Consider the following 57,671-nt stretch of genomic DNA (forward strand, 5'->3'; position numbering starts at 1 on the left):
CCCCCCCCCCCCCCCCCCCCCCCCCCCCCCCCCCCCCCCCCCCCCCCCCCCCTTTTAGATGTGTATAAGAGACAGAACATAAACTGGACGCTATGGCTTAGCATGCTGTACACCGCTGTTGTCGTCGCCCTTTTGGCCCTAACCTTATGGCGATTATTGCAATTGCTTAAGCATACCCATGTTTATAACCGTGTTGGGGGCTTAAAACTGATCCGCAAAAACGATGGCTTTACCAATTGTTCTTTCTTCAATTATGTGTTTATCGGCGGCGAGCAATTAACAGCAGCAGAATTTGACCTGCTGCTTAAGCATGAAGAAGTACATGCCAAACAATACCATTCGATTGATAAATTATTGTTGCTTGTTGCAAAAGCGGTGCTGTGGTTTAATCCAATCATCTATCTCTACAATAAAGAACTGGAGCAAATCCATGAATATGAGGCAGACGCTTCAGCCTCTTCCAACTTTGGAACACGGCCTTATGCCAACCTGCTTCTAAGGCTGGCCATTCAGGAATACAGCGGCCCATTAGTGCACAACTTTGTAAAAAGTCCGATTAAGGAAAGAATAAAAATGTTATACCAATCAAAATCAAAAAACATGAAAAAGTTAAGTTATGTATTGGCCTTGCCAATAGCAAGTGGGCTGGTTTGGGGCTTTGCCGTAAACGTAGTCTACGCACAGGAGAAAGTAATCGAAACCAAAAACGTACCTGCAAAAGAGGTCCGTGTAAACAGCGTTGATGAAGTAAAAGCGGAGAAAGTTGCTTCAAAAAACAATGTAACCCTCAAGGCTCGAAATAAGGCAGGTGTAGCTGGGACTGGTGTAGTGGCTGTAAACGATGTGGTGATCGTGGGCGGTGCAACAGGACGTGGTGGAGAACAAGTTTCAGCAGTTAGAGATGTAGTAGTTAGAGGTACCGTAGACAGGGTAATAGATTCGAGAAACGATGTTGTTGTAGTTGCAAAAGCGGGTAACGTAAACGATGTAAGGCGGACCAATGTAAAAAGAGTTGTAGATGATGTGGTAGTGGAAAACTTGCAGGCCGAAACAAGAACGGTGGGTGTAGGCAAGATAAATGATGTAGTGGTTGCCGGCCGTACAGACAATGTAATTGGATCCCAAGTCAGAACCACAGTTAGCCGAAATGGCACAGTAAGTGGCAATCTGAGCAGTAGGACAGCCGGCATTGGTGTAGGCAGGACCTACAACGGAAACGTTGCTGATTTTGATGAAAATGGCCCTTTTTATAAACGCTACACCCAAGCCGGAAACGATGGCAAAGAACATGACGTGGCGCTGCTCAGGACTGCAGCAGGCAGCTGGGCCTCGGCTGATATTCCGAAAGGAGGCAAAGTGATGATCTATGTAGATGGTATGCCCTATTCTGAAAGCCAAGCCGGCAACCTGACAAAGGCTATGGTACAAAAATACAATACCGTTGCTGCCTGCGAGAAGGATTCGGACGAGTTCGCTAAAAAATATCCAAATCTAGTAGGCAAGTATGACGCGGTACTCGAATTAAAAAACACCAAATAACCAAATTTAGCTCCGATGATCTACCTGCTTAAAGTTTGCATTTGCTCGGCCGTATTTTTTGGGCTTTACGTATTGTTTCTCAAAAAACTGACTTTCTTTAAGGGAAACCGCTTTTACTTGCTGTTTACCTTGGCATTGAGTTTCATAATACCTGCACTGCAGCTGACGATTGAAAAGGAAGTAGATCAGATTGCCCTTGTAGACCAGGGCTTTATATTGAAAGATGCCCCGGATGGGGTATCAGGCACCCAGGCATTGCTGCCAATTGAAACCCAAAACCAATTGGATTGGAAAAGTCTGGTGCCTTTTCTTTACGGTACGGTAGTGGCCGGGCTCTTGTTGCTGCTATGTTGGCGTATCATCAATCTTTTAAGGCATGTGGGCGGCGCAGCAGAACGGCTCAATGGCCTAAAACTGGTGCCCAAGCATACCGGCTTTACCAATTGCTCTTTTTTCAACTATGTTTTTATCGACAAAAATAGCCTGAGCGATGAAGAAATGGCCATTTTGTTGCAACACGAGCAAGTACATGCGCAGCGGTTGCATTCTGTAGATAAACTTTTGCTGATGCTGGCCAAGGCTGTATTGTGGTTCAACCCCATTGTTTACCTCTACGATAAAGAACTGGAGCAGGTACACGAGTATGAGGCCGATGAGACTATTTCCAGCAGTATCGGAACCCCGTCTTATGCCCACTTGTTGCTCAAGCTGGCCATGGTTAAAAGCAATGACCCCTTGATCCATCATTTTGTGAAAAGCCCGGTAAAAGAAAGAATTAAGATGTTGTTTAATGCCAAATCGAACCACATGAAAAAACTGCTGTACTTGCTAGCCTTGCCCGTTGTACTGACGCTGGTTTGGGGCTTTACGGTTGATGTGGTTAAGGTTTTTCCAAGGATTACGCCTTATGTAGGCGCAGCGGTTTGGCCACACCTGCCTGAAAAAGGCGTCGACAGTTCGATAAGCAATCAAGAACACAAAACTGTCGTCCGATTAGTCCAGCCTTTAAAAACGATGGATACGGCAAAGCGAAGGCTGCCTAGGCTGATTTCATCTTCGTTAGCACGAGTTGACACCCATTTAAACATTACCTATATCAAAAAAGGGGTAATGGAAATATTTGGGAGCATTTTGGAGGCAGAGGATATTACTTGGGATGCTGAAAATAGCATCATAACTGCAGAACAAGCCAGTTTAAAATCAAAAGATGGTACTATGCTTATGGGCAAATCCATCGTGTTCGATTTGAATAAGGGAACGTATTATGCTGGTGCTTCAGGAGCTATCAAGCCAGTAGCTGTCGAGAATTCCAAATTGATGGATAGATTTCAATATTTTGCTACAGATTCGATCAGAACGTCTAAAGCTACTGGCATAATTACGCTGTTTGGGAAAGCAAGAGTAGAAATAGATGGACGTACCATTGAGGCCGAGAAGATAGATATAGATAAAAAAAGCAATGAAATCAAAGCTTACCAAGCGGTTTTAATGGGGCCAAAAGAAGGTGTAATCACCGCAAACGATATTACTTTTAACATACTGACTAAGCAGATGACCGTTGGTTTTAAAGTTGGGCGTAAAGAGGATTAGTCTATGGTGTTTTACCCAATAATGTTGGCCATTCTTTAAAGGGAATGTTGTCAATTAATTTTTAAGATTAAAGCCAATTGTGCTATTCGCCTGGTTTATAGGTACGCTCCGCATTTTTAACCACGTCTTCCTTGTAAAACAGCACGTCCTTAAATTGGCCTTTGCTGTATAGCAGCGCCTGGTCGCTAAAATGCTTCGAATGAGGGTCGCCGCTGTTGCCGCCAGCCAATACCGATTTGGCCCTGATTCTTTTTCCAAATTCTACCGCGCAAACAAAGCTGTTGCCGCTGTTGCCATAGCGCTTGTTGGTTTTGAACAAACTGCTCCGGTACGAAGGCAGCTGCCCCCACATGGCCGATCCGAAACCCACCGGCAGGCTCGGCGCGTTGTCGTCATATTTTTCGTTTATGGCCCCGGTTAGGCGTTGAAAGCGGTTAACTTCGCCCCATGCGATTTGCCACTTGCCAAAACGCTTGTTCAAGTCGGCTAAGGTAGCTTTTAACGGATCCAGCAGGTCGTTCGGTCTGGCACTGGCGGCAAAAGCCTTGGTATTTTCTACCTGATCTCTTTCGCCGGGATTGATGTACACTTTTTGGATGTTCATATTCAGGCGGGGCGCCCATTCCATGGCCAAGGTGGTGGCTTCCGAAGTTTCGCCCGAACGGTAATCCCAGTTTTTGAGCAGGGCCATAGGGGCTTTGAGTTCTTCCAGCATCGGGTCGCTTTGCGGCAGCTGCGCATAAGCTTTGAGCAGGGCCGGAATCAAAATATCAAAGGCAGGCATGTAGGTGTCGTAACCTGTGGCAATTACCTTTTCCAAGGAGTATTTTTGGGGCTGGCTTAACAGGCGAACGGCCGCTACGCCTCTAAAGTTTTCGCCATCTGGAGCCATGTAGCTCGGGTAATTGGCCTTAATCGGACTGTTTTGGCCGGCCACCGTAAAAGGCGTAGAATTGCAGTTTTGCAACCAGCCGTTGGGTGGATTGTATAGGTGCACGGTTTCGCTTACCGGATGCAGGCCCTTCCACGCTGTGGCAGAGGTAGAACCATCAACTACGCCAGCCCAATTGTAGCTCGGATTTCTAATCGGAATAAAATTGCCATGCCAATAGGCGATATTGCCCGCCGCATCGGCGTAAACGGTATTGTTAGAAGCATTGGCTTTTAAATCCATGGCTTTTTGGTAATCGGCAAAACTCTTTGACTTGGTGCGTACCCAGCTTTGTATCAGGCTTTGCGTATTCCTGTTTTTCGATTTCAGGCTAATCCATTTGCCCGCTCTAATGGCCATTACCGGTCCGTTGTTGGTAAAGTAAGTGGTAAAGCTCCTGGTTTTCAATGCCTCGCCATCTTTATAGCGGATATCTATCTTTTTAATGCCTACCGGATATTTTTTATTGTCGTATTCGTAAAATAAACCCTTGTTGGTTTTGGTGATCTTTTCGGCATACATGTCGGCAATGTCAACGTTGTTCGAAGTATGCATCCAGCCACAATGCTCGTTAAAGCCTTGATAAACAAAAAACTGCCCCCAGGTTACTGCGCCATAGGCATTAAGCCCCTCTTCGCTTTGTACCTGCACCTCGGGCCTGAAATAAAAGGTAGTATGCGGATTGATATACAAAATGGCGTGGCCCGATTCGGTAATGGAAGGCGCAAAAGCAAAGCCGTTAGAGCCGCTCTGCTGATCTTTAATTACAGGGACATAGGCGGTAGGCGTAAAATCGTTGGTGTAGAATTTCCTGAGCTCGCCAAGGGTGAGGTCGGCGGTGTTGATGGCGCCGATGCTGCCGTCTGTCCAAAGCAGGGCATACCAAGGTTTAAAGCGGTGCAGCAAGGCCGGTTTCACCTGCGGATTTTTGTAAAGGTAGTAGTTGATGCCGGCCGCATACGCCTCTAAGAGCTTTTTGAGCCAGGGCTGTGCTTTTTGGTAATCGGCTATGGCTTCGGTACTGTCAATCAGCAGGCGGATCTGCAAATCGTTAAAAATATCCTGCTCGCCGTTAACTTCAGCCAGTCTGCCCAGCTTCTCGATATAATTGAGTTCAACGCGTTTAAAGTCGTCTTCGCATTGCGCGTAAAGCAGTCCAAAAACGGCATCGGCATCGGTTTTCCCGTAAACATGCGGTATGCCCCAATGGTCTCTGATGATTTGTACGCGGTTGGCTTGTGCCTGAAAGGCGCTAATTTCGGCAGGCGTAAATTTTTGGGCCAAGAGTTGCAAGGGCAACAACAACAAAAGAAACAACAGGTTACGCATCGTAGTTTGGTTAGTGAAGTTTAAAGTTAAAGGTTAAAAGTTTAAAGTAAATGCTTCGCAAGAAACAAATTTGATATAGCAGTTGACGGTCCGAAGTCGGAGGACCGAAGCATGGTCTTCTACAGGCTAAGACAAACAACCCTTTTTAAACGTGGGATTTGGGAGTAAAGCCAGGAATGATGGAAACATAAAAGAGATTGCTTCATCATCCTTCCATGCAATTAACGCATCCCTTAACAATCAGCTAATGACGAATGAACTAAATAAGCAGGTGCTCAGCTGGCCGTTTTTAGTTTAACAAGCTAAAACTGAACGCTTCTTAGAAAGCCTCTGCTAAGCTGATATAGAAACCGCTTTGGCGTTTTTCGTTTGCTTTTTTCTCACCTACGCCGTAATCCAAGCGTACGCTGAGTCCCTTGGCCGTATCGAAAAAGTAACGACCGCCTACGCCATAGTTAGGTTTGAGGTCTTGCAACGAGAAGTTGCCGTTGGCAAACACCTTGCCACCACCAACAAAGGCCACAATGCCAAAACGGTTCATGAAACGGTAGCGCAGTTCGGCCTGTGCAGTCAAAAGGTTTTCGTCGCGGTAGCGGCCAGTGTAATAGCCGCGCATCATTTCGTCGTTGCCTAATTGTGGCAATAAATAGAATGGCGTTTTTGAACCCTGAACGGTATGGTAAAGGCCCTGTACGCCCAACACCAATTTAGGGGCCAGCGACCAGAAGTTACGTACGTTGACCTTGATCTGGCTGCCTGTAAAATCGCCATGGCCAAACAAATCGGGGGCGTATTGGTAGGTAACGCGCCCAAAAAAGCCCTTGGTAGGGTAGTTGTTAGAGTTGCGCGTGTCGTAGCTTTGCGAAACGCCTATCCACACTACCGATCCGCCATTCCGGTCGTATAGGTTTGGTGCGGTGCTGTAAATGCCACCCGTTTCCTTATCGGTAAAAGTATAGTTTTCGAAACCCAGCGAAACACCGGTATAGGCATTTTTGAAAAAGGTTTTTTCGGCATCCAGGTTAATCCTGATCTGTTGCTGCACCAATTTGTCTTCGTCGCTTTTTTGGGTATTGTTGCCGATCCCAAAAAAGTTGAAAGGCATTTTCTTGAAGCGCACATCGCCGATAAAATGGTATTGGTTGCCTTTGGTCCAGGCATCGCCTTTGAGGGTAAGGTTATAGGTTTTTTTGGTAGAATAGGATGCTGTTCCCGAAAAATTGGAGCTGCGGTTCGTGGTGTCTTTGCGGTCTACATAAAATGAATAAATAGCGCCTAAACCGAACTCAAAGCCCGTTTCCTGGGCGTATCCCAATACCGGTACCGGCATAAAGCTGGCTTTGCGGGTGGTGTCTTTCTCGTTAGACAACATTCTCTTGATCAATTTCATTTGTGCCGAAGCACCAGTTCCGATAGCGGCAAGCAGCAGGAGCAACAGAGTTTTTTTCATCGGGGCCAAAGGTAAGGAAATCAGTCAATAGTCCATAGTCTGCAATCTGTAGCGCGTGAGGTTAATCTTGGATAAGATTCCAGCTGGGAGCTTGGACAATGATTTTACTGATGAACCTATGATCCAATAAACCAATGAACTTTCTTATAAAAACCGTACTTTTGCGGGCAAACAATTAAAACAAAAAAATGAGTACGACTAGAGGACCGATATCAAAGTTCATGGAGACCAACTATCTCCATTTTAATTCGGCAGCGATGATGGATGCCGCCAAAGGTTACGAAACCCACTTAGAAGAGGGCGGAAAAATGATGATTACCCTTGCCGGTGCCATGAGTACTGCCGAGTTGGGCATCTCTTTGGCCGAAATGATCAGACAAGACAAAGTGGCCATTATTTCTTGTACCGGAGCCAATTTAGAAGAAGATATCATGAACCTGGTGGCGCACTCGCACTACAAACGCGTGCCCAACTACCGCGATTTGAGTCCGCAAGATGAGTGGGACCTGTTAGAAAACCACTACAACCGCGTAACCGATACCTGTATTCCGGAAGAAGAAGCTTTCCGCAGGTTACAAAAACATATCTACCAAATCTGGAAAGACGCAAACGATAAAGGCGAGCGTTATTTTCCGCACGAGTTCATGTACAAGATTTTGTTGAGCGGCGAATTGGAGCAGTATTACGAAATCGACCCTAAAAACTCATGGATGTTGGCCGCTGCCGAGAAAAACCTGCCGATTGTGGTGCCGGGATGGGAAGATTCGACCATGGGCAATATCTTCGCTTCTTATGTAATCAAAGGCGAATTTAACCCAACCACCATGAAGAGCGGTATCGAATATATGGCTTGGCTGGCCGATTGGTACGTAAAAAACAGCGAAGGCAAAGGCGTAGGCTTTTTCCAAATTGGTGGCGGTATTGCCGGCGATTTCCCGATTTGCGTGGTGCCAATGCTTTATCAGGATATGGAGATGGAAAACATTCCTTTCTGGAGCTATTTCTGCCAGATATCTGATTCGACCACCTCTTATGGCTCTTACTCTGGTGCCGTGCCGAACGAGAAGATTACCTGGGGCAAATTAGATATCAATACGCCTAAATTCATTGTAGAATCGGATGCAACGATTGTAGCGCCATTGATTTTTGCATGGATATTAAAAATGTAATCATAAAAGCAAAATTTTTTCAAAAAAGATAAGCTTTAAAGAATCAGCAGTTTTTCAAAAATTGCTGATTTTTTCATTCCTAGGGCGGAAAATACGATAATTTAGAATGATTATAAATTGTATTTCACTGTCATTAATATGTCATTGGTATCTTAATAAGTTTTACTTTTGTCGAAATCTTTTTGATTGGCTAAGTGGCCAAAATCCAAAGGGATTTAAAATTTATTTCAATAAATAGCATAAAATACTCATTATGAGGAATATCTCATTTGTTTTTAGGAAAGTTTGGAAGTCGGCACTTGTTGTGGCTGCCCTTTCTTTTTTAAATGTTGCGGTAACGCAAGCACAAGATGTGGTGGAGGGTAAGACATTATTTAATGCAAAATGTAAATCTTGTCATGCTTTAGACCATGATCTTACCGGACCTGCTTTGACTCCTAAAGTTAACGAGCTAGACGAATCGTTCTTGATTCCTTGGATCAAAAACAACGTTGCGCTAATTGCTTCGGGCAACAAACAGGCCATCGAAGCCTCTAAGTTCTCTGCTTCGGAAATGAAAACTTTCCCTGAGCTGAGCGATGACCAAATTAAAAGCATCATTGCTTATGCCAAAGTAGGCGAGCCTAAGAAAACTGAGGTTGCTGGTCCCGTAGCTAAAGACGAAGGTGCTTCGGGCCTTTCAATTGCCGGTGTAATCGGTAGCATCATCTTGGCTATCGTTGTTTTGGTGGTATTGGGTCGCTCGGTAAAAGTATTGGAGCGCTTGATCTTAGAAAAACAAGGCATCGATATCACAGAAGAAGAAACCGTTCCTTTGTCGGTTGGCGTACGCAAGCTGTTCAAAAACAAGAAATTTGTGTTCTTCTTTATCCTTTGCTTGGTGATTACCTTGGGTTCATTCGGTTGGATGGGTATGTGGGATACAGGTGTTCATACAGGCTATCAACCGGTTCAGCCGATTAAATTCTCTCACGAATTGCACGCGGGTATCAACCAGATCGATTGCCAATACTGTCACACTGGTGCCTTCAAATCTAAAAACTCTACCATTCCTTCGCTCAACGTTTGTATGAACTGCCACAAGAACGTACAAGCCAGAACAGAAGATGGCCAGATTTCGCCAGAGATCCAAAAAATCTACAATGCTTTGGGCTACGATCCTGATAAGCAAACCTATGATAAAACCAAAGAGAAGCCAATTGAGTGGGTACGTGTACACAACTTGCCTGATTTCGCTTACTTCAACCACTCGCAACACGTAGTCGTTGGCGAAGCGGCCATCCGCAAAGAAAAAGGACTTAAACCTACAGATCCTGTATGTTTTGCCTGTCACGGTCCGGTTAATACCATGGAAGAAATCTACCAGTATTCGCCACTTACCATGAAATGGTGTATCAACTGCCACAAGGATGCTGATGTCTCAGGCAAGAAAAACGACGCCTTCTATGCCAACATCATTGCTGCGCACGAGAAAATCAAAAAAGGCGAGAAAATTACCCCTGCTATGCTAGGTGGTTTAGAGTGTGGTAAGTGCCACTATTAATAAATAGAGTTTAGTAAGAACGTTCGATAAACAGTAATATAGCTTAAATGGAAAGCAATAAAAAATACTGGAAAGGCTTAGAGGAGTTGAAAAATACCCCCGATTTTGTTGAAAACAACAAAAACGAATTTGCAGAGCCACTTCCAATAGAAGATGTTTTAAGTGAAGCAGGTTTAAGTACAGTTACCCCGCGCCGCGACTTTTTAAAGGCCTTAGGCTTTGGTTTGGGTGCGGTAACCTTGGCGGCTTGTCAGAAAACGCCGGTACACAAATCAATTCCTTATCTAGTGAGACCGGAAGAGGTGGTGCCAGGTATCCCTAACTATTACGTATCTACCTTTAAAGGCAACAGCGTATTGGTTAAAACGGTAGTAGGCCGTCCGATTAAAATCGAGGCTAATCCAAATGCCGGACAATTTAACAACGGTACCGATGCACAGGCGCAAGCTTCAGTATTAGACTTGTACGATGTTTCTAAATTAAAAACACCTTTGCTTAAAAAGCAGGAAACTACCTGGTCTGAGCTAGACGCTTTCGTAAAAGGCGAACTGAACAAGGCCCAGGCTTCTGGCAAAAAAATCCGCATCGTTTCATCAAGCCTGAACAGCCCATCGGCTAAGGCGGTGATTGCAGATTTTACAGCCAAATACCCAACTACTAAAAACGTACAATACGACGCGGTATCTTATACAGGTATCATCAAAGCCAACGAAAACAGCTTTGGTAAAGCCGTATTGCCAAAATACAACTTCGATAAGGCTGATCTTATCGTAAGTTTTGCAGCCGACTTCCTGGGAACTTGGATCAGTGGCGAAGAGTTTACTGCTCAATACACCGCCAACAGAAACTACAAGTCGCTTGAAAAAGGCAAAATGTCTCGCCACTTCCAGTTCGAAACTGGCATGAGCTTGACTGGTACCAACGCTGATACCCGTGTGCCGATTAAATTATCGGAAGAAGGCCCGGCTTTGATTACCTTATACAATGCCATTACCGGCGGTAATTTAGCTGGTGGCGCATTGCCAAACAACGCCACTGCCGATAAAGCCCTGAAACTGGTAGCCAAAGAATTGCTGCAAAACAAAGGCAAAGCCGTTGTAGTTGCTGGTTCTAACGATGTATCAACGCAAATTTTGGTGAATGCCATCAACGTTGCCATCGGCAGCTATGGTACGACCATCGATTTGGATAACCCTTGCAAACGTTATGAAGGTAACGATGCAGAATTTGCAGAATTGATCAACGAAATGAACAGGGGCGAAGTAGCTGCTGTTTTCTTCTTGAATTCGAACCCTGCCTACGATGCCGTAAATCCAAAAGCATTTACCGATGCCTTGGCCAAAGTTCCTTTCAAAGTATCATTTGCCGATAGGGTAGACGAGACTTCTGACCTTTGTGAAGTGGTGGCCATTACACCAAACTACTTAGAGGCTTGGGGCGATGCCAACAGCTACGAAGGTTACTATTCCATTGTACAGCCAACGATCAATCCGGTATTCAACTCACGTCAGGCAGAGCAAAGCTTATTGATCTGGTCTGATGCAGCTGTTCAGGATTACTATCAATATGTACGCAACAACTGGGAGAAAAGCATTTTGCCTGCTGCAGGTAAAACTTGGAACGAATTGTTGCAAACAGGTGTGGTTACTACCGCCCCTAAAACTGCAGGCGCTTATGGTTTCAGCTTAGCTTTAGATGCAGTTGTAGCCTCGATTATGGCCAGCAGCAAAGCTTTAGACAACAACGATATCCAGTTGCACATTTACGAAAACATCCCAATGCGCGATGGTAAGAGTGCCAACAATGCTTTCTTGCAAGAGTTGCCTGATCCGGTTTCTAAAGTAACTTGGGACAACTTTATTGCGGTTGCACCTAAACAAGCAGAAAAATTAGGCTATAAAGAGTTTGATTTGGTAAGCGTAAAAGGCGCGAACGGTTACGAAGTAATCCTTCCATTGTTGATCCAACCAGGCCAGGCCATGGGTACGGCTTCAATTGCCTTAGGCTACGGACGTACCAAGGTTGGTAAAGCCGGCGACAACGTGGGTAAAAACGCTTTCCCTTTTGTAAGCTTCGCCAATGGTACTTTAAAATATGCAACTACAGCCAAATTATCGGCTGCAGGCGGCAGGGAAGAATTGGCACAAACCCAAACCCACTATTCTTTCGAAGGCAGGAACATCATTCGCGAAACTACCTTGAAAGATTACTTGAAAGATCCGGCATCGGGTTCAGGTAACCACCATAAACACAAAGTATACGATTTATGGACTACAGATAAATATGAGAAGCTTGGCAACGACTGGGTAATGGCAATCGATTTGAATGCTTGTACCGGTTGCGGTTCTTGTATCGTGGCTTGTAACGTAGAAAACAATATTCCGGTTGTAGGTAAAGACGAAGTACGCAGACGCAGAGAAATGCACTGGTTGCGTATTGACCGTTACTACAGCTTTAACGACGAGAAAACCGGCGAAGATGTAACCGAAGAGAAAGAAATTGCCCACATGAGCAATTTAGATAATGTTTCGGTAGTACACCAGCCGATGCTTTGTCAGCACTGTGACCACGCGCCATGCGAAACGGTATGTCCGGTATTGGCCACGGTACACTCGTCAGACGGTTTGAACCACATGGCTTACAACCGTTGCGTAGGTACCCGTTATTGCGCCAACAACTGTCCGTACAAAGTACGTCGCTTCAACTGGTTCAACTACTGGAACGATTCGCGTTTCGACAACTACCTGAACAACGAGTTTACGCAATTGGTATTGAACCCTGACGTAACGACCCGTTCGAGAGGTGTAATGGAGAAATGTTCAATGTGTATCCAACGTATCCAAGCTGGTAAATTAACCGCCAAAATGGAGAAACGTGCACTGAAAGATGGTGATATCAAAATGGCTTGTCAGCAAGCTTGTTCTGCCGGAGCGATTATTTTTGGCGACAAAAACGATCCGAATTCAGAAGTTTCGAAAGCATTGCGCAGCGAACGTATCTACTATGTATTAGAGGAGATCAATGTACAACCAGGTGTTGGTTACATGACAAAAGTTAGAAATATAGATTCAGAAACTAAAAAAGCACACGCGTAAGCTGTACTTAGAGCAATATAAATTATGTCAGGACATAACGAATCAATTTTAAGAGAGCCATTAATTACCGGAAAAGACATCACGTATGCCCAAATTACGGATGACATTCTACTTCCGGTAGAAAACAAGCCCAACAAAGCTTGGTGGATAGGGTTTATTCTTTCACTTTGTGGCGCCACGCTTTGGGTAGTTGCGGTAAGCTATACCTTCTGGTTCGGTATCGGATCATGGGGATTGAACAAAACCGTAGGTTGGGCATGGGACATCACCGGCTTCGTATGGTGGGTAGGTATCGGTCACGCAGGAACGCTGATTTCTGCGGTATTGCTACTCTTCCGTCAGAACTGGCGTAACTCCATCAACCGCTCGGCAGAGGCGATGACGATTTTCGCTGTAATCTGTGCCGCTACCTATGTTGTATCCCACATGGGTAGGCCTTGGTTGGCTTATTGGGTATTGCCATTGCCGAACCAGTTCGGTTCGCTTTGGGTAAACTTTAACTCGCCGTTGGTATGGGATATGTTTGCGATCTCTACTTATTTCTCTGTATCCTTATTATTCTGGTACACTGGTTTATTGCCAGATATCGCCACCATCAGAGACCGTGCGGTAGGCATGCGCAAAAAAGTATATACCATCCTTTCATTCGGTTGGACTGGCAGCGTGAAAACCTGGCAGCGTTTTGAGGCCGTGTCATTGATTTTGGCGGGTATCTCAACTCCCCTGGTACTTTCGGTACACACCATCGTATCGATGGACTTTGCAACCTCGGTAATTCCAGGATGGCACACCACAATTTTCCCTCCGTACTTCGTTGCGGGTGCGATTTTCTCGGGCTTCGCCATGGTATTAACCTTGTTATTGGTAGCACGCAAGGTATTGGGCCTTGAAAACTATATCACCATGTTCCACATCGAATCGATGAACAAGATCATCATCTTGACCGGTTCTATCGTGGGTGTGGCTTACTTAACCGAGTTCTTCATTGCCTGGTATTCAGGTTCTGAGTATGAACAATATGCCTTCATCAACCGTTCAACCGGTCCTTACTGGTGGGCATACTGGATGATGATGACCTGTAACGTAATCTCGCCACAGTTGCTTTGGTTCAAAAAGATTCGTACCAGCATTGCCGCGACTTGGATTTTGTCTATCGTGGTAAACATCGGGATGTGGTTCGAGCGTTTCGTAATTATCGTAACCTCTTTGCACCGCGATTTCTTGCCATCGAGTTGGGCCATGTTCTATCCAACCTGGGTTGACGTGAGCGTATTCGTAGGTTCGATAGGCTTGTTCTTTACCCTGTTCTTGCTGTTCTTGAGGGTGTTGCCTTCAATTGCTATCGCAGAGGTGAAACTATTGTTGAAGAGCGCCAGCGAGCAGGCTAAGTTAGAGTTGATTAAAGAAGGTCATTTAGATAAAGAGCAAGTACAAGAGTACATCGAGTCTTTAGAAAAATTTGATAGTGTTAAACAAGAAGAATACGCAAAAATATAACAATGAGTAATATCAAATATATTTTAGGCAGTTTCGGCGACCCTGATGAAATGATGCACGGCATCGAGAAGTTGCAGGAAAACAACATCAAGATACATGATGTGTATACGCCAATGCCTATCCACGGCATCGAAGCCAAGTTGGGAGTTAAAAGATCTAGGTTAGATATCGCAGCGTTCTTTTTCGGGATTACCGGAACGTTGACCATGTTAACCGGCGTTTATTTGGCTACCGTGGTAGACTGGCCAATCAATATTGGCGGCAAGACCCACTTTGCGTTGCCGGATTTTATTCCGATTACTTTCGAGTTGACCATCCTTTTCTGTGCCTTTGGCCTGGTAGGATCATACTATGCCTCCACCCACCTTTTTCCGGGAAGAGCGCCTCGAGTAATGGATCTGCGCGCAACAAACGATCGTTTTATCATTGCCATTGATGCCAAGGCAAACGCCGAGCACGAAAAAATAGACGAACTATTGAAAGGTGCGGGCGCATTGGAAGTAAAGTATAATGAAAGGAAGTATGTTAGCTATGAATAAGAAGAATATAGTTTACGCCACGTTTATAGTGCTTGCTTCTGTGGCAATGCTTTCGGCCTGTAGAGACAAGAGAAGTACAGGTTTGGAGTATGCAAGAAATATGTACGATCCGATTGCCTACAACCAGGATCAGCCCAACAAGAATTTTGCCAACGGCGCTACGGCACAAACGCCTCCGCCAAATACAGATCCTATCGGTTTTGTAAAGTATGAATATCCGAATACCAAAGAAGGATATGAAGCTTCGGCAGCCTTGGTAAACCCATTGCCTGTAACCGAGAAAAACCTGTTGGAAGGCAAGCATTTCTTTACTGTGTTCTGCGCGCCATGCCATGGCGAAAAAGGAGATGGTCAGGGCCATATCGTAAAACTGGACAAAGGTATCTCTGGTGTTCCGGCTTACCACGGCAAAGATGCGGTATCGTCTCGTGGCGGCTTGATGAAGGATATGCCTGCTGGTAAAATCTACCACACCATTATGTATGGTTTAAATGCAATGGGATCTCATGCTTCACAACTTAGCCCAACCGAAAGGTGGAAAGTGGTGATGTATGTTCAACAATTACAAAAAATACAATAAGAAAACAGATATAAATGGGAACTCATCATTATAATTTAAGTGAACAATTTGAGTTTACAGGAAAAGTAAAAACCCTGAGCATTATTGGTATCGTCATTGGCTTGGCTACCATAGGCTACTACGGTTTTGTAAGCAGTGAACATTGGGCTCATGAGCGCATTTTTGCTAACCTGTTACTAATGGCATATTATTTTGCCTGTGTATGTATGTCTGGCGCTTTCTTTTTGGCCGTACAATATGTAGCACAAGCAGGTTGGTCAGCATCGATTTTGCGCGTACCTCAGGCCATGGCCAAGGTTTTGCCTATCGCGGTAGTCATCTTGCTGGTTGTAATCGGTTTAGGTTTGTATACCCACAACCTTTACCACCACTGGCATGCCGATGGTTTAACCGATCCTAATTCAGACAATTTTGATAAGCTTATTGCCGGCAAATCGGCTTTCTTGAACGTGCCTTTCTTCATGTCGAGACAAGTGATTTTCTTGGGTACCTATAGCATCTTCGCTACCTTATTGGCCAAATGGTCGGCAAACGAAGATTTGGAAGGTGGCTTGAACTCTTACCGCAAAAGCTTTAAATACTCTTGTATCTTCTTGGTTATTTATGGCTTTACCACTCCGGTATTCGCTTTCGATACCATCATGTCGTTAGAAGCACACTGGTTCTCTACCATGTTCGGCTGGTACAACTTTGCCGCCATGTGGGTAAGCAGCTTGGCTACCATTGCGGTGATCATCATCCTGTTGAGAAGAGCCGGCTACATGAGCTGGGTGAATAACAGCCACTTGCACAATTTGGGCCAATTTATCTTTGGTTTCTCTATCTTCTGGACTTACGTATGGTTTGCGCAATTCTTATTGATCTACTATGCCAACATGTCTGAAGAGACCGTATATTTTTACAACCGTTTTAACAACTACGAAGCTTGGTTCTACATCAACCTGATCATGAACTTCTTAAGTCCGTTGTTGTTATTGATGGACCGCGACAACAAGCGTAGCGAAACTACCTTGCTTATTGTATCCATCATTGTGCTTTGCGGCCATTGGGTAGATTACTACCAAATGATTATGCCGGGCGTATTTACCAATGGCACTAAAGACGGCAGCGGTTTCGGCTTGCCTGAAATTGGAACGGCCTTGGGTTTCTTAGGTTTGTTTACCTTTACCGTAATGGGATCTTTAAGCAAAAAGCCTTTGATTGCCAAGAACCATCCGTTTTTACAAGAAAGTTTAAATCACCACCTATAACGGTAACGGTTTAAGAATATATAGATTAAAATAATAAAAGTACAGCGTACTACTTTTAAGAAAATGAGTTTAAAAAAATTAATAAGTAATAAAACAATGGCGGTGTTAGCAGCAATGCTTACTGTATTTGCAAATACCAGTGCGTTTGCCCAAGAAGCTGCCGCTGCCGCTACGGCCAAACCTGTAGATATGGAACCGGTTTATAAATCGACACTGTTCTACGTATTGCTGTTCTTGCTATTGTGCTTATTCATTGCGATAGTAGGCAAGGCCCTAAGAGTATATGAATTGACCCGCGAAACCCAAGGCAAGCCCGAAGGAATCAACTGGAACAAGATCAATGGTATTCTATTCGCCTTGTTCCTGATTGTTGGTTTGTATGGCGTTTATTGGGAGTACACGGTGCATGGCAACATGATTTTGCCAGAGGCGGCTTCAGAGCACGGTAAAAAAATCGACCAGATGTTTAACATTACGTTGATCATTACCACCATCGTGTTTATCCTCACGCACATTATCTTATTTACTTTTACTTATTTCTACAAAAGTACAGGCAAGAGAAAGGCTTACTACTATCCACACAACAATGCTTTAGAGCGTATCTGGACAATCATTCCGGCTTTGGTGCTTACCGTGTTGGTATTGATGGGCTTCTTAACCTGGAGATCGATCTTCTACAAAATCGAAGACCCTAAAAATAAGCCTTTGAGCATTGAAGTAACCTCGTCTCAGTTTCAATGGGATGTACGTTATCCGGGTGCCGATGGCGTGGTAGGCAAGAAAAGCTACAAGCTGATTACAGCTATCAATGCCTTGGGTATCGATTTTACGGATAAAAACAGCTTGGATGATCAATTGGCTGACGAGATCGTATTGCCGGTTAACAAACCAGTAAGGTTCATCCTAACCAGTAAAGACGTTATCCACAGTTTTTATATGCCACACTTCAGGGTTCAATTGAACACTGTACCGGGTATGACTTCTTATTTCGAGTTTACGCCTACGTTAACGACCGAGCAAATGAAGGCCAAAACCAACGATCCTACTTTTAAGTACTTATTGCTTTGTGCCAAGATCTGTGGTGCCAACCACTTTAACATGCAGAAACCAGTTAGGGTTGTAACTCAGGAAGAATATGATGCATGGGTGGTGAAACAAAACCCTTATCTAACTAACGATTTGAGAAAAGCCTTTAAATTACCTGTAATTGCAGCGCCTACCAAAGAAGTGCCTGCAGCAGCAGATACTACTGCAAAAGATACTGCAGCGACCAAAACAAATCAATTAGCTATCAAAAAATAAATAATACTGGAGAACCCTTATTATGTCAACTATATCACTACAAGATAAACACCACCACGATAGCCACGACGATCACGGTCATGGCCATCACCAAGAAACCTTCCTGACTAAATACGTATTTAGCCAGGATCACAAAATGATTGCCAAGCAGTTCCTGATTACAGGTATCGTGATGGCAGTTATTGCTATGGGTTTATCTATCCTTTTCAGGATCCAATTGGCTTGGCCAGATAAATCATTCCCACTATTGGAAACATTTTTGGGCAAATGGGCTGCTGGTGGCAGGATCAAACCAGATTTTTATTTGGCTTTGGTTACCATCCACGGTACCATCATGGTATTCTTTGTATTAACCGCTGGTTTGAGTGGTACTTTCAGTAACTTGTTAATTCCTTTGCAGGTAGGTGCAAGAGATATGGCTTCGCCGTTCTTGAACATGCTTTCGTACTGGTTCTTCTTTACGGCCTGCGTAATCATGATGGGCTCATTCTTTATCCAAACAGGTCCTGCCAGTGCCGGATGGACGGTTTATCCGCCATTGTCGGCCGTGCCAAAGGCTATGCCGGGTTCTGCATTGGGTATGACCATGTGGCTAATCAGTATGGTGCTTTTCGTAGCTTCGTCATTAATGGGCGGTATCAACTATGTAAGTACCGTATTAAATATGCGTACCAAAGGGATGGATCTTTGGAAAATGCCTTTAACCATTTGGGCATTCTTCTTAACCGCTATCTTGGGTATTCTTTCTTTCCCGGTATTGGTAGCCGGTGTTGTACTTTTGATTTTCGACCGTAGCTTCGGTACAAGTTTCTATTTATCGGATATCGTAATCGGTACCCAGATTTTGCCGAACGAAGGCGGTTCACCAATCTTGTGGCAACACTTGTTCTGGTTCTTGGGTCACCCGGAGGTATATATCGTAATTATGCCGGCATTGGGTATTTCTTCAGAGATTATTTCTGTAAACTCAAGAAAACCGATTTTCGGTTACCACGCCATGGTGTATTCATTGATCGGTATTACCACATTATCGTTCATCGTTTGGGGTCACCACATGTTCGTAACGGGTATGAACCCATTATTGGGCGGTGTGTTTATGATCACTACCTTGATCATTGCGGTGCCATCGGCAGTAAAAACCTTTAACTATTTAGCCACCCTGTGGAGAGGTAACATCAGGTTTACACCTGCCATGTTGTTCGCCATCGGTTTGGTTTCATTCTTTATCTCTGGCGGTTTAACCGGTATTTTCTTGGGTAACGCCTCTTTGGATATCAACCTGCACGATACTTACTTCGTAGTAGCCCACTTCCACTTGGTAATGGGTTCGGCAGCCATCTTTGGTATGTTGGCCGGTGTTTACCACTGGTTCCCTAGAATGTTCGGCAAAATGATGAATGCCAAATTGGGCTACCTGCACTTTTGGGTAACCTTTATCTGTGCCTACTTGGTCTTCTTCCCATTGCACTTCTTAGGCTTGGATGGTGTACCTCGTCGTTACTATGCATTTACCGAGTTTGAGTTTATGCAAAAATGGCTAACCGTAAACGTATTTGTAACTTGGGCAGCTATTATTGCCGCCTTGGCTCAGGTAGCTTTCTTATTCAATTTCTTCTACTCTATATTTAAAGGAAAAAAAGCACCTCAAAATCCTTGGGAAGCCAATACTTTAGAGTGGACAGCTCCAGTTGAACACCTGCATGGCAACTGGCCAGGAGAAATCCCAACCGTATACCGTTGGCCTTACGATTATAGTAAGCCAGGTGCAGAGCATGATTTCATTCCGCAAACCGTGCCTTTCTCTCAAACCATGAGCTCTAACTTGCCTCACGACTTTGAAGGAAACGCCGAGGCAGAGCGCATCCAGAAAGAATGGGAAGCCGCCAACAAAAAAGAAGAAAAGACGGACTTAGACTAGTGAGTTTACTTGTTTAAGCATTTGATATAAGGTATCTGCTGGAGTAAACTAAATGCCACAGATACCTTATTTTTTTATAACCTAGCATTAACCCATGGTGGCTAAATCTGAGCAAAGATTTATTCGATTAAATTTCATTACCATTATTGTAACGCTTCTGGTTGTTTTGGCCGGTGGTATCGTTCGCAGTACAGGATCTGGAATGGGGTGTCCTGATTGGCCCAAGTGTTTCGGACAGGTAGTGCCACCAACTTCGGCCAAGCAATTGCCTGCAGATTATAAAGAAAAATATGTAGCCCAGCGTTTGGCTAAAAACGAACGTTTTGCCAAGACTTTAGAGAAACTGGGCAAAGCCGATTTGGCCGACAGCATCAGAAACGATGCCTCTATTGCACAGCCCGAAGCTTTTAACGTAGCCAAAACCTGGACCGAATATGGCAACAGGCTGGTAGGTGTAGTGACGGGTTTCTTGATGATTTTCTTGGTGGTTTATGCTTTCGCCTTTAAGCAGTCGGCCAAACGTATTATCGTATTGAGCATCATTAATCTATTGGTAGTGGTCTTTCAGGCCTGGTTAGGCTCTATCGTGGTTTCCACCAATTTGCTGCAGTGGATTGTTACCCTGCACATGCTGTTGGCCCTCGTTATTTTGGCCATACAGATTTATACTTACAACTATGCCAAGCAGCTGCACAAGGAGCGCAGTGTGATCATGTACCGCATTGCCTGGCTAAAGGGCTTTTTGTTCTTTACCATTTTGGTATCGATTGTACAGGTTATTTTGGGCACCGAGGTGCGCGAAAGCATTGATTCGATATCGAAGTCTTTGCAGTTTAACGGGCGCAATACCTGGGTATCAAAAGTGGGTTCGCTTTTTAATTACCACAGAGACTTGGCCATTTTAGTGGCTATCTGTAATTTTGTAGTCTATAAAATGGTAACCGACCGTTTTAGCGGCAAGGCTTGGCCTTTGCAAACGGCCAACTACATTATGATTACGCTAGCGGTACAGGTAGCTTCGGGCTTCCTGCTGTCGTATTTGGCTTTGCCACCTTATGCGCAGGCCATACATGTTTTATTTGCCACCGTTTTATTTAGCTTGCAGTATTACCTGTATTTGTTGGTGTACCGTACAGCTACTTATAAACCCAATTAACCGATTTGAAATTGAAACAGTTTTTTTCAGATTTTTCTAAATTGATCAAGTTCAGGCTCACCTTTTTGGTGGTGTTCTCGGCATCTGTTACTTTTTTGATCGGATCTAAAATTCAGGTGGATAGGGCCATCTTGCCACAAATAGACTGGAATAACTGGCTAATCTTGATTGTAGGTGGATTTTTAGTAACCGGAGCCGCCAACTGCTTTAACGAAATTATTGAGAAAGACCTTGATAAGCTGATGAGCCGTACCAAAGACAGGCCCATGCCAGCCGGCAGAATGACCACCGGACAGGGATTGGTGCTGGGCCTCATTATGGGCATGGCCGGTACCTGGCTGTTGGGCAAGCTCAATTTAGAAACGGGTCTCATTTCGGTATTCTCTATTTTATTGTATGCCTTTGCCTATACACCCCTGAAACGCAAATCGCCAATTGCAGTATTTGTGGGCGCTATACCGGGTGCATTGCCACCGCTGATCGGTTATTTGGCTGCCTTAGGCAAAACCACTGTTTTTTCTGTAGTCGATTACCAGATTGCAGGCATTTTATTCCTGGTACAGTTTGTATGGCAGTTTCCGCACTTTTGGTCTATTGCCTGGGTGTTGGATGATGATTATAAAAAGGCAGGCTTCCGATTGCTGCCTACCAAAAAAAGAGATAAAACAAGTGCGATATTTACCTTTGTAAGTACTTTGGTACTGATACCGGTAAGCTTGTTGCCAACCTTCTATGGTTTCGGTGGCTACTATATTGCAGGGGTTTCGGTGCTTGCCGGATTGTTGTTCAGCTGGTATGGCTATCAGCTGGTGGTGAAGATGGATTTGCCAAGTGCCCGCAAGGTGATGTTCTGTTCTTTCTTTTACATCCCTTTGGTACAATTGGTTTTATTGTTTGATTTAATAGTTTAGAATTTTAAATGGATTTAGCATTGCAACAGCAGGAGATAAAATTCGACGCCAAGCCCAAAAAGTTTGTGCTTTGGCTTTTTGTAGTCTCTTCTACCATTATGTTTGGCGGATGGACCAGTTATTACATTGTATTTTCGGCCTCTAAGGGAAAAGGCCATGGTTTGGTACTGCCTGATGCTTTTATATATAGCACTGCCGTATTGGTAGCCAGCAGCGTATTCCTTTTCTTGGCTTCTAGAGCTTTGAGGAATGGAGAGCGGGGTTTCCAACAATTGTTTTTGTGGATCACTTTGGCTTTGGGCCTTGTATTCGGCGTATTGCAGTTTCAGGCCTGGTCTGGTTTGTACCACAGCGGCGCGGTGCTGATCAACAACAATGCGGCCATTTCGATGATTTATATCGTATCTGGATTTCACTTGCTGCATATTTTTGCCGGCCTTTGCCTGATCGTAAACAGTCTGGTAGGCTCTTATAGGGAAATACCACACGAAAGGGCAGTTTATAAGCAGGAGATTGCGGCTATTTTTTGGCATTTTATAGATATATTATGGATATATCTGTATGTTTTTTTACTTTTGAACAGTTAGATTTTTTAACAAACTATTATACGATTACTCAATGGATTCATTATCAAAATTAGACCAAGTTAAAACCACTCCATGGGCCGGCGGACGTTCGCCATGGTCTGTAGAATATGGTAAAATAATGATGTGGTTTTTCTTATTATCAGATGCCTTCACTTTTTCGTCATTATTGATATACTATGGAGCGCAACGCTTTTCAAAGTTCACTTGGCCAGATCCAGACCACGTTTTTCAATCTATTCCAGGTATTGCCGATAGCGGTTATCCATTGGTGTTTGTAGGTATCATGACCTTTATCTTGATTGCGAGTTCGGTAACGATGGTGTTAGCGGTAGAAGCAGGACACAGAAGGTCTAAAAAAGAAGTAATCTGGTGGATGGTCGCAACCATTATTGGTGGCTTCATGTTCTTGGGCTGTCAAGCCATTGAGTGGACCCACTTGCACCACGAAGGTTTCTGGTGGGGAGCTATTCCTGGTCCGGAAGAACTGACGCATTTCTTTAACGGTCCGGTATCAACCGTAGCGGCACAGCAGTTTGCCAACCTGTTCTTTACCATTACCGGTTTCCATGGTTTCCACGTATTCAGTGGTGTAGTGATCAATATCATCATCTTATGCATGACCATTAACGGCACTTTCGAAAGACGTGGCCATTACCTGATGGTAGAAAAAGTAGGCCTTTACTGGCACTTTGTAGACTTGGTTTGGGTATTCGTATTTACTTTCTTCTATCTAGTTTAATTATCTTTTAAAATAAAATATTATGTCAGAGCACAACATACATACAGAAGAACACGCACACGACGAACATGCAGGAATGACCAAAGGAAAAATCCTGAGAGTTCTTGGTATTCTTGTATTGATTACCGTTATCGAGTTCATCATCGCCTTATGGGCCATACCTGGCGGACACATGTCGCAACACGTAGGTAACTTTGTGTATATCGCTTTAACCTTGCTTAAAGCCTTTTACATTGTTGCTTATTTTATGCACTTGAAATTCGAAAAACTAGGTTTGCAGCTGTGTTTAACCGTATCGTTCATTTTTATCATCTACTTTATTGTTTTGATGCTGATTGAAGGCGGTTATTTGCATAACCACATGCCACAGCTTTAAGGGCAGCGGTAAGGCACCAAGCACCATTCGGCTTTCTTAGGGCTGAAAAGCAAACTTTAAAAGGATGAAATACAATCCAATAAAAAAAATATTAATCCTGGTCACCATTTTAGCGGTACCGGGATTTTTATATTATTTGCTACAGGAAAAGGGCAAGAACCGCTACAAGCCATTGGCCATTTATGGGCCTAAAAAAGTAGCCAGCACCTTCCATTCGGTAAGAGGCAAACAAATACCCGATACCATTTACCACGTTATCCCAGATTTTAACCTGCTTAACCAGGATGGCCAAACCGTAACCTGGAAAAACTACCAGGGCAAAGTGGTATTGCTGAACCTGTTTTATACCCGGGGAACCAATGGAATAGATTTTGCCAACAGAGCTGTAGCAGCCTTTGATAAAACCTACGAAAAAAACACCATGGTGCACTTCGTGAGCTTGAGTATGGACAGCGAGTACGACAAACCGGCGATACTTGCGGCTTATGCAACAAAAATGGGCGCCAAAGGGGGCAAGTGGGATCTGCTGACAGGCGATGGCAGCCAGGTAGAGCAACTGATCAAAGACGGCCTTAAGCTCGATGCCTTGAAGACGGTGGAGAACGGCGTGCCCAAGTTTACCTTTGGTAACATGTTCGTGCTGATCGATTCGCAGCATCGCATCAGGGGCTATTACGAAGCAACCAACCAGGAAGCACTCTCTAAACTAGACGACGAAATTAAAGTATTGATTGCCGAAGAACTCAGAAACATAAAAGACGGGCGTTAAAATCGCGATGGCGAAAAAGATTGAAATTGAATAATGGAAAATAATCAAGTAGAACAAAAATATAACAAATGGATCATCCTGCTGTCGGTGGCCATACCTGTAGTGGTGGCCCTGCTGTTTGGCGTTAACCTCCGAAAACTAGGCTACGATGTAAAGCCTTTGTCATTTTTGCCCCCAATTTATGCAACGATCAACGGCATTACAGCCGTGGTGTTGATCAGTGCGGTATGGGCCATTAAAAACGGCAAGCGGAAGCTACACGAAAACCTGATGAAGTTCGCCATTTTCCTGTCGGTATTGTTTTTGGCCATGTATGTAGCCTATCACATGACTTCCGATTCGACCAAATTTGGTGGCGAGGGTGCCATCAGGTACATTTATTTCTTCATCCTGATTACCCACATCTGTCTGTCGGTTATTATTATTCCGTTCGTGCTGGTTACCTATGTGAGGGCCTTGGCACAACGGTTTGATGCCCATAGGAAGCTCGCCAGGATTACTTTTCCGCTTTGGCTATACGTAGCTATAACAGGCGTAATCGTATACCTGATGATATCGCCATACTACATAAATTAACTTTATGTAAAAATAGCGTTGCAGTTTATTAACCAGATGTTTATCTTAGAAACTGAGAATAAGCATAGTTAAGTGGTTAATATAATTACGGGGCAGGATTTAATTGATATCATACAGGAAAGCCAGGTCAAGGCCTTTACCCATTTTTATACGCTTTTTTTTCAGAAACTGCTCCTCGAAAGCGACAAGTACGTCAAGGATGTTTCGGTAGCAGAGGAGCTGGTGCAAGACGTTTTTTTGAAGGTATGGGAAAATCCTGAAAGCCTGGAAGACGTAAGGTCAGTTAAATCGTACCTGTACCGATCGGTGATCAATGCCTCGATCAACTACATCAATCGGCAAAAAAACATTGAACAGCACCATCAGAAAATCGCAGCCGATTATAGCGAAGAATACCTGATGGAGCTTGACGAAGAGAACAGGTTGGTGGTACTGCTGCGCATCGAGATCGAAAAACTGCCTCCGCAATGCAAAAAGGTTTTCAAGTTGAACCGGTTTGAAAAACTCAAATACCGGGAAATAGCCGATTTGTTGGGTATTTCGGAGCGTACCGTCGAAAACCACATCGCTAATGCCTTAAAAATACTGAGGGAAGCCCTGCTCGACAAGAAGAACGTCGATAAGGAATCGAAGCCCTTTCAAAAAATCATTACGCTATATCTTTATTAGAAAGTTTTTTAGAAAAAATAAAAAAATCTAAAAAGACTAGGGGTTTTTTGTCAATCGTTTGTCATAGCTTAAACCTACTAGACAAACTGTATGCCTAATCATCCTGAATCTCTGGTGCTAATTACCAGATATTTAAATAATCCTATGGACCCTGCATTGCAGCAGGAAGTGGAACAATTCCGCGCTCAATCGCCAGAAAACGAAATTTATTTTCTCGAAACGCAAAAACTTTGGGAACTTTCTTCTAAAGCAGCCAGGCTGGCCAATGTTGATGAAAAGAAAGCCGTCGGCGAGTTGAGGGATTACCTGAAAAGCAGCAGGCCTAGCCGCAACCTCAAGCTGGTTTGGTTCAGGAACATTGCCGCCGCCGTTTTGGTGCTGTCTATGGGTTATTGGATCTATCGGCAAAACACCAAAATTGTTTACTTAACCAAGCTTACCGGAAACAGCCAGGTTGATACGGTAAAACTAGCCGATGGTTCTGTGATTGTCATGGCCGAGAACAGCGAGCTGAAATATCCGGAGAAATTTGACGGAGAAAGGGAAATTGCCTTTGCCAGGGGGCAGGCTTTTTTCAAGATTGCACCAAACCCTGCGCATCCATTTAAAGTAGTGATGAACAAGTCTGATGTCACCGTACTCGGTACTTCCTTTAACATCAAGGTGTCGTCCGTACAGATCGATTTGAGCGTAAAAACGGGAAGGGTAATGTTTTCGCCTTTTCAAAATGGTTCCAAATCAATCCTCAGCGAAGGCCAAGCCATTACCTACGATTCGGAAAAGGGAGAAATCGTGGCCAAAACCGCACAGAATGCAGATGCTTGGCTAACCAAGGAACTCACTTTCGTAGATACACCATTAGAAGAAGTTTGCAAGCAGCTGAGCGCATATTACCATGCCGATATCAAGCTGCAGAACAACAAGCGCAACAAAAAACTCAACGCCACCTTCAAGAACCAAACATTGGCGCAGGTTTTAGAAGTGCTGAATGAGACCTACAATATCAAAATCAAAAAAGAAAAAGATCAAATCACGCTCATAACTCCTTAAACAACCTTTAACCCCTAAACAACCAATTTATTTAACTAACAAACTATGAAGAGAAATTTTTACAAAAGAAAAGTTGGAATGAGTTTCTGCCACATGGCATTGCTTGTTTGCGCAATCTTTTGGACTTCATTGGCCAAGGCCGATGCGCAACAAGGCAAGTGGAAGCCCGAAAGATTAGACAGCTACCTGAAAAAGGTAGAGCAGGCCTACAAAGTAAGCTTTGTATACGATGCGGCAGAAATCAGCAAATCGTTGGTACTTGATGTACCTGAAAAAACCTACACCATTCAAGAATCGCTAGAGCCATTAAAACAAAAAAACATTGGCTATAGGCTGGTGGGCACACAAGTGATTTTAAAAGTGCAAGAGCCCATCGTGGCACAGCGAAAAGACGTTACGGTAAAAGGCGTTGTCAAGGACAAAAAAGACAACAAGCCTATTCCTGGTGTAAGCGTATTCGTAAAGGGCACTGGCCAAGTGGTGTCTACCAACGAGCAGGGCGAATACCAGATGACGATAAAGGACGAAAAAGCGATTCTCGTATTCAGGTACCTGGGCTACAAAACGGTTGAAATGGCCATTAACGGCAAAACCAAGATCGATGTAGAGCTTGAAGAAGACGCCGGCCAGCTGAAAGAAGTGAACATCGTATCTACCGGTTACCAAACGCTTGAGAAAAAAACATTTACTGGAGCCGCCACCTTGGTAAAGGCAAGCGATGCCGAAAGGGCAGGTGTAACCGATGTGAGCAGGATGCTTGAAGGACAGGTTGCCGGGGTAACTATTCAAAACGTGTCTGGTACCTTTGGTGCAGCACCTAAAATACGCGTGCGTGGCGCCACCTCATTTTCTGGAGATAACAAACCATTGTGGGTTGTTGATGGGATTATCTTAGAAGATGTGGTTAACATTTCGAACGAAGCCCTTACTTCTGGCGATGCCAGTACGCTGATTGGTTCTTCGGTAGCAGGTTTAAACCCCGACGATATCGAGAGCTTTAACATCTTGAAAGATGCGGCCGCAACCGGTATGTACGGTGCCCGTGCCATGAATGGGGTAATTGTAGTTACGACCAAAAAAGGAAAGCTTACCGAAGGAGCCGCTCGAATCAGTTACCGTGGCAACTTCACTACTTATGCCAAACCTAGCTATTCGGATTTCGACATCCTGAACTCGGCCGACCAGATGGCGGTGCTGATCGAGATGCAGAACAAAGGCTATGTGCAGATTCCTGGCGAATCAAGAGGTGTAAGTGGCGGACCTTTCTATAAAATGTACAACATGCTGTACAACTACGATCCGGTAACCAAAACCTATGCCTTAAAAAATACCAGCGCCGATAAAATTGCTTTCCTTTCGAGGTATGCCAATGCCAATACCGATTGGTTCGACGTGCTGTTTAAAAATTCATTGCAACAAGAGCATTCATTGAGCATCAATTCGGGTACGGAGAAATTTAAAAGCTATGCATCAACTTCGTTTACCAAAGACAATGGTGTTACCATTGGAAACAGCGTAAGCAGGTTTACCGGTAACTACCGAGCTAATTTTAATTTGACCGATAAGTTGAGTGCCGAATTATTGAGTACAGGATCGGTGCGTAACCAACAGGCTCCTGGAGCTACGGCGCTTCAATCCGATCCGGTTTATGGCAACTACTTCCGTAATTTCGACATCAATCCTTATTCTTACGCCGTAAATACCAGCCGTATGCTTACCGCCTACGATGAAAATGGCAACTATGAGTACTTTAGACAGAACAGTGCGCCTTTTAGCATCTTGAACGAGCTAAACTCCAACTATCTTAAGCTGGGCGTATTGGATTTCAAGGTTCAGGGAAACATCAGCTACAAAATCATTCCAAGCTTAAGCTATTCAGTAGATGGAGCTTACAGGTTCGTGAAGTCTGAAACCCAGATCTCTATTTTGGAAAGCTCTAACATGGCTACATCATTCAGAACAGTTGATGATGCGACTTCTTCGCAAAGCAACAATAATTTGTATACCGACCCAGATATTCCGGGAAGTTTGCCAATTAGCGTATTGCCTAGTGGTGGTTTTTATAAAACATCAACAGATAACCTGAAGAGCTATTACTTCAGACAAAACTTGGCTTTCAATAAAACTTTTAACACCAAGCATAACATTACCGCTTTTGGCGCGATGGAAGTGCGTTACATCGACCGTCAAAGAGAGTCTTTCGATGGCGTGGGCTATCAGTTTGACAATGGCGGCTTGGTTACTCCATATTACAAGTATTTTAAAGAAGCCTCTGAAGAGGGCAAGCCTTATTTTAGCATGGGCAACAATTACGAAAGATATACCGCCTTCTTCGCCAATGCCTCTTACACCTATAATGAAAAATATACCTTGAGGTTGTCAGGCCGTTATGACGGCTCTAACTTGTTAGGTAAAACGGCTACTGCCAGGTGGCTGCCAACCTGGAACGTAGCGGCCAGCTGGAACATCAGCGATGAAGATTTCTGGCCAAAAAGCGATATCTTAACTGGAGCCAAATTACGTGGTTCTTATGGATTGGTAGCCAGTATTGGCAATGCCACCAACTCGGCTGCCGTGTTCTACAATCAAGTGTCGAGAAGACCTAACTTAGGCGATCAAGAAGCACAGATTTTTATTTCGAACCTCGAGAACTCTGAGCTGACTTGGGAAAAAACCAAGGATTTAAATATCGGCTTGGATTTGTCCTTGATCAAAAACAGGATCAACTTTACCGTTGATTTGTACAAAAGGAACATTTTTGATTTGATTGGTGCCATCCAAACTTCTGGTATTGGTGGCGAGTATACCAAGATTGCCAATTATGGCGCCATGTCTGGCAAAGGTATTGAGCTGGCTATTACAGGCAAGGCCATAGACAATCCTAACTTTAAATGGACTACCAATTTCAACTTTGGCTACAATACCAATAAAGTAAAAGATTTGCAGGTTGATCCGAATATCTTCAGGTCTACTTCAAACAATGGCTCGGCAGTACTTAATTATCCGCAACGCAGCTTGTTCTCGGTGCAGTTTGCTGGCTTGAACCACGATTATGGCTATCCGATGTTTGTAGGCGTAGATGGCAGAACAACTACCTACATCAATTTGCAAGACGACAACCTGCTTCGTTTGAAATACGAAGGACCAATAGACCCTACATTTGCCGGTGGTTTTTATAACCAGTTTAGCTATAAAAACTTTACGCTTTCTGCATTGCTTGGTTTCTCTGCCGGTAACATGATCAGGCTTAATCCAAATATCAGCAGCAACTTTAACGACATCAGTTCAATGAGCCGCGACTTGTTAAACAGGTGGGTAATGCCTGGCGACGAGAAGTTTACTACAGTACCAGCTATCCTCGATCCGCTTTCGGCATCGAAAATTGTTGATGCCAACGGTTCGGCAGTAGATATCAGGTATGCCTATAACTTGTATAACTTTTCTACCGAAAGGGTAGCAAAAGGCGATTACATCAAGTTGAGGCAAGTAGCGTTGAGCTACAACCTGCCTAAGAGCTTCTACAGCAAATTGGGTATGTCTGGAGCTTCAATATCTTTGGTAGGCAACAACCTGTTGCTGCTGTATTCTGATAAGAGGTTAAATGGCCAGGACCCAGAGTTCTACAATTCTGGTGGTGTGGCCTTGCCGGTATCTAGACAGTATACCTTATCGTTAAAAATTGGATTTTAATTGAAAGAAATTATGAAATTGAATAAAATATTATGGACCACTCTTGGCGTGACGTTGCTGTTTTCAATGCCATCGTGCAAGAAGTTTTTAGAACAATCGCCAGATAACCGTGCGGAGATCAATACGGTTGAGAAGCTGTCGCAATTGGTGTCAACAGCCTATCCTTCCCGCGATTATTTAACCTTTACCGAAGCCTCCTCAGATAATGCCGAAGACAAAGGCGTGGGTGTTGGTTCTTTGTTTGATGTAATCGACCTGCCTTACAACTGGCAAGACAGGATTGGCGATGGTACGAACACCGCTACCGCCTACTGGAACGCCTGTTATGAAGCCATTGCGGCCGCCAACCAAGCTTTGGAATCGATAGAAACCAATAATCTGGGTAGCGGAGCCCTTCCATACAAAGGAGAAGCATTGGTGTGTAGGGCTTATGCGCATTTTATGTTGGCTACTTTATTTGCCACGCCTTATAAAATAGGTGGGGCCAATACTGCACCTGGCGTACCTTATGTAGATAAGCCAGAAACCAAAGTGATCCAGCCTTACAGCAGAGGTACAGTGGCCAGCACTTACGAAAGGATCAGGAAAGACCTGGAAGATGGTTTGCCTTTGTTGCAGGCATCAGCCTATAAAATTCCAAAATATCATTTTACGCCAGCTGCAGCACATGCATTTGCTTCGCGTTTTTACCTATTTACAGGCGAGTGGCAGAAAGTAGTAGACCATGCTACGCTAGCCGTGCCTGGCAATGATTTTGTGAACAACATGCGTCCGATTTCAACCACGTTGAGGTTAATGACTTTCCCTGATTTCTTGACCAATTTCATGAGCAGCGGACAAAAGTATAACCTGTTGTTGTTGGGTACTTATTCTACCTACGCCCGTTTCATCAGTACAGGTACTACGCCTCGCCATGGCTACGGTTCTAAAATGGCCAAAATGTTTTCGGCGGGACAAAACGTTACCGGAAAAGCCTTGGCCAACAACGTGCTTTCGTACGGCGTACCAAACTATACCACCTACAAATTCAAGGAGAACTTTTTTAACATCTCCCCAGATATAGGGTATCCTTACCTTACTTTCGCGGGTTTAACGGTTGATGAAACCTTGATGAACAGGGCAGAAGCCTATGCAGAGTTAGGTATGAACGATTTGGCGCTGAAGGATATCAATGATTTTTACAGCGTAAGAATAGTAAATTATAATCCTAATAACGATGCGGTTACTTTGGCAAAGATCGCTAATTTTTATCCGGCAATTACCGACGTCAAGCAAGGCCTGATCAGAACCATATTGGATGCCAAAAAAGCAGAGTTCCTACAAGAAGGCCTCAGGTGGTTCGATATCATCCGTCGTGATCTAACGGTTGTCCATAACGACTTGGCCGCCGATGGAGCCGAAACCTTCAGGGAGCTAAAACCAGGAGATCCGCGTCGACTTTTCCAATTGCCAGTAGAAGTTAAAACCTCAGGTGTTGAACTAAATCCTAGATAAGCAGAGATGAAAAATATAATTAAAACAACAGCAGTTTTTTTGCTAGCCGTAGGGTTGTTTGCCTGTCGCAAAACAGAAAAGCTAAACGTGGATTACAGTACCTTTAATCCAGACGACCCTCGCACAAACACGCCATTAGACCAATGGCTGAAAACCAATTTCCTTGACGAATACAATATCGACGTCATTTACAGGTACAATAGGTATTACCATGGCAATACGGCCAACGTGGTACCTAGCAAGCTGGAGAACATACAGCCCACCATGCAAATGGTGCTCGATGGTTTCATTACGCCCTACCGTAAAATTGCCGGCGAAACCTTTACCAAAACCTATATGCCTAAAGAATGGGTGTTGTTCGGTTCGTATGCCTATGCAAATACCTCCGATCCTGGCGTAGCCGGTACGGCCGCCGCCGGAAGACGGATTACCTTGTATGGTGTAAACGATTACCAGCCATTGCCTGCAGGCCAGTTCTATGCCTGGGATAGGCAACGCATCATGCACCACGAGTTTGGCCACATCCTGAACCAGATCATCCCTATCCCGACCGATTGGGAGGCTATTTCGAAAGGGTTTTACAAGCAGCCATACAACGATACGCCAACAGATACTGCCCGCAGAAATGGTTTTGTAACCAGCTATGCCAGTGGCGTATCAACCGAAGATTATGCCGAAACCATCAGCTGGCTATTGATTAACGGACAGGTTTGGTATGACGATTGGGCCAGTTTTGCCAATACCGCAGGTAAGGCCAGGTTTGTCCAAAAAGAAAACAACGTCATCAACTACTACAACAACTTGGGCATCAACTTTAAAAAGTTGCAAATGGAAGTGCAGCAGTACATGATTGGTATTGGTCTCAAAGAAAGCAAATTCGCCTATTGGCTTGGCAAAAACCGTACGCCATTGGTTACACCTTTGCCGAGCCCGGCACCTGCACCAATCCCTACTTTTAAATCATTGATGTTAAATCCTAGCGCCGATTATTATGTAAAGTATGGTGGCTCTACAGAATTTAAGCAACTTTATGACCAAGTGGTGGCCAATGTGTTCGCAATTGCTCCAGGTGGTCGCAAAGTCAATTTTATAAGGTTTGATTTCCCTTCTACCACTTCGGTAACGATGAACATCAACTATACCAACTCTGCTGGTACAGTGTTCGATGCCAAGTATGCCTTCAACATGGCGATTACTTTAGCAACCAGCCAAGTGAAGTTTACAACAGGAACGCCTGGCGGAACCGATGCACCATGGGTAGCAAATGCAAATACCCTTGCTGCAGCCGTAAAACCATTGAGCGATTACCTAGTTAACAACACATTTGTAGCAAACTGGTTACCGGTGAACGTAGTACCCGAAGACTACATGAAACTGGCCGGTTTTAGCGTGTTGAATGCGCCAACCAATTATTTTTACGGACCATTGGCTTATTAAATTGATGAAAATGAAAAAAATATTATATGCATTTGTATTCCTGTCGGTGATGATGGGGTGCAAAAAGACATCATACGTGCCTAAGTTTGACAAAACGCCGCAAGAACGTGCGGCCGATCAAATCAAGCTGGTTTCTACCACACTTACAAGCGCCACCAATGGATGGATTGCGACCATGCCAACCCAAGCGGGTGGCGGTTATGGGTTTTTTATCACTTTTGATACTGAACAAGGCGTAACCATGCTTGGAGATATGACCAACGAATCGGCCACAACATTGGGCAAGTCATACTACAGGGTGAAACAGGATATGGGCACAGAACTGGTGTTCGATACCTATAATTACATCTCGATGCTTGACGATCCCAACGGGGCTGTTTTGGGCGGTGCATCGAAAGTAGGCTATAGCAGCGACATCGAGTTTACTTACGACAGAATGAATGGCGACAGTATTTTCTTTGTAGGCAAAAAATATAGACAACCACTTAAAATGGTAAAAGCCACGGCGGCTCAAAAAACTGCCTATACGAATGGAGATTACCTCACGGCTATTAATAAGCTGAAGAATTTTTTCACTACAGTTAAGTATCCGTATGTAGAAGTGGTAAGCGGTTCGGCTACTTTAAAAGCTGGAATCAGCATGAATGCCACCAATAATTTAGCAGCTGGTAAAAGAGTAACTTTTACAGGTGTTTTAGCTGATGGAATGACCGTAGGTAGTGCTTCAGCTAAATTTGCCTTCACTTTAGATGGGGCCGATATTCTAGGTGGCGGTTTAGTTTATCAGGGTGTTAAGTTTGTCAGGTTTTTCTGGAAAGATGCTGCAACTTTGGTCATGTACGATTCAACAGGCAAAGAATATGTAGTGAAAAGCAATCCAACACCTATTACGCCACTATGGCTACTGATTGGAACTGGTTATACATCTGTTACCGTAGCCAATGCCACCACTGCACCAGGCTGGGGCGCCGATTACGTAACAAGAAGAGCAGACGCCGCCAACAAAATGTTAACGGGTGGTTATGCCTTACGCTTAGAGCAAATGTCTTACGCCTTTAATAATGCATCAAAAAAGATGACCTTAAAGGTTAACATGCCACAAAACACTACACCATATGTGGGTACGATCAATTATACCTATAACCGATCAGACAATGGGGTGTTTAAGTTCACCTATGTGGATGCCGATGGAAACGGCGGTATTATTGTGCCATTTATGGCGTCGCTTTTGGCCCAGCGCCTCAATGTAGATACCTTTAATATCGATTATTTTAGTGATCCATCTGGTACTATACTTGCCCAGTTCAAGAGTATAGAAAACCCAACCTTTACTTTTACAGGTACCCTGCAATAGTTAATAGTTAAATTAATACTTAAGCCTCCTGAGGATTCAGGAGGCTTTTTTATTAAATGTCCTAAAGTACTTAGGGGTGCTCTTTTTTTTTACATTTTTGCCTTATTGGTTGCCATAATTTACATTTATGGATAACTCTAACATTTAAACCCGTATCATGAAGAAACAACCAATCGATTTTTTTCGTTCTATTAAGCGAATTGCTTATTTGACGATACTACTGTGTTTAACTTTCGTAACAAGCTGTAAAAAGGAAACTGGCTTAAAGTCAAATGATCAAGAAAGTAAAAGATTGATTTTGGCGAAGAAAGCTAATATACCTTCAAGTGCAGGCCAAGGACTTTCATCTCCTGATTTTGACGCTTTTGAAGTGCTAACCCCGTTTGATTTACAAAACTTGACAGAACTCCAAGCCATCAGTCTAACAGATCCTTTCGTTAGTTCAGGTACATCATTATACAATAGCCTGATTCTCCAAATCTCAGGTACTCCAGAATGGGCAGCCTTAAGTGCAGAAGAACAGAATTATATTCTTAATTTTACCCCTCAACAAAAAGCAATGCTTGAAGTTATTTATCGAGCTGCGAATATTGAAGCATCTGCTAGTGGCGAAACGCCTAGATGGGTACATTGCGCAGTATCAGCGCTTGGATTTCAGCAAGCTTATAGTTTGATTGCAAAAGCCTTTACCGTAGGTATGTCAGCCTCAACTGCAGTACAGGCGCTAAGATTTATCGGCCTAAAATACTTAGGCTATGTTGCGCTCGCTTACGCGATATACGAGTTTGTACAATGTGTTTCAGATAGTGGGCCAGGAGAAAATCCTGAATTGATTGAAATAGATATTTCATCGAAATTATTAGATGGTCCATTGCCATCTTCAACAACATATCTTACGACGGCCAAAGAAGTAGTAGACGCGAGTAGTCGTGTTCTTAGATTTACATCGATATTTTTTAATTCTCTAGACAATAAGTATTATTCTGATAGTGCTTTTACAACATTCGTTCCAGACGGATACTATCCAAATGTAATTCCAATGACAGTTCCTCAATGCCATTATATTGTGGGAGGGGTGGCTTTGGCGGTATATCATCGAGCACCTTAAAACTCTTCAAGCCTCCCGCGAAATCGGGAGGCTTTTTTATGACATTATTTTTATCCCCCTCAACCACAATAATGCCTATATTTGCATCATCATGAAAAAAGCGGTTGTTTTCTTGTTTCTTTTTGCGCTTAGCTTTGCTTTTACGCCTAGTGTCAAGGCACAGTGTTCGATGTGTACCATCAACGCAGAGCAGGGCACGAAGAATGGCAACAACCAAACCAAAGGCATTAACGATGGTGTAGTTTACCTGCTTTCTATCCCATATTTGCTCATTGTTGGAGTGGGATTGATCTGGTATAAAAACTACCGTAAAAAGGCTGCTTCGCCTTCTTTAAATACCGAAAACTAACTTCCGTTTGAAACATTGCCGCCATGAAGAAAACCGCTAAGCTATATGCCGTTTTCAAGGCTAGGTGCCCGCAGTGCAGGCGCGGACCGATATTTGCCGGAAGCCTATATGGCTTCAATATCCAAAAAACTTTGCACCATTGCCCCGTTTGCGAACTTCGCTATGAAGTTGAGCCCGGCTATTTCTATGCCGCCATGTACGTAAGCTATGCCATGAACATGGCCGAAATGATTGTCATGGGACTGGCTACCTATCATTTTTCTGGCGGTCGATTGGATTTCGATTCGCTGTGGCTGTATGTGGGTGTCATATTTTTGGGATCGCTTTTGTTATCGCCTTTCAATTACCGATATTCAAGGGTGTTTTTGTTACATTATTTATCGCCCAAGATCAGGTATAAGCCTGAATATGATAAGTAATTGCCGGTTATCAGTTACCAGTTGTCAGTTGACAGGTTTCAGTTAACGGTTTCCAGTTGGCAGTAAACAATTTAACAATATGACAATTAACTATTCAACCATCGAATAATCACCAATAGGACCACAAAAGTTATCCACCAATGTTAGATCAAAAAACCTTCGATTTTATCAAAGACCTGGCCCAAAACAACAACCGCGAGTGGTTTGCGGCCAACAAGCACCGCTACGAAGAGGCCAAGGCAGTTCTTTTTCCTTTTATTGCCACATTGATCAAAGAACTGGCCACTATCGATCCCGAGTTTTCGGGTGCTACAGAACCGAAAAAAGCCTTATTGCGCATTTACCGCGATATCCGGTTCAGCCCCAACAAAGACCCATATAAAAAACATTATGGCATTGCCTTCGACATTAAAGGCTACAACGAAACCACACAGAGCTATTACCTGCACATCGAACCTGGAAACTGCTTCTTTGGAGCCGGGTTTTGGCAACCCGAACCCCACATCTTGAAAATGGTGCGGGAAGAAATCGATTACAATGGCGCTGAGTTTTTGGAAATAATCAATCATCCCGACTTTAAAGCCATGTTTCGCCTCAGCGAGGAGGGCAAATTGAAAAAAGCGCCCAAGGGTTACGAGCCCAGCCACCCACAGATCGAATGGCTTAAGCTCAAGAGCTTTGCGGCCATGTGTCCAATTGCCGATTCGGAGTTTTTAAAGCCTGCTATCGTTGATAAGTTGATAACTGCTTTTGCGACTATCCAGCCATTTATGCTATTTTTGAGAAAAGCCACAGCCTCGTAGTTGTAGCGCACACACAATTGTTAACCTAAACTTTTAAATTCTGATGAAGAAAATCGGCCTTTTGGCAGCATTTGCCTTATTTATTACCGCTTTCAGTTCCTGTGTTATCCTGTCGCCGAAAAAATACAAGGCTCTATTGGCCAAACAAGATTCGCTCAATACCGGGTGGACCGAATCGCAGCTTAAAAACGAAAGCCTCGAACAAAGAATAGCGCGCTTAAAGGCAGATACCGCTTCTTTAAATGGTCAACTGGCCGATTTAAGATCCAAATACACCGAAATGGACGGCAACTATGCCAAGCTGAGAAGCAACAGCTCATCCGAAATCAATAAATTATCGGCCGACTTAAAAAAACGCGAACAGCGTTTAAAAGAGGTGGAAGAAATTCTGCGCAAACGCGACGAAGCGACCAACCAATTGAAGGCCAAGCTACAGGAAGCATTGTTAGGCTTTACCAAAAATGGCCTTACCGTCGAAATCAAGAACGGCAAGGTTTATGTTTCGCTAACCGATAAATTGCTGTTCCCTTCGGGCAGTATTATTATTGACGAGAAGGGCAAACAGGCCTTAACGCAACTGGCAACCGTATTAAAGCAACAGCCGGAAATCAATATCGCTGTTGAGGGCCATACCGACTCGCAAAAAATCAACAATTTGGGCCAGATCAAAGACAACTGGGATTTGAGCGTACTGCGTGCCACTTCGGTAGTTCGTTTCTTAACAGAAGAGCAAAAGGTAGAAAGCGTAAGGATGACCGCAACCGGAAAGGGAGAGTATCAGCCTTTGGCACCCAATACCTCGGCCGAAAACCGCAGCAAGAACCGCAGGATAGAAATTGTGCTTTCGCCTAAACTAGACGAGCTGTACGATTTGATCAAGCAATAAATCATGACTTATTGGGTCCTCGCCCAATAAACGGAACAGCCCTATCTGCAAATCGTAGATAGGGCTGTTCATTTAAAACGGACTTTCCAGCGACTTAAAATCGCTAAGGAGCAAGTCTTTGTCTGAAAGAAGTATTTCGCTGCGCTCAATATTGCCCCAATTAACGTTGAGGGTGGGATCATTCCACATGATGCCGATCTCTGAATGCTTGTCGTAGTAATTGGTTACCTTATAAGTGAAAATCGTATTGTTTTCGAGCGTTAAAAAGCCATGCAGAAAACCAGGGGGCATCCAAAGCTGCTTACGGTTTTCGCCAGAAAGTTCAATACTGAAATGCTGGCCATAAGTAGCCGAATCTTTCCTGATGTCTACGGCCACATCGAGTACGCTTCCTTGGATTACCCTTACCAGCTTGCCTTGTGCAAATGGAGGCGCTTGTGCATGCAGGCCGCGCAGGGTTCCCTTTTGAGAAAAAGATTGGTTGTCTTGTACAAAAACGGCATGAATGCCAGCCGCTTCAAAGGCCTTGGCATTATAGCTTTCGTAAAAATAGCCTCTGGCATCTTTCCATACTTTTGGCTCGATCACCAAAAGGTCCTTAATAGGTGTTTGTATAATGTTCATCTAGTCTACGTATTGCATGAGGGTGCGAAAGGCTACAAACCGGTTTTCAAACCTGGCTTGCATTGCGGCCTGTAGGGCGGGCGAATGCATGGTTCTATAGGCCTCATAGCTTTCGAGGTCTTCAACCACATATTGTGCGCAAAAAGTTTGCCCCTCATTGGGCGAATCCAATACCTTGAGCAGGCGGTTAGACACAAATTTGCCGGTAGCCATTACCTCGGGTATATGGGTTTCCTGCATCCACTGCATCCATTCGTCGGCGGCAGAATCTTCAAGAATTACAGTTACATTGTATAAAAGCATGCGCAAAGATAGGATTATGTGCCTACATTATCACCTCGTATGTTTCTAAAGCGTTTTCTGGCTTCGGCATTGAACATACTTCCGGGGTAGTCGTTCATCAATTGCTGATACAATTTTTTGGCTTCGTCGGGCTTGTCCAGTTTTTTGTCGTACAGATCGGCCAGGGTAAAAAGTGCATCATCAATCCAAATGCTGTCGTGGTGAGCATCAATCAGTTCTTTCAGCATGTTCACCGCTTTCTCCAGGTCGTTGGTTTTGATGTAGATTTTGGCTTTGGCCATTAAAATATCATCGGTAAGGCTGTTGTTCGGAAAAGCAACATCGATGCTGTCCAATTTCACCAACGCTTCGCTGCTGCGGTTCATAAACTGCAGCATATCGGCATCGGCATACATCTTAAGCGCCAAGCTGTCGTTTTTGCTTTGCAGGTTGTCTGAAATCAACAGGCTAAGGTTAAGGGCGTCGTTGGCAATCAGTTGCGAAGTAGAGGCCTTCAGTACATCGGCCTGCGATTTGGCATATTGGAAATCGCCCACGTAGAAAAACAATTTGGCCGATCGGTATTTGGCTTCGCTGCCCATGGGCTGATTTTCGAACTGCTTGGCCACCTGCTCATAAACCAAAATGGCTTCCCAGGGCTGTTTAGTCAGGATGTAGATATCGCCCAAATCCATTTTAAGCTGGGCCATGTCAGTCGGCTGTATGCGTTGTATCTTGAGACCTTCTTCGAGGGTAGCCTCTGCCTTTTTCAGGTCGTTGAGGTAATAGGCCTGCAGGTAGGCTAATCTTTGCAAGGCGTAAAGGCTCTGCGGCGTTTTGCCATACTGGGCCAAAATGGCTTCGTATTCATTGGCCAAGGCCTGGATGGCAGGTTTTTCGAATTTGCCACTAATGGCCAACTGGTATTTGGCATTAACCAGTTCAATTTTGGCGGGCAGGTAAAAATCGCTTTCCGTACCCTTGGCCAATAGGTATTCGTAGGCCTTAATGGCTGTGGTATAGGCTTTATTGGCCACAAAGGTGTTGGCTGTATTGTAGAGCAGCGTGCCATCGCCCTTGGTGCGCTTGTCTTGTGCAATAAGCTGGCGCAGGGCCATTTCGTATTCCTGTTGCTGTATGTATTGCCAGATCAGCATTTCGGTATAAACCTCTGCCTGCGGGTCTTTTTGTATTTTTTTGAGCAGGGCTGCCTGCAACAGCTGGTAATCTGCATTGCTTTCGAAAACAGAGGCCAGTACATTTTGCGCCTGCAGCTGCAGCTGCGGGGTGAGTGCCAGGGCGTTAACATACTCTTGGATAAGGGCCAATTTGTCTTTTTTGAAACGATAGATACTCAGCAGTTCATATAAAAAGAGCTGGTCGTCGGCCAAGAGCTTGCGGCCCTGCAAAAATGTGGCGGCCGCCATATCGTAGGCCTCAAAACGGTAAAAGCTGTTAGCCAGGTCCCTAAATTTATTTTCGTCTTTGGGCGTGTTGGCTATGGCTTCCTGAAAAATCTTGTTGGCTTCGGCAGTTCGTCCGTTTTCCTGATAAACGCGGCCAAGCGCTACAGCATATTGGCTTTTTTGGGGATATTGCTTAATCAATCCTTTCAGCAGGCTTTCGGCTTCGCTGTATTTCTTGATTTTGATTAGCGCATTGAAATAGAGTTCAAAATAGCCGTCGTTCTTGGTTTTATTAAACAGTTTTTCCAGCAGCACCGCGGCTTTTTCGTAGTCGGCCTGTTGGTAATACTGATAGGCCAAAGCCTCGTCTATGTCATTTTGCGCCAGTAGCGTAAAAAACGAACAGGAAAGAAAAATGAGCAAAATGAATCTTTTCATCGAAGACGTTTTGGCGTTGGTACCTAAAATTAATTATTTTGAACGCAATTTAAGCCTGTTTGTTCAAATAACGAAAATTGTGCGCGCGTATTCTAAATGTTACTCGCAATTTATTTGAATAAATTTCAATGTTGGCTACATTGAAATCCTAAATACGGCTGCGGAGTAAGTAACAATATTAACGGCAAATGCCCTTGCCTGCAAGGTGTTCCGTATTTTTGTGTGATTTTTTAAGTATGACGTTAGCGAAAAGATATATTTTATTGGTACTCGGAACATTGCTGTTGGCCTGTAGCAGGGGCAATAAGGTGCCCGAAATTCCGGTCAACGATTTTTTCAAATCGCAAGACAGGGCCACGTACCGTATATCTCCGGATGGCAAAAGTCTTTCGTACCTGAAGTTGCAAGACAAAAAGCAAAATCTCTTTGTCGAAGATATCGCCACGGGCAAAGTGGTGCAGCTAACCCGCCTGCGCGAAAAAAACATCAGCTTTTATTCCTGGGTTAGCAACAACGAACTGATCTATTACAAGGAAAAACATGGCGATCGGTTTCAGTCTGATTTGTTCATCATCAACAAAGGGGGCAAAGACGAACGCCAGCTGAGTAGCAACGAAAAAACGAGAATGCGTGTGCTCGACGACCAGTTGATGGACGATAAATACCTGCTCATTCTGTCTAACCAACGCGATTCGACGGTTTCTGACGTATATCGGCTCAACGTACGCGACGGCAAGATGGAAATGGCGGCACAGAACCCCGGCAACATTACCAAATGGATAACCGATTCGAAAGGACGGCTCCGCATGGCGACTTCGAGCGACGGGGTAAATGAAAAATTGCTGTACCGCGAAAACGAAGGGCAGGAATTTAAAACCATACTCACCAATAATTTTAAAACTACTTTGTTTCCGGTGGCTTTTGCCGAAGAGAAACCCAATACGGTGTACGCCATTTCTGACGTGAACCGGAACAACAGCGCTTTGGTTGAGCTCGACTGCCTAACGGGAAAAGAAAAAAGCGTACTGTTTTCTAACGATACCCTGAACGTGGTAGATGCCCAATACTCGAAAAGGAAGGGCAAAATGGCTTATGTGGTTTGCGAAACTTGGAAAAAAGAAAAGCATTACCTCGACAACGATGCCAAAGTGCTTTACCAAAAGCTGGATAAATTATTGGCGAAGGCAGAAGTAAGGGTCATCGATCGCGATAAGAGCGAAGATGTATTTGTGTTGCGCACATTTACCGACCGTAACCCAGGTTCGTACTATCTGTACATTGCCAGCAACGGTACGCTGAAGAAGCTCAGCGATATCAATTCTTCGATCAAGGAAGAAGAAATGTGTGAAATGAAGCCCATCAGTTTTACCTCGCGTGATGGACTGAAACTGAACGGTTACCTCACCCTGCCTTTAAATTCGACAGCTAAAAACCTACCTGTTGTGGTGGTCCCGCATAACGGACCAGGCCAACGCAATACCTGGGGCTTTAATGCCGAAGTCCAGTTTTTTGCCAACAGAGGCTATGCCGTGCTGCAAATCAATTACCGGGGCTCGTCGGGCTATGGCAAGAATTTTTATGCCGCCGGTTTTAAGCAATGGGGTGGCAAGATCCAAGACGATATTGATGATGGCGTACAGTGGCTCGTACAGAAGAAAATTGCCAATCCGCAGCGCATTGGCATTTACGGTAGCGGATTTGGAGGCTACATCGCCCTCAATGCGGCTATTAAAAGTCCTAAGCTCTACAAATGTGCAGCCTCTAATACGGGTGTATTAAACCTGTTCAGCTACTTGAGCACGATTCCGCCTTTCTTTAGGTCGAATCTGCAGATGTATTACGAAATTATAGGCAACCCCGATACCGACGTAGACTACATGCGCCAGGCATCGCCTATTTTTCACGCCGAGAAAGTAAATATCCCTATCTTTATTACACAAAACACCAAAGATCCGCGCATCAGCGCCAGCGATGCCATCCGCTTTGTTAAAGAACTTAAAAAGCGCAACGTGCCGGTAACTTATTTTGAAAGGGAAGACCTGCCTTTCGGAATGGGACGCGAAGAAAGCCGACAAAAGACCTACGCCGCGCTCGAAAGTTTTTTGGAGAACAATTTGAAAAAGAAATAGACTGAAATGATTTCAGAAAAAGATACTGGATATCGCAAGAATTTTTCGCTGATCGTCACTTTTATTGTCCTGATTTCGGTTGTATTCGTCCTTTCCCTGTTTTTGGCCTTCAATTACAGCAAAAAGAACATCGAAAACGAATTTGTTTCGGCCAAGGCCAATGTGCTGGAAGAAAGCATCAAGCCTTATAACGATTTCTTTTTTAATAAGCTGCCGGAAATTTCTTACTACAACGGCTTTCTCGATTCAGCAACGGCTTCCAAGTTTGTCGATACCATCCTGCTTCAATACCCCTTTGTATCGAAGGTAGTTTTTTACGATACGGAGGTAAAAAACATCAAATACGAGGAGAATGGCCTTAACCAGGGCCATTTCGCCATCGGGATGAAGAGTGTTTACCAGTTTGGCAGCTTGGTGCCTAAAGATTCGATCAAATTGTTTAGTGCTAGCGAAGGCAGGAATTATGCCGAAACGGAAGACTTTAATGCTTCGGCGCTAAAAATCATCAATTTTTTGCAGAAGCTCGATACGGCTAAGGTGCCCAACCAGGATAAGTTGTTCAGCAGCTTTGCCACGATTCGCTCCAATAAAATCGATTATTTTAATATTCCGAGCCCCGAACTGCTCAAAACCTATAAAAGGATGGTGTCAGAAAAGCTCGATTCGGATCCTATTTACCAGCAAGACCTGCTTTCTTTTGAGCTCGACCCCAGCAAGATCAAGATTAAGAACACCCGGCCACTTTTATATCAGCATATCAAAATAGAACCGATTACCTACGACCCTTTGGATGCTTCTGAATATATAACCGGCGAGATTTCCCTGCCTGGGGCATTTTCGGAGTTTAAGCTTTATTTCATCTCGTCGAGGTCTTTCGTCAAGAAGGAAATATTCAGCTACTTTTTGCCTATAGCCGCGCTTTTGCTGCTGTTTTATGGCGTATTGGTGCTGGTGGCCTTTCTCATTTACCGTAACCTGAACATCAACCATAAAATGTTCAAGCTGCAGTACGATTTCCTGACCAACCTGACGCACGAGTTCAAGACCCCGGTAAGCGTTATCAAGATTGCGGGCAACAACATCAAGAGCGCACCAAGCATCAGTGAGCGCGAACAAAAGCTGTACGGAAAAATATTAGACGAAGAAGCCGATAAGCTTAATGGACTGATGAACAAATTGCTGGCTTTTACCCAAATCGAAAACAAGGCCATTACCCTTAACCGCGACGAAATTAACGTGGCCGAGTTTATCGAAAGTACCATCGATGTACATTGCCTCAAGCATCCCGATTTCGATTTTACCTACGAACTGGATGGCTTTAAAACCCTTGTAACCGATCCGGTACTGCTGGGCAGCCTTTTCGACAACCTGGCCGAAAATGCCTATAAATATTCGCCGGTTAACCACAAAAAGCTGCATATTTCGGCCCGCTTGGTTAAAGATCGTGTGGTATTCAGGTTCAAAGATGCAGGCATCGGTATTCCATCGTCGGAAATAAATAATATCTTTAAAAAGTTTTACCGCATTCAGAACCGCTACAACCAGAATGGAAGCGTAGGACTGGGCTTGGCTTTTTGCAAAGAACTGGTTAACTTTATGGGTGGCGAAATCACCGTAAAAAGCGTGGTAGACAAAGGAACCGAATTTAAAATTGTATTACCCTATAATAACGAGTTGTAGTGCTGGGTTTGGCCTGTAGCATGCTGTAGGCAGTAACGTTCCAATTTAAGCACTGCACTTTAAAACTAAAAAAAATGTCTAAAGGAATTAAAATACTGATTGTTGAAGACGACGAAAATCTTCGTTTCTTGGTGGTACACCGTTTACAGGCAGAAGGATACGAGGTGTTGGAGAACAGTGATGGACTAATAGCCGTGGAGACCATTGTAAACGAAAAGCCCGATATTGTGCTGCTCGATTGGATGCTGCCTGGCAAAGAGGGCTCTGAAGTATGCGAAGAAGTACGTAAGCAGGGCTATGAAGGCCTGGTGATTATGATGACAGCCAAAGCGCAGGATGTAGATAAGATCGATGCCTATAATTTTGGAGCTTCTGATTATGTAACCAAGCCCTTTAACATGGACGTACTGGTAGCCATGCTCGATAGCAAGGTGAAGTTCCTGCTTAACAACGACCGTTCAGAAATACATCGTTTTGGCAACATGGAGCACCACCCGAATATCCATACCCTGTTTCGCGATGGCAAGAAAATAGAACTGACCATTTTAGAAAACAGGATTTTGCTGTATTTCTTGCGCAATCCGAACAAGGTAATCAACCGCGACGAGCTGATGCTGGTGGTTTGGGGCTACAATTCGGATGTAAATACCCGTACCCTCGACATGCACATTGTAAGGCTACGCAAAAAGATTGAACTCAATCCCGATAATCCGCAATTGCTGCAAACCGTTCGCGGTATCGGCTACCGCTTTAATGCCGGATAAAATATCCTGAAAACGCTTGCGGAGCTTTAACAACTTCGCAAGTCTTTCTAACAAAAAACTACCTCCGGTTTAAAAAAGCTTGTCCAGCAGATTGGTGGCAAACAACATGGCGCACTGTAGGATCATCATGCCGTCGAGCCACAAGAAATAATAGTATTCGCTTCTTTTCGGGCTCGATTTAAAAATGAGCCAGCCTGTTAAAAAAATGGTTAGGGCTAAAGCGGCCACATCAAGGTTGATGGTTTTGGTAAACAGCACCAGCAAGATCAGGTACAACCCTAATATTACCAAACAAAAAAACCAGGCCTTTTTCTCCCACGAAGTTACCGTAATGGTTTTAAGCTCGTAGATTTTGTCTTGGAAAAGGTCCCTGCTATCGAAAGGAATGGTTAAGGCGCAGATGAACAGCAAACGCTGGGCAAGCAAAAGAATTGTTTCGCCTAGCGGAATGACAATGCCATAATTGTTTTCAAGCTCTACAATAGGCAGCAATACGCAGCTAACCGACCATATAAAGGCAATCAGAAACAATTTGATAACCGGCAGGTTGCGCAGGATTATCTTTTTTTGGTCTAGCGTAAGAAAAGGGAAATTATAAGCCACGGCAATAATACCTACAAAACCCATCAGCAATTTGGCCTGCATGCTTAAGTACAGCAAAGCTAGTGGTATGATGCACAGGATGGCAATCATCGTTATCGATATCATTAAGCGATGATGCGCAAAGAACCAGTCTATTCTCTTGAACTGCGATTTTTGCAGGTCGGCCGGCTTGGTTAAGAGTACGCTGAGGTTATAGCTAATGAGTGTGGCAAAGAACAAAAACGCCAATACATATCGATCTGCCGGAAGCCCCAGTAAATAATAGGTAACCAAGCCTTGTGCAACGGCACAAACAGCAATAAAAATATTGCTGAAAAGCAGAAAGTCCAGAACAGAAAAAAGTATTTTTTTAAACATTTCTCGTTAATTGGCTCATTTGGTCTATTGGCCAATAATTAGCTCGGCATGAATGTAAATATCGCAATTTCCGGCAAAATATCAACCCCGTTGCTTCAGCCTCAAAAATCATAGCTACAAGCTGCTTGATAATTGTTTATTTTTGAATGAATGGTAGGCAAGCTCATCAGGTCGATTTTTTTTGGCAACTATTTCGTTGGTATGCTGGCCGTTGCCCTTACCATAGAAGCTTGTTTGCAATTGGGGCTGCCTTTCCCTTCGGCCACTTATTTTGTACTGCTTTTCATATCGCCTACGGTTTATTACACCTATGCATACAGAGGTGCCATGAAGCTGCAAAAACCAGCCAATTTGCGGGCAAAATGGTATGCCGAGAACAGGACCTTCGTGAAGTATAGCCAATGGATCTTATTTGCCGTTTCGATGTTGCTGGCTACTTATTTGTTGGTGAAGAATATAGCCGGCGTTTTAAGCCTGCCCAGGGATTATTGGGCCAGTATAGTGGTAATTCTGTGTGCCGGCGCATTTTATTACGGTTTGTTGCCCCGCTCTTTTTTAAGCCTCAACCTACGCAACAAGGGCTGGCTCAAAGCTTTTGTAATTGGATTTGTATGGGCCTGTTGCGCGAATGTGCTGTTGCTGATCATCTTAAAAATAGAGCTCGATATCAACGATAAGGATTGGCCTTTATGGATTTGGCTTTTTGTTAAAAATTGGATGTTCTGCACCGTAAACGCCATCATGTTCGACATTAAGGATTATCCCACCGATGCCAATAAGGATTTGCGGACTTTTGTGGTCCGTTATGGCTTGCGCGCTACCATTTTCTATATTTTAATCCCCTTGCTGGTTATTGGGCTGGCTTCGCTGTTGATTTTTGCACATTACCGGCATTTTCATGCGTTGCAACTGTTGTTCAATACCTTGCCCTTTATGGCTACCATTGTTGTTGCCTATTCCATGCGCAAGCGCCATAAAATCCTCTACTATTTAATGGTGATAGATGGGCTGATTTTATTTAAATCGATTTGTGGGATTTTAGGTGTGCTTACTTATGGCTAAGCGAGAACCCTCTTATGATAAAATAGCTCAGCACTACGATTTTTTAAGCCGACTGGTGTTTTTTAAATCGCAGGTAAAGGCGCAAACCGAACAGTTGGGCTATATCAAACACTGCAAAAAGCTGCTTATTGTTGGTGGGGGCACAGGGTGGATTTTGAAAGACCTGAATGCCATAACCCAGCCCATTGCCATCGTTTTTGTAGAAGCGTCCATTGAGATGATTGCATTGGCCAAAAAAGTCGATACACATCACGCCGTCGAATTTGTTCATCAGGATATTGAAACCTACCAAACCGACCAGTTTTTTGATGCCGTACTCACGCCCTTCTTGTTCGATAATTTTGATTGGGCAAAGGCCGAAAAAGTATTCGCCCATATTGATGCTTTATTGGCCACAAAAGGGATTTGGATTGATGTTGATTTCTACCTGAACAGACAATCGGCGCTATGGAAAAGAACAATACTCAAGACTATGCATTTGTTTTTCAGGTTCATCAATGTTGTTCGCGTAAACGATCTGATAGACACTTCTCCGTTTTTTAAACCTCAATACATCCCAATAACCGAAAAGCATTATTACGGCAATTTCATTAAAGCGGTGGTTTATCAAAAACGGTTGCCTTAAAGCGATGGGCTATCTCTGTACTGGATTTATGCCCTTTGCAAGGTGAAAATCGTGATTTCGGGCAAAATCCCTACGCGGCCAGGATAGCCCAAAAAACCATAGCCCACGTTTACATAAAGCTGTTGTTGCTTTTCGCGGTAAAGTCCGGCCCACTCCTTGTAAATGTACTGCACCGGGCTCCATTGAAACTCTTTAAGCCTTACGCCAAACTGCATGCCATGTGTGTGGCCACTAAACATGGCATCGATTTGCGGGTATTTTTCCAATACCTCGCCACGCCAATGCGAAGGATCGTGCGAAAGCAGCAGCTTAACCGGCAAATCGTCGGTGTTTTGCGTAGCCAGTTCCATTTTGCCGTATTTCGGAAAACGGCCCATGCCCCAATTCTCGATGCCCAAAATGCCGATTTCTTCGCCACCAACTTTGAGCCGGCGATGTTCATTCATCAGTAAGTCGTAACCCATAATCTTATGGGTAGCAATCATATCCTGCAGGTTTTTGACCTTGGCTGGCGAAGTTCCCCTGCCAAAATAATAATCGCCGTAATCGTGGTTGCCCAAGGTAGAATAAACACCCAATGGGGCTTTGACCTTGGCAAAAATATCCTGATAATCTTTGACCTCGCTGGTGAGGTTGTTCACCAAATCGCCGGTGAAGAACACAAAATCGGGTTTTTCGGCCATCAGCATTTCTACGCCACCTTTTACCGCTGTTTTATTGTAAAAGCTGCCCGAATGGATATCTGAAATCTGCGCCATGGTAATGCCATCAAACGCTTTGGGCAGGTTGGGCAATACCAAACGCACCCTTCTGATTTGGTAATCGTAGGCGCCCGAAATAATGCCCCAGCTCAACGAACTAAGCGGAACGGCGGCCGCCACCAATCCGGCTTTAACCAAAAATGCCGAACGGCTAATGGGTTCGCCGGCTATGGGCTCGGTTGCTTTAGCAGGTTCTCGTTTGTGCTTAAAAAGCTTGATGGCCAACCGCCTCAAATCGTCGATGAGCAAGAAAGGCAGCATAAACACTTTGGCGGTTGAAAGCAGGAAGAAGGCCACCAGTATAATGGCTCTGATGGTCAGGAACAAGTTGAGGTAAATGGCACAAAATACCCCAACAATCAGTACCAGGCTAAGGGCCCACCAAATGTAGGCGAAAATGCGCCTGGTTTTGGCCGACCATTTTTTAAAAACGTTTAGGATGGCGTAATAACAATAGAAATCAAGTGCCAAAACAACCAGACACAGGATAGAAAGAAAGAGGCTACGACCCATATATAAAGCTTGAAGTGCTAAAATTACCTAAAATCTTCTTCATCTTCATCGCTGAGGTCGGCATTGAACAAACTATCGAACATATCGGCAAAGCCAAAACCACTATTCAGGTAGTTTTTGTTCAGCTGAGAAAATGCAGCCAGGCCATGCAACACAAATTCCATGAGCAGCAAGGTTTGGGTTTCGCTCAGTTTGGGATGGAACTGTTGCACCAGTTCGTGCAGTCCATCTACCTCCATCAAGGTTTTTTGATATTGTGCAAACGTAAGGTCGTCGGCTATATCAATGGTGTTGCCTTCGGTAAACCATTCGGTAATTTTGGTATAAGGATTGGCTGTTCTGCTCTTTTTGGCTCTTTCGGGATCAGGGAAATAACGTGCAAACAAGTGCTTAATGGCTTTGCCGATCAGGGTATGGGCTACCTTGGCAGGGCCTTCGAGCTCGCCCTCGTAAACCAGTTCTATTTTTCCGGTTATTGCCGGAATGATACCACTTAAATCAGACAGTCGGACAAAAGTGCTTGGTTCGCGGTTGATGAGCATCCTGCGTTCGGCATTGCTGATCAGGTTCTCGTAGGCCGATATGGTTAAACGCGCCGATACGCCCGATTTTTGGTCAATATATTCGCTTTTGCGCGCTTCGAAAGCAATTTGCTCTACCAGGTCTTTCACCAATCCATCAGCTTCGATCAGGTTGCGTTGCTCGTCGGTAAGCCTGGCTTCCTGGAAGGTAATCTTTCTCGAAATCTCGATACTTTTTGGATAATGGGTCAGAATTTGGCTTTCGATTCGGTCTTTTAACGGGGTAACAATACTGCCACGGTTGGTATAATCCTCCGGATTGGCTGTAAACACAAACTGTACATCTAAAGGTAAACGGAGTTTAAAACCCCTGATCTGGATGTCTTTTTCCTGTAGCATGTTAAACAGCGCCACTTGGATCCTGGCCTGGAGGTCGGGCAGTTCGTTGATGACGAAAATGCTTCGGTGCGCCCTTGGAATTAGGCCAAAGTGGATTACCCTTTCGTCGTTGTAGGTTAATTTAAGTGTGGCGGCTTTGATGGGGTCAACATCGCCAATCAGATCGGCAACGGTTACATCGGGTGTGGCTAGCTTTTCGGTATAGCGCTCACTGCGGTGCTGCCATAAAATAGGGGTATCGTCGCCTTTTAGGGCAATTTCGTTTTTGGCATGCCAGGAAATAGGATTCAATGGATCGTCGAAAATCTCGCTTCCGGCTACATAGGGAATATACTCGTCGAGCAGGTTCACCATCAAACGCGCAATACGGGTTTTGGCCTGGCCGCGCAAACCCAGCAGCAAAATGTTGTGCCTAGAAAGAATGGCGGTCTGCAGTTCTGGAATTACGGTTTCGTCATAGCCCAAAATGCCTTCAAATCCAGCTTCTTTAAGCTGTAATTGTTTAATGAGGTTTTTCCTGAGCTCGTCTTTAACGCTGAGCGATTTATAGTTGGAGGCTTTGAGTTCGCCTAGGGTTTTTGCTTGCATGTTTAAGTGGGGTGCCCGAAGCCGCAAGTTGGAAGTCTGGTTTATCTCCGGACTTCCAGCTCAAACTTCTGACTATTTTACGGTTTTTCTTCTGTTCTTTATGTAGTCTTCAAAAATGTATTCGCCAAGGCCCGTTAACGAGCTGTAAAAAGCCCGGCCACCGTTAATTTGCGTAAACTGCCTTACAAACTGTTGGAGGTAAGGGTCTTGGGCAATCATGAAGGTGGTAATCGGGATGTTGAGCCGTTTGCATTGCGCGGCCATGTTCAGTGTTTTGCCGATTACTTTCCGGTCAAGGCCCATGCTGTTCTTGTAATAGCGGCCATTTTCCTTGAGGCAGGTTGGTTTGCCATCGGTAATCATAAATATCTGCTTGTTGTGCGTTTTACGTCTGCGCAACAGGTCTGTAGCCAATTCGAGGCCAGCCAGGGTATTGGTGTGGTAGGGCCCAACTTGCAGGTAAGGCAGGTCTTTGATGGTGATAGGCCAGGCATCGTTGCCAAAAACCACAATATCGAGCGTATCTTTTGGGTATTTGGTTTTGATGAGCTCGGCCAGGGCCATGGCGGTTTTTTTGGCTGGCGTAATGCGGTCTTCGCCATACAAAATCATCGAGTGCGAAATATCGATCATGAGTACGGTAGAGGTGAGGGTTTTGTAGTCTTTTTCCTCTACTTCCAAGTCGCGCTCGGTTAAGGTAAAGTTGCCAATGCCGTGGTTAACCTGTGCATTTTGGATAGAAGCGGTCATGTCTATCTGGTCGAGGCTGTCGCCGAAGGCATATTCTCGCCTGTCGGCATTTTTCTCTTCGCCAACCCCCGAAATGTTGCTGTTATGATTTCCTTTGCCCGCTTTTTTCAGTTTGCCAAAAATTTCTTCCAAGGCCGATTTACGGATGGTCTGCTCGGTTTTGGCAGTAATCTTTACTTCGCCGTTTTCTTCCTTCAGGTAGCCCTTTTCCTTCAAGTCGTCAATAAAATCGCCCATGGCGTAATCGTTATTGGTAAACTTGTATTTCTTGTCGAGCTCGTTCATCCAAGCCAATGCTTCGCCCGCATCGCCAGCCGTATAATTGAGCAATTCGGTAAAAAGCTTTAGCATTTCATCGAAACCGCCTTTGGGCAGGTCGTTAGGCCTGAATTTGGAAAACTGAAAACCTCTCATTCGAATTATATTAACGAAATATCGAAGTTAAAGGTTTGAACCAAGATTATTTTAAGCCTGATGTCATTTTTAGGGTCGCGCGGCAACCTACTTACGTACTTCTTTTAAATGTAGGTTCTTTTTCGAAAAGCAGCACGAGCACAATGCCAATGGTGTAGGCCATCAGGTCGGTCCACGCAAAAGAATTGCCCATCACTACGTTGGCCAGATGCGAATTTTGTAGGCCCAGCCATTTTACGTATTGAAAATACTGCAGTATCTCGATCAGGTAGGCGAAAATCAATACGGCTATGGCCGTTGGAAGTACAGGAACGGGGAGAAAGCTTTTGACCGCATAGTACAGCAAAATAACGACGAGTACATCGCCAATGTAGGGCCTGATGATGGCATCGTGGATGTAAAGTGCAATGAATACTTCGATCAAAAAGATTAAAATGGCCAGTAGAAAGTACTTGAGGTTAAAGCGGAACATCAGAGTTGAGATTGATAATTTAGCAGTCCGGCGATGTTTGTCACGTTAGACTTCAAAATGATGCACAAATGTTGAACCAGTTTTTGGCCAAGCGAAAATAATCTTATCTTCAAAACAAATTAGACCTGAAAAATGATGAAGAAAATAGCTATGTTTTGCTTAGGGTGTATGTTGGCCACGGGCGTGTTTGCCCAAAGCAAAGCTGATAGGCAAGCCATTTTGGATGTGCTCGAAAAACAGCGCGGTGCCTGGAACAAAGGCGATGTGGAAGCCTACATGCAGGGCTATTGGAAAAACGACAGCCTGCTTTTTGTAGGCAAAAGCGGACCAACTTATGGCTGGCAACAAACGTTGGACAATTATAAAAGGGGCTATCCCGATAAATCGGCCATGGGCTTTTTGACTTTCGGTATCAAAAAAGTAGATTTTTTGGCGAAGGATAGGGCTTTTGTACTGGGAAGCTGGAACCTAAAGCGCGAAAAGGACGAACCCAAAGGTTATTTTACGCTGTTGCTACGTAAAATAAACGGCCAGTGGAAAGTGGTAGTTGATCATAGCAGCTAATCGAAAACATAGCGGAAGTTGAGCTACAAAAAGTGCAAGATTCTGCACGGAACAGTTTGTAGTTTGCAATAGGCCATTGTGCTAAATTTTTAAAATTTACTCGTCAAGTTTAAACTGTTTGTAATAATAGTCCTTGTCGGCGTCGGTGATTTGGCGGATAACTTTGCAGGGATTGCCGGCGGCCAATACATTGTCAGGAATATCCTTGGTAACTACACTGCCCGAACCAATTACGGTATTGCTGCCAATTTTTACCCCGGCATTGATCACTACATTGCCTCCAATCCAAACGCTGTCGCCTATGCTAATTGGCTGAGCCCATTCAAACTCCTGGTTGCGCAAATGTGGATGGATGGGATGGCCAGCGGTATACATGGCAACGTTGGGTGCAATAAAAACATTATTGCCGATGCTTACCTTGGCGCAATCGAGGATAACGAGATTGAAATTGGCATAAAAGTTATCGCCTATTTCGATGTTGTAGCCATAGTCGCACCTGAATGGCGGTTCTACATAAAACATTTTTTCTGTTTTGCCAAAAAGTCTTCGTAACAGCTCCTTGCGTTGCTTGATGAATTTTGGGGCTAGGTTATTGAATTCAAAAACGATTTCGCGGGCCTTTAATCTTTCTTTGGCTAGGGTAGCATCCCCGGCTTGGTAGGCTTTGCCTGCTAGCATTTTTTCTTTTTCGCTTAATGGAGTTTGTTGCATGTTTTGTTTGGTTTAACTACCTGAGGCTTTCTAAGGTTTTTAATGAACTGTTTTTACAGCCTCAGGCACCTAAGGTAGCCTAAGTGCTTTGGTGATGTTGCTAGGGTTGTCTAAGGTTTCTAAGGCGGTATAAATTAACTGTTTTTGTCGTGTGAGGCACCTAAGAAAGGCTAAGTAAGAAAGTTAGGTTTTGCTGCCATTATTGCCAAGGCTAAAAATAGTTTCATAAAAAACGGGACTTCATTGCTGAGAGTCCCGTTTGGTATTTTTGAGAAGCCACAGGTTAGCGCTTTTTAAGCTCTTTCTGTTGGCACAATTCATTAAGGCCTGTTTTTGGCCAAAGCTCTTTCGGCTACTTTAACGGCTCTTTTTTCTCTCCAGTTGGCGTACTTTTCTTTAAATGCCATCTTTATCAGGCTGTCTACTGCGCCATGTCTGAACAAGCTCCAAACGCTGGCTACTTTTCTGCTGATCGATTGATCCCATGCCCTTAAGCTTAAGGAGAATGAACCGTCAACATATTTCATCCAATGCCACATGCCGGTAGGCATAAACAAGGTATCGCCGTGCTCTAAAAATACTTCGTAGCCTTCAACGCCATTCAGCGCAGGGAATTTTTCGAAATCAGGGTTGTCTACCTTGTAGTCTTCTAAGGCATAGGTTGCATTAGGCAGGCAATACAAGCGGTCTTTCCATTTGTAATCAAATAAAATAATGTGCTTGCGACCTCCAAAGTGCGTATGGAAAATATGAGGCAAATCGATATCGTAATGCAGGAAGGTTACCGAGTTAGAGCCACCAAAAAACATGGCTGGCATGCTTTCGATAAATCCGCCCATCAGCTCTTTCGGAATTTTTACATCGTTGATCAGGCTGGGCACTTTTTTAAAGAGGTTGAAAAAGAAAATCCTCAGCTCTGTAGGCTCGCGCTTGATCAGGTCTAGGTAGTCGCCAAATTTCATGTGCGCCGTTGCGGCATTGATCGGTTTTGCCGGGTCTGCCTTCGAGTTGTCGTAAAGAGGCACCTCTAGGTCTCCAGCAATTTCCTTTAAATATTCTGTTGTCCACTTTTCGCGGGCAGGCCAGTCTTTGGTTAATCCTTTGATGACCAATGGGCGTTTGGCATCAAGGTAGTTTTTCTTGAAGTCTTCTCTGCTGATGGTTTCAACGGTATCAACCGGTTTTAAGATAAAGCTCATAATGTGGCAAAATTAGTGCAGAAGAGGGCGTTGCCACTCTTCCAAACACAAAAATGTGAATTAAAATCGAAAAGTATATGCTTTGTACATAAAATGTTAACACTATGATAATATAATGATTTTTGCTCAAGCCTGTGCCACAAAAAAAGCGCTACGAATTTTCGTAGCGCTTTGGTTTTTGCATTAAGATTTTACCTATTTAGGCATTAAAACGGTATCGATTACATGGATTACCCCATTTTTCTGAAATACATCCTTGATCGTTACTTTGGCCATGCCGCCTTTTTCGTCTTTAAGCATCAGATTTTTGCCTTCCATCCATGCCCATAGTTTGCCACCCTCTACGGTAGTAAGTTCGGCTTTGCCTCCGCCTGCTTTAATGGCTGCCGCAATTTCTTTGCTACCCATTTTTCCGGCAACTACGTGGTAGGTTAGGATTTTGGTTAAAGTGGCTTTGTTTTCTGGTTTTACCAAGTTGCCTACGGTGCCTTTAGGCAATTTGTCAAAGGCCTCGTTGGTTGGTGCAAATACGGTAAACGGACCAGCGCTTTTTAGGGTTTCTACCAAGCCGGCTGCTTTAACGGCTGCCACCAAGGTAGTATGGTCTTTAGAGTTCACTGCGTTATCTACAATGTCTTTGGTTGGATACATGGCCGCACCGCCAACCATCGGATTTTTTTGGGCCTGAGCCTGAGTAGAGAATGCCATAGCTACTACGACAACTGCAAATAGGAATATTCTTTTCATGTTTTTATGTTGATTTTGAAAAGAGATACGCAACACGGGAATGCCTGGATTTTTACGAGTTGAAAATAATTTTCAAATAACTGTAAATCAGTTGATTGAATTTTAAATCTGTCAAGTAACTTTGGTTTTGCGAATGATTTTGGAGAAGAGCCTTGGCAAAAAACGTTTAAGCAGCACCCCTTTCGTTTCCTTGCCACCTATATAAACTTCTTCCTTTTTTTGCGCGATGGCCTTAATGATGGCTTGGGCACAAACCTCGGGCGCCATGCCGTTTTCTTGCGCACTGTCCATGGTGCCTTGGGCTGAGCCGTTGGCTGTAAGCGCGTTGATGGTTACTCGGGTTCTGATAAATCCGGGACAGGCCAAAAGCACCTGAATATTCGGGTTGTCTATTTCAATGCGCAAGGAATCGAAATAGCCGTGCAAGGCGTGCTTTGAAGCCGAATAGGCCGATCGGAAACGGGTGCCGAACTTGCCCACCAAGCTGCTCACGCATACAAGGCTGCCGCTGCCATGGGCCAGCATTTGTGGCAATACGGCCTTGCTTAAAATTACGGTTCCCCAAAAATTAACGTTCATGAGGCGCTGTTCGGTGGCCAGGTCTGTTTCGAGCGCTAATGCCCGCTGACTAATGCCTCCGCTGTTGATGAGGATGTCTATTTTTCCGAAAACGCGTAAGGCTTCGGTCGCTTTTTGAGGTAACGAGGCAATATCTTCGAGGTCGAGGGGCAAAACATGTACATCTATCGGGCTCTTGCAGTTCGATTTTACCCGGTACAGCTCATCCCGGTTTCTCGATGAAATGATGAGCTTGGCGCCCAAAGCGTTAAAGGCGTAAACCAACGCTTCGCCAATGCCTGATGAAGCGCCCGTAATCCAGACTATTTTATTTTTCATTTAATGCTTGTACTGTTTTTGCCGCCTTATCGGCTTTAGAGGCTGTGACTTTTTCATATTTCTCGTCGTATTCTGGCCTTAATGTACCCATCCACCTATCCCAAAATAAGAAATATAAACCATAGTTGCCCTTAAAATATTGGTGGTGCATGTTGTGCGCCACAGAGGTGCTCACCCACCTGCCGATCCAGGTTTTATGGAAGCGTTTCGGAAAAAGCTCATAGCCCAGGTGTCCGTATACGTTGTACACGAACATGATGAAAAAGAAAACTGCCAGGTGCAGTTCGTGAACCGGCATGACGAAAATGATGAGCACGAAGATCCCGGTTTCAACAACCGCTTCCAAAGGATGGAAAGAGTAGGCCGTCCATGGCGTCGGGCTGGTTGATTTATGGTGCACCAAATGGAAGAGCTTAAACAGTTTGGGATGGTGCATCATCCGGTGCGTCCAGTAAAAATAAGTATCATGGATGATGAACATCAGCGGAAAGGCCAAGAAGAAATAGACCCAACCATAATCGCTGATATTTTGATAGAGACGCGTGTAAGGCCTAACTGCATCGTTGGTGAGGAAAATAACCGGCAATGCGCCAAAAATCAAAATGGTAATGACCGAATAGAAAATATCGCGCCGATGGTCGGCCATTTTCGGCATCTTGGTTTGGATGCGCCTGCCGCTGAACCGCTCCTTAAATAGAATGTAGAAGATCAGGAAAGCAAGTCCGGCAATAAAAAAATAACGAGTACCTACCTGAAAAGAAAATTTGAAAAGATTTTCCCAAGTCATAATTGTAAAAAATAATAGAGATGATTGCAAAAATACGCAAAATGCATCAAACTATTCGTCTTCGTCGCCAGCAAACAGCGAGGCGGCAATGCCGTCGGCAAATAATTTGCCTTGGGTGGTCAGTTTTGCTTTTTCGCCGTCGAGCAGCACCTGTCCGTTTGTTATAAAGGGCTGCAGCTGCCGATGGGTTTCGCGGGCTAGGGATGCGCCAAACTCCTGTGCTATTTTTTGCAGGTCTGTGCCCCACATGGTGCGTAGCGAGGTCATGATGTA

Annotated in this window: 51 protein-coding genes (1 of these 51 running past the window's edge); 35 read left to right on the forward strand and 16 right to left on the reverse strand. The window is 44.3% G+C overall.

Features of this window, described 5'->3' with window-relative positions:
* Together JHD69_RS02365 and JHD69_RS02370 are read left to right on the forward strand one after the other, a co-directional pair.
* Positions 1–1,539: M56 family metallopeptidase (locus JHD69_RS02365; protein ID WP_304622301.1), on the forward strand; the 1,539-nt coding region annotated here is incomplete at its 5' end.
* A gap of 15 nt (positions 1,540–1,554) precedes the next feature.
* Positions 1,555–3,129 (forward strand): M56 family metallopeptidase, encoded by a 1,575-nt coding sequence (locus JHD69_RS02370; RefSeq protein ID WP_199136975.1) that lies wholly within the window; start codon positions 1,555–1,557, stop codon positions 3,127–3,129.
* An 82-nt stretch (positions 3,130–3,211) separates the two neighbouring features.
* On the opposite strand, the gene JHD69_RS02375 is transcribed toward JHD69_RS02370, so the two are convergent.
* Both JHD69_RS02375 and JHD69_RS02380 read right to left on the reverse strand, forming a co-directional pair.
* Positions 3,212–5,389, reverse strand: coding sequence for a penicillin acylase family protein (locus JHD69_RS02375; RefSeq protein WP_199136977.1), 2,178 nt, complete (start codon positions 5,387–5,389; stop codon positions 3,212–3,214).
* A gap of 319 nt (positions 5,390–5,708) precedes the next feature.
* Positions 5,709–6,839, reverse strand: coding sequence for a polymerase (locus JHD69_RS02380; RefSeq protein ID WP_199136979.1), 1,131 nt, complete (start codon positions 6,837–6,839; stop codon positions 5,709–5,711).
* A gap of 188 nt (positions 6,840–7,027) precedes the next feature.
* Here JHD69_RS02380 and JHD69_RS02385 point away from each other — a divergent pair, with 188 nt between their 5' ends.
* The 27 genes from JHD69_RS02385 (at position 7,028) to JHD69_RS02515 (ending at position 38,105) form a co-directional block, all read left to right on the forward strand.
* Positions 7,028–8,008: a deoxyhypusine synthase family protein gene (locus JHD69_RS02385; protein ID WP_199136981.1), complete on the forward strand. Its 981-nt coding sequence runs from the start codon at positions 7,028–7,030 to the stop codon at positions 8,006–8,008.
* Positions 8,009–8,261: 253 nt separating this feature from the next.
* A complete protein-coding gene (locus JHD69_RS02390) occupies positions 8,262–9,551 on the forward strand; it encodes a c-type cytochrome (RefSeq protein WP_199136983.1) in 1,290 nt (429 codons plus the stop codon).
* Positions 9,552–9,598: 47 nt separating this feature from the next.
* Positions 9,599–12,646, forward strand: coding sequence for a TAT-variant-translocated molybdopterin oxidoreductase (locus JHD69_RS02395; protein WP_199136990.1), 3,048 nt, complete (start codon positions 9,599–9,601; stop codon positions 12,644–12,646).
* Between the two features lie 24 nt (positions 12,647–12,670).
* Positions 12,671–14,143 carry an NrfD/PsrC family molybdoenzyme membrane anchor subunit gene (gene nrfD / locus JHD69_RS02400; RefSeq protein ID WP_199136992.1) on the forward strand — a complete coding sequence of 491 codons (1,473 nt, stop codon included), beginning with the start codon at positions 12,671–12,673 and terminating at the stop codon, positions 14,141–14,143.
* Between the two features lie 2 nt (positions 14,144–14,145).
* Positions 14,146–14,682 (forward strand): DUF3341 domain-containing protein, encoded by a 537-nt coding sequence (locus JHD69_RS02405; protein WP_199136994.1) that lies wholly within the window; start codon positions 14,146–14,148, stop codon positions 14,680–14,682.
* A complete protein-coding gene (locus tag JHD69_RS02410) occupies positions 14,666–15,262 on the forward strand; it encodes a c-type cytochrome (RefSeq protein ID WP_233165635.1) in 597 nt (198 codons plus the stop codon). The genes JHD69_RS02405 and JHD69_RS02410 overlap by 17 nt, the downstream gene beginning before the upstream one ends.
* A gap of 14 nt (positions 15,263–15,276) precedes the next feature.
* Positions 15,277–16,512: a quinol:cytochrome C oxidoreductase gene (locus JHD69_RS02415; RefSeq protein WP_199136998.1), complete on the forward strand. Its 1,236-nt coding sequence runs from the start codon at positions 15,277–15,279 to the stop codon at positions 16,510–16,512.
* Positions 16,513–16,608: 96 nt separating this feature from the next.
* On the forward strand, positions 16,609–17,814 hold the full coding sequence (locus tag JHD69_RS02420; RefSeq protein WP_370583445.1) for a cytochrome c oxidase subunit II: 1,206 nt from the start codon (positions 16,609–16,611) through the stop codon (positions 17,812–17,814).
* A gap of 22 nt (positions 17,815–17,836) precedes the next feature.
* Entirely contained in the window at positions 17,837–19,732 is a 1,896-nt protein-coding gene (locus JHD69_RS02425; protein ID WP_199137002.1) for a cytochrome c oxidase subunit I, read from the forward strand.
* Positions 19,733–19,826: 94 nt separating this feature from the next.
* Positions 19,827–20,888 (forward strand): COX15/CtaA family protein, encoded by a 1,062-nt coding sequence (locus JHD69_RS02430; protein ID WP_199137004.1) that lies wholly within the window; start codon positions 19,827–19,829, stop codon positions 20,886–20,888.
* An 11-nt stretch (positions 20,889–20,899) separates the two neighbouring features.
* Entirely contained in the window at positions 20,900–21,799 is a 900-nt protein-coding gene (gene cyoE, locus JHD69_RS02435) for a heme o synthase (protein WP_199137006.1), read from the forward strand.
* A gap of 8 nt (positions 21,800–21,807) precedes the next feature.
* Positions 21,808–22,386 (forward strand): cytochrome c oxidase subunit 3, encoded by a 579-nt coding sequence (locus tag JHD69_RS02440; RefSeq protein WP_199137008.1) that lies wholly within the window; start codon positions 21,808–21,810, stop codon positions 22,384–22,386.
* 31 nt (positions 22,387–22,417) lie between these two features.
* The gene (locus tag JHD69_RS02445) at positions 22,418–23,125 is read left to right on the forward strand and encodes a cytochrome c oxidase subunit 3 (protein ID WP_199137010.1); all 708 of its coding nucleotides are present in this window, start codon (positions 22,418–22,420) and stop codon (positions 23,123–23,125) included.
* A gap of 22 nt (positions 23,126–23,147) precedes the next feature.
* On the forward strand, positions 23,148–23,501 hold the full coding sequence (locus tag JHD69_RS02450) for a cytochrome C oxidase subunit IV family protein (RefSeq protein ID WP_199137012.1): 354 nt from the start codon (positions 23,148–23,150) through the stop codon (positions 23,499–23,501).
* A gap of 64 nt (positions 23,502–23,565) precedes the next feature.
* Positions 23,566–24,270, forward strand: a complete 705-nt coding sequence (locus JHD69_RS02455) for an SCO family protein (RefSeq protein ID WP_199137014.1) — start codon at positions 23,566–23,568, stop codon at positions 24,268–24,270.
* 33 nt (positions 24,271–24,303) lie between these two features.
* Positions 24,304–24,846 (forward strand): DUF420 domain-containing protein, encoded by a 543-nt coding sequence (locus JHD69_RS02460; protein WP_199137016.1) that lies wholly within the window; start codon positions 24,304–24,306, stop codon positions 24,844–24,846.
* 72 nt (positions 24,847–24,918) lie between these two features.
* Positions 24,919–25,515, forward strand: coding sequence for an RNA polymerase sigma-70 factor (locus tag JHD69_RS02465; protein WP_199137018.1), 597 nt, complete (start codon positions 24,919–24,921; stop codon positions 25,513–25,515).
* A gap of 144 nt (positions 25,516–25,659) precedes the next feature.
* The gene (locus JHD69_RS02470) at positions 25,660–26,565 is read left to right on the forward strand and encodes a FecR family protein (protein ID WP_199137020.1); all 906 of its coding nucleotides are present in this window, start codon (positions 25,660–25,662) and stop codon (positions 26,563–26,565) included.
* A 45-nt stretch (positions 26,566–26,610) separates the two neighbouring features.
* Entirely contained in the window at positions 26,611–30,255 is a 3,645-nt protein-coding gene (locus JHD69_RS02475; protein ID WP_199137022.1) for a SusC/RagA family TonB-linked outer membrane protein, read from the forward strand.
* Positions 30,256–30,267: 12 nt separating this feature from the next.
* Entirely contained in the window at positions 30,268–31,749 is a 1,482-nt protein-coding gene (locus JHD69_RS02480; RefSeq protein WP_199137024.1) for a RagB/SusD family nutrient uptake outer membrane protein, read from the forward strand.
* Between the two features lie 6 nt (positions 31,750–31,755).
* Positions 31,756–33,186 (forward strand): substrate import-associated zinc metallohydrolase lipoprotein, encoded by a 1,431-nt coding sequence (locus JHD69_RS02485; RefSeq protein WP_199137026.1) that lies wholly within the window; start codon positions 31,756–31,758, stop codon positions 33,184–33,186.
* A 10-nt stretch (positions 33,187–33,196) separates the two neighbouring features.
* Entirely contained in the window at positions 33,197–34,540 is a 1,344-nt protein-coding gene (locus tag JHD69_RS02490; RefSeq protein WP_199137028.1) for a DUF4302 domain-containing protein, read from the forward strand.
* A 157-nt stretch (positions 34,541–34,697) separates the two neighbouring features.
* The gene (locus tag JHD69_RS02495; protein ID WP_199137030.1) at positions 34,698–35,648 is read left to right on the forward strand and encodes a hypothetical protein; all 951 of its coding nucleotides are present in this window, start codon (positions 34,698–34,700) and stop codon (positions 35,646–35,648) included.
* A gap of 91 nt (positions 35,649–35,739) precedes the next feature.
* A complete protein-coding gene (locus tag JHD69_RS02500; protein WP_199137032.1) occupies positions 35,740–35,997 on the forward strand; it encodes a hypothetical protein in 258 nt (85 codons plus the stop codon).
* Positions 35,998–36,020: 23 nt separating this feature from the next.
* Positions 36,021–36,416, forward strand: a complete 396-nt coding sequence (locus tag JHD69_RS02505) for a DUF983 domain-containing protein (protein WP_199137034.1) — start codon at positions 36,021–36,023, stop codon at positions 36,414–36,416.
* Positions 36,417–36,556: 140 nt separating this feature from the next.
* A complete protein-coding gene (locus JHD69_RS02510; protein ID WP_199137036.1) occupies positions 36,557–37,219 on the forward strand; it encodes a DUF2461 domain-containing protein in 663 nt (220 codons plus the stop codon).
* 43 nt (positions 37,220–37,262) lie between these two features.
* A complete protein-coding gene (locus tag JHD69_RS02515; RefSeq protein ID WP_199137038.1) occupies positions 37,263–38,105 on the forward strand; it encodes an OmpA/MotB family protein in 843 nt (280 codons plus the stop codon).
* Positions 38,106–38,177: 72 nt separating this feature from the next.
* On the opposite strand, the gene rfbC is transcribed toward JHD69_RS02515, so the two are convergent.
* From rfbC to JHD69_RS02530, 3 genes are read right to left on the reverse strand one after another with little or no spacing between them, the layout of a single operon-like run.
* Positions 38,178–38,729 (reverse strand): dTDP-4-dehydrorhamnose 3,5-epimerase, encoded by a 552-nt coding sequence (gene rfbC / locus JHD69_RS02520; protein ID WP_199137040.1) that lies wholly within the window; start codon positions 38,727–38,729, stop codon positions 38,178–38,180.
* Positions 38,730–39,032 carry a DUF4286 family protein gene (locus JHD69_RS02525; RefSeq protein ID WP_199137042.1) on the reverse strand — a complete coding sequence of 101 codons (303 nt, stop codon included), beginning with the start codon at positions 39,030–39,032 and terminating at the stop codon, positions 38,730–38,732.
* Positions 39,033–39,046: 14 nt separating this feature from the next.
* A complete protein-coding gene (locus JHD69_RS02530) occupies positions 39,047–40,855 on the reverse strand; it encodes a tetratricopeptide repeat protein (RefSeq protein ID WP_199137044.1) in 1,809 nt (602 codons plus the stop codon).
* A gap of 236 nt (positions 40,856–41,091) precedes the next feature.
* Here JHD69_RS02530 and JHD69_RS02535 point away from each other — a divergent pair, with 236 nt between their 5' ends.
* The 3 genes from JHD69_RS02535 (at position 41,092) to JHD69_RS02545 (ending at position 45,428) form a co-directional block, all read left to right on the forward strand.
* Positions 41,092–42,984, forward strand: coding sequence for a S9 family peptidase (locus JHD69_RS02535; protein ID WP_199137046.1), 1,893 nt, complete (start codon positions 41,092–41,094; stop codon positions 42,982–42,984).
* A gap of 6 nt (positions 42,985–42,990) precedes the next feature.
* Positions 42,991–44,664 (forward strand): sensor histidine kinase, encoded by a 1,674-nt coding sequence (locus JHD69_RS02540; protein WP_199137048.1) that lies wholly within the window; start codon positions 42,991–42,993, stop codon positions 44,662–44,664.
* A 74-nt stretch (positions 44,665–44,738) separates the two neighbouring features.
* Positions 44,739–45,428 (forward strand): response regulator transcription factor, encoded by a 690-nt coding sequence (locus tag JHD69_RS02545; protein ID WP_199137050.1) that lies wholly within the window; start codon positions 44,739–44,741, stop codon positions 45,426–45,428.
* Positions 45,429–45,497: 69 nt separating this feature from the next.
* Here the strand turns inward: JHD69_RS02545 and JHD69_RS02550 are convergent, their stop codons facing one another.
* Positions 45,498–46,388, reverse strand: a complete 891-nt coding sequence (locus JHD69_RS02550; RefSeq protein WP_199137052.1) for a hypothetical protein — start codon at positions 46,386–46,388, stop codon at positions 45,498–45,500.
* 150 nt (positions 46,389–46,538) lie between these two features.
* Between JHD69_RS02550 and JHD69_RS02555 the strand changes: the two genes are divergently transcribed.
* Both JHD69_RS02555 and JHD69_RS02560 read left to right on the forward strand, forming a co-directional pair.
* A complete protein-coding gene (locus JHD69_RS02555; protein ID WP_199137054.1) occupies positions 46,539–47,450 on the forward strand; it encodes a hypothetical protein in 912 nt (303 codons plus the stop codon).
* The gene (locus tag JHD69_RS02560) at positions 47,443–48,075 is read left to right on the forward strand and encodes a class I SAM-dependent methyltransferase (protein ID WP_199137056.1); all 633 of its coding nucleotides are present in this window, start codon (positions 47,443–47,445) and stop codon (positions 48,073–48,075) included. Before JHD69_RS02555 ends, JHD69_RS02560 begins: the two co-directional genes overlap by 8 nt.
* A gap of 26 nt (positions 48,076–48,101) precedes the next feature.
* On the opposite strand, the gene JHD69_RS02565 is transcribed toward JHD69_RS02560, so the two are convergent.
* The 4 genes from JHD69_RS02565 to JHD69_RS02580 all read right to left on the reverse strand — a co-directional run bounded on the left by JHD69_RS02565 (position 48,102) and on the right by JHD69_RS02580 (position 52,493).
* Positions 48,102–49,349: a metallophosphoesterase gene (locus tag JHD69_RS02565; RefSeq protein WP_199137058.1), complete on the reverse strand. Its 1,248-nt coding sequence runs from the start codon at positions 49,347–49,349 to the stop codon at positions 48,102–48,104.
* Between the two features lie 23 nt (positions 49,350–49,372).
* Positions 49,373–50,857, reverse strand: a complete 1,485-nt coding sequence (locus JHD69_RS02570; protein ID WP_199137061.1) for a sigma 54-interacting transcriptional regulator — start codon at positions 50,855–50,857, stop codon at positions 49,373–49,375.
* 72 nt (positions 50,858–50,929) lie between these two features.
* Positions 50,930–52,021, reverse strand: coding sequence for a vWA domain-containing protein (locus tag JHD69_RS02575; protein WP_199137063.1), 1,092 nt, complete (start codon positions 52,019–52,021; stop codon positions 50,930–50,932).
* A 91-nt stretch (positions 52,022–52,112) separates the two neighbouring features.
* Complete coding sequence (locus JHD69_RS02580; protein ID WP_199137065.1) at positions 52,113–52,493, reverse strand: ribosomal maturation YjgA family protein; 381 nt, start codon at positions 52,491–52,493, stop codon at positions 52,113–52,115.
* 135 nt (positions 52,494–52,628) lie between these two features.
* On the opposite strand from JHD69_RS02580, the gene JHD69_RS02585 reads away from it, so the two are divergent.
* Entirely contained in the window at positions 52,629–53,057 is a 429-nt protein-coding gene (locus JHD69_RS02585) for a YybH family protein (protein WP_199137067.1), read from the forward strand.
* A 96-nt stretch (positions 53,058–53,153) separates the two neighbouring features.
* Here the strand turns inward: JHD69_RS02585 and JHD69_RS02590 are convergent, their stop codons facing one another.
* The 6 genes from JHD69_RS02590 to hemW form a co-directional block, all read right to left on the reverse strand.
* A complete protein-coding gene (locus JHD69_RS02590) occupies positions 53,154–53,768 on the reverse strand; it encodes a sugar O-acetyltransferase (RefSeq protein ID WP_199137069.1) in 615 nt (204 codons plus the stop codon).
* 320 nt (positions 53,769–54,088) lie between these two features.
* Complete coding sequence (locus JHD69_RS02595; RefSeq protein ID WP_199137071.1) at positions 54,089–54,967, reverse strand: cupin-like domain-containing protein; 879 nt, start codon at positions 54,965–54,967, stop codon at positions 54,089–54,091.
* Positions 54,968–55,162: 195 nt separating this feature from the next.
* On the reverse strand, positions 55,163–55,714 hold the full coding sequence (locus JHD69_RS02600) for a fasciclin domain-containing protein (protein ID WP_199137072.1): 552 nt from the start codon (positions 55,712–55,714) through the stop codon (positions 55,163–55,165).
* Between the two features lie 111 nt (positions 55,715–55,825).
* The gene (locus JHD69_RS02605; protein WP_199137074.1) at positions 55,826–56,611 is read right to left on the reverse strand and encodes an SDR family oxidoreductase; all 786 of its coding nucleotides are present in this window, start codon (positions 56,609–56,611) and stop codon (positions 55,826–55,828) included.
* The gene (locus tag JHD69_RS02610) at positions 56,601–57,398 is read right to left on the reverse strand and encodes a sterol desaturase family protein (protein ID WP_233165636.1); all 798 of its coding nucleotides are present in this window, start codon (positions 57,396–57,398) and stop codon (positions 56,601–56,603) included. Before JHD69_RS02610 ends, JHD69_RS02605 begins: the two co-directional genes overlap by 11 nt.
* Positions 57,399–57,449: 51 nt before the next feature.
* A protein-coding gene (gene hemW / locus JHD69_RS02615; RefSeq protein ID WP_370583446.1) for a radical SAM family heme chaperone HemW crosses the window boundary here: on the reverse strand, positions 57,450–57,671 show its end. Its footprint extends 942 nt past the window's final position; 222 of the gene's 1,164 nt are visible here — the last part of the coding sequence; its start codon lies beyond the right edge, outside the window — the gene reads right to left on this strand; its stop codon occupies positions 57,450–57,452.

Source organism: Pedobacter sp. ASV12 (assembly GCF_016429155.1).
In the GTDB taxonomy this organism is placed as follows: Bacteria; Bacteroidota; Bacteroidia; order Sphingobacteriales; family Sphingobacteriaceae; genus Pedobacter.

What these genes read in the sequence shown, in the direction of transcription:
- JHD69_RS02370 (WP_199136975.1), top strand. Translation starts at nt 1,555, where the DNA reads ATGATCTACCTGCTTAAAGTTTGCATTTGCTCGGCCGTATTTTTTGGG.
- JHD69_RS02375 (WP_199136977.1), bottom strand. Translation starts at nt 5,389, where the DNA reads ATGCGTAACCTGTTGTTTCTTTTGTTGTTGTTGCCCTTGCAACTCTTG.
- JHD69_RS02380 (WP_199136979.1), bottom strand. Translation starts at nt 6,839, where the DNA reads ATGAAAAAAACTCTGTTGCTCCTGCTGCTTGCCGCTATCGGAACTGGT.
- JHD69_RS02385 (WP_199136981.1), top strand. Translation starts at nt 7,028, where the DNA reads ATGAGTACGACTAGAGGACCGATATCAAAGTTCATGGAGACCAACTAT.
- JHD69_RS02390 (WP_199136983.1), top strand. Translation starts at nt 8,262, where the DNA reads ATGAGGAATATCTCATTTGTTTTTAGGAAAGTTTGGAAGTCGGCACTT.
- JHD69_RS02395 (WP_199136990.1), top strand. Translation starts at nt 9,599, where the DNA reads ATGGAAAGCAATAAAAAATACTGGAAAGGCTTAGAGGAGTTGAAAAAT.
- nrfD (WP_199136992.1), top strand. Translation starts at nt 12,671, where the DNA reads ATGTCAGGACATAACGAATCAATTTTAAGAGAGCCATTAATTACCGGA.
- JHD69_RS02405 (WP_199136994.1), top strand. Translation starts at nt 14,146, where the DNA reads ATGAGTAATATCAAATATATTTTAGGCAGTTTCGGCGACCCTGATGAA.
- JHD69_RS02410 (WP_233165635.1), top strand. Translation starts at nt 14,666, where the DNA reads ATGTTAGCTATGAATAAGAAGAATATAGTTTACGCCACGTTTATAGTG.
- JHD69_RS02415 (WP_199136998.1), top strand. Translation starts at nt 15,277, where the DNA reads ATGGGAACTCATCATTATAATTTAAGTGAACAATTTGAGTTTACAGGA.
- JHD69_RS02420 (WP_370583445.1), top strand. Translation starts at nt 16,609, where the DNA reads ATGGCGGTGTTAGCAGCAATGCTTACTGTATTTGCAAATACCAGTGCG.
- JHD69_RS02425 (WP_199137002.1), top strand. Translation starts at nt 17,837, where the DNA reads ATGTCAACTATATCACTACAAGATAAACACCACCACGATAGCCACGAC.
- JHD69_RS02430 (WP_199137004.1), top strand. Translation starts at nt 19,827, where the DNA reads ATGGTGGCTAAATCTGAGCAAAGATTTATTCGATTAAATTTCATTACC.
- JHD69_RS02440 (WP_199137008.1), top strand. Translation starts at nt 21,808, where the DNA reads ATGGATTTAGCATTGCAACAGCAGGAGATAAAATTCGACGCCAAGCCC.
- JHD69_RS02445 (WP_199137010.1), top strand. Translation starts at nt 22,418, where the DNA reads ATGGATTCATTATCAAAATTAGACCAAGTTAAAACCACTCCATGGGCC.
- JHD69_RS02450 (WP_199137012.1), top strand. Translation starts at nt 23,148, where the DNA reads ATGTCAGAGCACAACATACATACAGAAGAACACGCACACGACGAACAT.
- JHD69_RS02455 (WP_199137014.1), top strand. Translation starts at nt 23,566, where the DNA reads ATGAAATACAATCCAATAAAAAAAATATTAATCCTGGTCACCATTTTA.
- JHD69_RS02460 (WP_199137016.1), top strand. Translation starts at nt 24,304, where the DNA reads ATGGAAAATAATCAAGTAGAACAAAAATATAACAAATGGATCATCCTG.
- JHD69_RS02470 (WP_199137020.1), top strand. Translation starts at nt 25,660, where the DNA reads ATGGACCCTGCATTGCAGCAGGAAGTGGAACAATTCCGCGCTCAATCG.
- JHD69_RS02475 (WP_199137022.1), top strand. Translation starts at nt 26,611, where the DNA reads ATGAAGAGAAATTTTTACAAAAGAAAAGTTGGAATGAGTTTCTGCCAC.
- JHD69_RS02480 (WP_199137024.1), top strand. Translation starts at nt 30,268, where the DNA reads ATGAAATTGAATAAAATATTATGGACCACTCTTGGCGTGACGTTGCTG.
- JHD69_RS02485 (WP_199137026.1), top strand. Translation starts at nt 31,756, where the DNA reads ATGAAAAATATAATTAAAACAACAGCAGTTTTTTTGCTAGCCGTAGGG.
- JHD69_RS02490 (WP_199137028.1), top strand. Translation starts at nt 33,197, where the DNA reads ATGAAAAAAATATTATATGCATTTGTATTCCTGTCGGTGATGATGGGG.
- JHD69_RS02495 (WP_199137030.1), top strand. Translation starts at nt 34,698, where the DNA reads ATGAAGAAACAACCAATCGATTTTTTTCGTTCTATTAAGCGAATTGCT.
- JHD69_RS02500 (WP_199137032.1), top strand. Translation starts at nt 35,740, where the DNA reads ATGAAAAAAGCGGTTGTTTTCTTGTTTCTTTTTGCGCTTAGCTTTGCT.
- JHD69_RS02505 (WP_199137034.1), top strand. Translation starts at nt 36,021, where the DNA reads ATGAAGAAAACCGCTAAGCTATATGCCGTTTTCAAGGCTAGGTGCCCG.
- JHD69_RS02510 (WP_199137036.1), top strand. Translation starts at nt 36,557, where the DNA reads ATGTTAGATCAAAAAACCTTCGATTTTATCAAAGACCTGGCCCAAAAC.
- JHD69_RS02515 (WP_199137038.1), top strand. Translation starts at nt 37,263, where the DNA reads ATGAAGAAAATCGGCCTTTTGGCAGCATTTGCCTTATTTATTACCGCT.
- rfbC (WP_199137040.1), bottom strand. Translation starts at nt 38,729, where the DNA reads ATGAACATTATACAAACACCTATTAAGGACCTTTTGGTGATCGAGCCA.
- JHD69_RS02525 (WP_199137042.1), bottom strand. Translation starts at nt 39,032, where the DNA reads ATGCTTTTATACAATGTAACTGTAATTCTTGAAGATTCTGCCGCCGAC.
- JHD69_RS02530 (WP_199137044.1), bottom strand. Translation starts at nt 40,855, where the DNA reads ATGAAAAGATTCATTTTGCTCATTTTTCTTTCCTGTTCGTTTTTTACG.
- JHD69_RS02535 (WP_199137046.1), top strand. Translation starts at nt 41,092, where the DNA reads ATGACGTTAGCGAAAAGATATATTTTATTGGTACTCGGAACATTGCTG.
- JHD69_RS02540 (WP_199137048.1), top strand. Translation starts at nt 42,991, where the DNA reads ATGATTTCAGAAAAAGATACTGGATATCGCAAGAATTTTTCGCTGATC.
- JHD69_RS02545 (WP_199137050.1), top strand. Translation starts at nt 44,739, where the DNA reads ATGTCTAAAGGAATTAAAATACTGATTGTTGAAGACGACGAAAATCTT.
- JHD69_RS02550 (WP_199137052.1), bottom strand. Translation starts at nt 46,388, where the DNA reads ATGTTTAAAAAAATACTTTTTTCTGTTCTGGACTTTCTGCTTTTCAGC.
- JHD69_RS02555 (WP_199137054.1), top strand. Translation starts at nt 46,539, where the DNA reads ATGGTAGGCAAGCTCATCAGGTCGATTTTTTTTGGCAACTATTTCGTT.
- JHD69_RS02560 (WP_199137056.1), top strand. Translation starts at nt 47,443, where the DNA reads ATGGCTAAGCGAGAACCCTCTTATGATAAAATAGCTCAGCACTACGAT.
- JHD69_RS02565 (WP_199137058.1), bottom strand. Translation starts at nt 49,349, where the DNA reads ATGGGTCGTAGCCTCTTTCTTTCTATCCTGTGTCTGGTTGTTTTGGCA.
- JHD69_RS02570 (WP_199137061.1), bottom strand. Translation starts at nt 50,857, where the DNA reads ATGCAAGCAAAAACCCTAGGCGAACTCAAAGCCTCCAACTATAAATCG.
- JHD69_RS02575 (WP_199137063.1), bottom strand. Translation starts at nt 52,021, where the DNA reads ATGAGAGGTTTTCAGTTTTCCAAATTCAGGCCTAACGACCTGCCCAAA.
- JHD69_RS02580 (WP_199137065.1), bottom strand. Translation starts at nt 52,493, where the DNA reads ATGTTCCGCTTTAACCTCAAGTACTTTCTACTGGCCATTTTAATCTTT.
- JHD69_RS02585 (WP_199137067.1), top strand. Translation starts at nt 52,629, where the DNA reads ATGAAGAAAATAGCTATGTTTTGCTTAGGGTGTATGTTGGCCACGGGC.
- JHD69_RS02590 (WP_199137069.1), bottom strand. Translation starts at nt 53,768, where the DNA reads ATGCAACAAACTCCATTAAGCGAAAAAGAAAAAATGCTAGCAGGCAAA.
- JHD69_RS02595 (WP_199137071.1), bottom strand. Translation starts at nt 54,967, where the DNA reads ATGAGCTTTATCTTAAAACCGGTTGATACCGTTGAAACCATCAGCAGA.
- JHD69_RS02600 (WP_199137072.1), bottom strand. Translation starts at nt 55,714, where the DNA reads ATGAAAAGAATATTCCTATTTGCAGTTGTCGTAGTAGCTATGGCATTC.
- JHD69_RS02605 (WP_199137074.1), bottom strand. Translation starts at nt 56,611, where the DNA reads ATGAAAAATAAAATAGTCTGGATTACGGGCGCTTCATCAGGCATTGGC.
- JHD69_RS02610 (WP_233165636.1), bottom strand. Translation starts at nt 57,398, where the DNA reads ATGACTTGGGAAAATCTTTTCAAATTTTCTTTTCAGGTAGGTACTCGT.